At 69.6% G+C, this 57,209-nt stretch carries 55 protein-coding genes, 1 tRNA gene and 1 pseudogene (1 of these 57 running past the window's edge); 31 read left to right on the top strand and 26 right to left on the bottom strand.

The annotated features are described in order from the left end of the window. The 12 genes from AWX74_RS35570 to AWX74_RS35510 all read right to left on the bottom strand — a co-directional run. Positions 1–1,826: the 5' portion of a tyrosine-type recombinase/integrase gene (locus AWX74_RS35570; RefSeq protein WP_200931263.1), read on the bottom strand. It extends 685 nt beyond the left edge of the window; only the first 1,826 of its 2,511 coding nucleotides appear in the window; its start codon is at positions 1,824–1,826; the stop codon falls past the left edge of the window. Continuing rightward, positions 1,823–3,067, bottom strand: coding sequence for a tyrosine-type recombinase/integrase (locus AWX74_RS35565; protein WP_054571614.1), 1,245 nt, complete (start codon positions 3,065–3,067; stop codon positions 1,823–1,825). Before AWX74_RS35565 ends, AWX74_RS35570 begins: the two co-directional genes overlap by 4 nt. 158 nt (positions 3,068–3,225) lie before the next feature. Next, complete coding sequence (locus AWX74_RS35560; RefSeq protein ID WP_054571604.1) at positions 3,226–4,164, bottom strand: C40 family peptidase; 939 nt, start codon at positions 4,162–4,164, stop codon at positions 3,226–3,228. Further along, positions 4,165–5,136, bottom strand: a complete 972-nt coding sequence (locus AWX74_RS35555) for a replication-relaxation family protein (protein ID WP_091285818.1) — start codon at positions 5,134–5,136, stop codon at positions 4,165–4,167. Beyond that, positions 5,133–5,531 (bottom strand): type IV secretory system conjugative DNA transfer family protein, encoded by a 399-nt coding sequence (locus AWX74_RS35550; protein WP_242666575.1) that lies wholly within the window; start codon positions 5,529–5,531, stop codon positions 5,133–5,135. The genes AWX74_RS35555 and AWX74_RS35550 overlap by 4 nt, the downstream gene beginning before the upstream one ends. A 146-nt stretch (positions 5,532–5,677) precedes the next feature. Further along, positions 5,678–7,114 (bottom strand): group II intron reverse transcriptase/maturase, encoded by a 1,437-nt coding sequence (ltrA, locus tag AWX74_RS35545; protein WP_054571607.1) that lies wholly within the window; start codon positions 7,112–7,114, stop codon positions 5,678–5,680. Positions 7,115–7,729: 615 nt separating this feature from the next. Beyond that, positions 7,730–9,742, bottom strand: a complete 2,013-nt coding sequence (locus AWX74_RS35535; RefSeq protein WP_235498522.1) for a helicase HerA domain-containing protein — start codon at positions 9,740–9,742, stop codon at positions 7,730–7,732. Positions 9,743–9,952: 210 nt separating this feature from the next. Continuing rightward, on the bottom strand, positions 9,953–11,920 hold the full coding sequence (locus AWX74_RS35530) for a VirB4 family type IV secretion system protein (RefSeq protein ID WP_054571609.1): 1,968 nt from the start codon (positions 11,918–11,920) through the stop codon (positions 9,953–9,955). Continuing rightward, positions 11,917–12,879: a PrgI family protein gene (locus AWX74_RS35525; protein WP_054571610.1), complete on the bottom strand. Its 963-nt coding sequence runs from the start codon at positions 12,877–12,879 to the stop codon at positions 11,917–11,919. The genes AWX74_RS35530 and AWX74_RS35525 overlap by 4 nt, the downstream gene beginning before the upstream one ends. Before the next feature lie 70 nt (positions 12,880–12,949). Continuing rightward, positions 12,950–14,323 (bottom strand): TrbL/VirB6 family protein, encoded by a 1,374-nt coding sequence (locus AWX74_RS35520; protein ID WP_226931189.1) that lies wholly within the window; start codon positions 14,321–14,323, stop codon positions 12,950–12,952. After that, positions 14,323–14,970 (bottom strand): pilin, encoded by a 648-nt coding sequence (locus AWX74_RS35515; RefSeq protein ID WP_226931188.1) that lies wholly within the window; start codon positions 14,968–14,970, stop codon positions 14,323–14,325. The genes AWX74_RS35520 and AWX74_RS35515 overlap by 1 nt, the downstream gene beginning before the upstream one ends. Then, positions 14,967–15,704 (bottom strand): hypothetical protein, encoded by a 738-nt coding sequence (locus AWX74_RS35510; protein WP_054569116.1) that lies wholly within the window; start codon positions 15,702–15,704, stop codon positions 14,967–14,969. Before AWX74_RS35510 ends, AWX74_RS35515 begins: the two co-directional genes overlap by 4 nt. 338 nt (positions 15,705–16,042) lie before the next feature. On the opposite strand from AWX74_RS35510, the gene AWX74_RS35505 reads away from it, so the two are divergent. The 5 genes from AWX74_RS35505 to AWX74_RS35485 all read left to right on the top strand — a co-directional run bounded on the left by AWX74_RS35505 (position 16,043) and on the right by AWX74_RS35485 (position 21,355). Continuing rightward, on the top strand, positions 16,043–16,645 hold the full coding sequence (locus AWX74_RS35505; RefSeq protein WP_054569115.1) for a hypothetical protein: 603 nt from the start codon (positions 16,043–16,045) through the stop codon (positions 16,643–16,645). Next, on the top strand, positions 16,632–17,504 hold the full coding sequence (locus AWX74_RS35500) for a TRM11 family SAM-dependent methyltransferase (RefSeq protein ID WP_054569202.1): 873 nt from the start codon (positions 16,632–16,634) through the stop codon (positions 17,502–17,504). The genes AWX74_RS35505 and AWX74_RS35500 overlap by 14 nt, the downstream gene beginning before the upstream one ends. A 303-nt stretch (positions 17,505–17,807) precedes the next feature. Beyond that, positions 17,808–18,029, top strand: a complete 222-nt coding sequence (locus AWX74_RS35495; protein ID WP_083473598.1) for a DNA-binding protein — start codon at positions 17,808–17,810, stop codon at positions 18,027–18,029. Between the two features lie 117 nt (positions 18,030–18,146). Continuing rightward, positions 18,147–19,625 carry a site-specific integrase gene (locus AWX74_RS35490; RefSeq protein WP_054569114.1) on the top strand — a complete coding sequence of 493 codons (1,479 nt, stop codon included), beginning with the start codon at positions 18,147–18,149 and terminating at the stop codon, positions 19,623–19,625. A 434-nt stretch (positions 19,626–20,059) separates the two neighbouring features. After that, a complete protein-coding gene (locus AWX74_RS35485; protein ID WP_054569113.1) occupies positions 20,060–21,355 on the top strand; it encodes a helix-turn-helix domain-containing protein in 1,296 nt (431 codons plus the stop codon). Positions 21,356–21,372: 17 nt separating this feature from the next. On the opposite strand, the gene AWX74_RS35480 is transcribed toward AWX74_RS35485, so the two are convergent. Continuing rightward, positions 21,373–22,029, bottom strand: a complete 657-nt coding sequence (locus tag AWX74_RS35480; protein WP_054569112.1) for an HAD family hydrolase — start codon at positions 22,027–22,029, stop codon at positions 21,373–21,375. Between the two features lie 232 nt (positions 22,030–22,261). Between AWX74_RS35480 and AWX74_RS35475 the strand changes: the two genes are divergently transcribed. From AWX74_RS35475 to AWX74_RS35455, 5 genes are all read left to right on the top strand, one after another. Beyond that, complete coding sequence (locus AWX74_RS35475; protein ID WP_091285807.1) at positions 22,262–23,110, top strand: methyltransferase domain-containing protein; 849 nt, start codon at positions 22,262–22,264, stop codon at positions 23,108–23,110. 91 nt (positions 23,111–23,201) lie between these two features. After that, positions 23,202–23,432 (top strand): DUF397 domain-containing protein, encoded by a 231-nt coding sequence (locus tag AWX74_RS35470; protein WP_063793211.1) that lies wholly within the window; start codon positions 23,202–23,204, stop codon positions 23,430–23,432. Then, the gene (locus AWX74_RS35465) at positions 23,429–24,589 is read left to right on the top strand and encodes a class I SAM-dependent methyltransferase (protein WP_054569110.1); all 1,161 of its coding nucleotides are present in this window, start codon (positions 23,429–23,431) and stop codon (positions 24,587–24,589) included. The genes AWX74_RS35470 and AWX74_RS35465 overlap by 4 nt, the downstream gene beginning before the upstream one ends. A gap of 349 nt (positions 24,590–24,938) precedes the next feature. Next, the gene (locus AWX74_RS35460) at positions 24,939–25,448 is read left to right on the top strand and encodes an NUDIX hydrolase (protein WP_054569109.1); all 510 of its coding nucleotides are present in this window, start codon (positions 24,939–24,941) and stop codon (positions 25,446–25,448) included. A 47-nt stretch (positions 25,449–25,495) separates the two neighbouring features. Further along, the gene (locus AWX74_RS35455) at positions 25,496–26,335 is read left to right on the top strand and encodes a hypothetical protein (protein ID WP_054569108.1); all 840 of its coding nucleotides are present in this window, start codon (positions 25,496–25,498) and stop codon (positions 26,333–26,335) included. A 173-nt stretch (positions 26,336–26,508) separates the two neighbouring features. On the opposite strand, the gene AWX74_RS35450 is transcribed toward AWX74_RS35455, so the two are convergent. The 3 genes from AWX74_RS35450 to AWX74_RS35440 all read right to left on the bottom strand — a co-directional run bounded on the left by AWX74_RS35450 (position 26,509) and on the right by AWX74_RS35440 (position 28,791). Then, positions 26,509–26,919 (bottom strand): TSCPD domain-containing protein, encoded by a 411-nt coding sequence (locus tag AWX74_RS35450; RefSeq protein ID WP_193209794.1) that lies wholly within the window; start codon positions 26,917–26,919, stop codon positions 26,509–26,511. Positions 26,920–27,164: 245 nt separating this feature from the next. Further along, entirely contained in the window at positions 27,165–27,701 is a 537-nt protein-coding gene (locus tag AWX74_RS35445) for an ASCH domain-containing protein (RefSeq protein ID WP_200931383.1), read from the bottom strand. Positions 27,702–27,855: 154 nt separating this feature from the next. Then, positions 27,856–28,791 (bottom strand): hypothetical protein, encoded by a 936-nt coding sequence (locus AWX74_RS35440; RefSeq protein ID WP_131799621.1) that lies wholly within the window; start codon positions 28,789–28,791, stop codon positions 27,856–27,858. Positions 28,792–29,531: 740 nt separating this feature from the next. Here AWX74_RS35440 and AWX74_RS35435 point away from each other — a divergent pair. From AWX74_RS35435 to AWX74_RS35390, 11 genes are all read left to right on the top strand, one after another. Further along, positions 29,532–29,843 carry a hypothetical protein gene (locus AWX74_RS35435; protein WP_054569106.1) on the top strand — a complete coding sequence of 104 codons (312 nt, stop codon included), beginning with the start codon at positions 29,532–29,534 and terminating at the stop codon, positions 29,841–29,843. A 67-nt stretch (positions 29,844–29,910) separates the two neighbouring features. Beyond that, complete coding sequence (locus tag AWX74_RS35430; RefSeq protein ID WP_054569105.1) at positions 29,911–30,267, top strand: hypothetical protein; 357 nt, start codon at positions 29,911–29,913, stop codon at positions 30,265–30,267. Further along, entirely contained in the window at positions 30,264–30,857 is a 594-nt protein-coding gene (locus tag AWX74_RS35425) for an ATP-binding protein (RefSeq protein ID WP_054569104.1), read from the top strand. The genes AWX74_RS35430 and AWX74_RS35425 overlap by 4 nt, the downstream gene beginning before the upstream one ends. Positions 30,858–30,970: 113 nt before the next feature. Beyond that, entirely contained in the window at positions 30,971–31,819 is an 849-nt protein-coding gene (locus AWX74_RS39285) for a phosphoenolpyruvate carboxykinase (ATP) (RefSeq protein WP_054569103.1), read from the top strand. Further along, positions 31,812–32,525, top strand: a complete 714-nt coding sequence (locus AWX74_RS35420; protein WP_054569102.1) for an HAD family hydrolase — start codon at positions 31,812–31,814, stop codon at positions 32,523–32,525. The genes AWX74_RS39285 and AWX74_RS35420 overlap by 8 nt, the downstream gene beginning before the upstream one ends. After that, on the top strand, positions 32,522–33,412 hold the full coding sequence (locus tag AWX74_RS35415; RefSeq protein ID WP_054569101.1) for an MDR/zinc-dependent alcohol dehydrogenase-like family protein: 891 nt from the start codon (positions 32,522–32,524) through the stop codon (positions 33,410–33,412). The genes AWX74_RS35420 and AWX74_RS35415 overlap by 4 nt, the downstream gene beginning before the upstream one ends. Beyond that, entirely contained in the window at positions 33,409–34,215 is an 807-nt protein-coding gene (locus tag AWX74_RS35410; RefSeq protein ID WP_054569100.1) for an apurinic/apyrimidinic endonuclease family protein, read from the top strand. Before AWX74_RS35415 ends, AWX74_RS35410 begins: the two co-directional genes overlap by 4 nt. Further along, positions 34,212–35,348, top strand: a complete 1,137-nt coding sequence (locus AWX74_RS35405) for a glycosyltransferase (protein ID WP_054569099.1) — start codon at positions 34,212–34,214, stop codon at positions 35,346–35,348. The genes AWX74_RS35410 and AWX74_RS35405 overlap by 4 nt, the downstream gene beginning before the upstream one ends. Next, positions 35,345–36,397, top strand: a complete 1,053-nt coding sequence (locus tag AWX74_RS35400; protein WP_054569098.1) for a phosphotransferase enzyme family protein — start codon at positions 35,345–35,347, stop codon at positions 36,395–36,397. The genes AWX74_RS35405 and AWX74_RS35400 overlap by 4 nt, the downstream gene beginning before the upstream one ends. Positions 36,398–36,426: 29 nt before the next feature. Then, complete coding sequence (locus AWX74_RS35395; RefSeq protein ID WP_083473596.1) at positions 36,427–39,138, top strand: hypothetical protein; 2,712 nt, start codon at positions 36,427–36,429, stop codon at positions 39,136–39,138. A gap of 43 nt (positions 39,139–39,181) precedes the next feature. Further along, a complete protein-coding gene (locus AWX74_RS35390) occupies positions 39,182–40,021 on the top strand; it encodes a hypothetical protein (protein ID WP_054569096.1) in 840 nt (279 codons plus the stop codon). 20 nt (positions 40,022–40,041) lie between these two features. On the opposite strand, the gene AWX74_RS35385 is transcribed toward AWX74_RS35390, so the two are convergent. The 3 genes from AWX74_RS35385 to AWX74_RS35375 form a co-directional block, all read right to left on the bottom strand. Continuing rightward, entirely contained in the window at positions 40,042–40,578 is a 537-nt protein-coding gene (locus tag AWX74_RS35385) for an NUDIX domain-containing protein (RefSeq protein WP_200931382.1), read from the bottom strand. A 134-nt stretch (positions 40,579–40,712) separates the two neighbouring features. Next, the gene (locus AWX74_RS35380) at positions 40,713–41,252 is read right to left on the bottom strand and encodes a P-loop nucleotide/nucleoside kinase family protein (RefSeq protein WP_235498214.1); all 540 of its coding nucleotides are present in this window, start codon (positions 41,250–41,252) and stop codon (positions 40,713–40,715) included. Positions 41,253–41,260: 8 nt separating this feature from the next. Beyond that, entirely contained in the window at positions 41,261–41,617 is a 357-nt protein-coding gene (locus AWX74_RS35375; RefSeq protein WP_054569095.1) for a VOC family protein, read from the bottom strand. 71 nt (positions 41,618–41,688) lie between these two features. Between AWX74_RS35375 and AWX74_RS35370 the strand changes: the two genes are divergently transcribed. The 4 genes from AWX74_RS35370 to AWX74_RS35355 all read left to right on the top strand — a co-directional run bounded on the left by AWX74_RS35370 (position 41,689) and on the right by AWX74_RS35355 (position 45,006). Continuing rightward, entirely contained in the window at positions 41,689–42,276 is a 588-nt protein-coding gene (locus AWX74_RS35370) for an NUDIX hydrolase (RefSeq protein WP_200931381.1), read from the top strand. Between the two features lie 314 nt (positions 42,277–42,590). Next, positions 42,591–43,121, top strand: coding sequence for a P-loop nucleotide/nucleoside kinase family protein (locus AWX74_RS41000; RefSeq protein WP_054569094.1), 531 nt, complete (start codon positions 42,591–42,593; stop codon positions 43,119–43,121). 508 nt (positions 43,122–43,629) lie between these two features. Beyond that, on the top strand, positions 43,630–44,442 hold the full coding sequence (locus tag AWX74_RS35360; RefSeq protein WP_054569093.1) for a class I SAM-dependent methyltransferase: 813 nt from the start codon (positions 43,630–43,632) through the stop codon (positions 44,440–44,442). A gap of 3 nt (positions 44,443–44,445) precedes the next feature. Further along, on the top strand, positions 44,446–45,006 hold the full coding sequence (locus AWX74_RS35355; RefSeq protein ID WP_083473595.1) for a P-loop nucleotide/nucleoside kinase family protein: 561 nt from the start codon (positions 44,446–44,448) through the stop codon (positions 45,004–45,006). A gap of 22 nt (positions 45,007–45,028) precedes the next feature. Here the strand turns inward: AWX74_RS35355 and AWX74_RS41825 are convergent, their stop codons facing one another. From AWX74_RS41825 to AWX74_RS35345, 3 genes and pseudogenes are all read right to left on the bottom strand, one after another. Further along, entirely contained in the window at positions 45,029–45,217 is a 189-nt protein-coding gene (locus AWX74_RS41825) for an NUDIX hydrolase (RefSeq protein ID WP_054569092.1), read from the bottom strand. Positions 45,218–45,356: 139 nt separating this feature from the next. Beyond that, positions 45,357–45,710: pseudogene (locus AWX74_RS42735) on the bottom strand (hypothetical protein); the annotation flags it as partial. Between the two features lie 391 nt (positions 45,711–46,101). Next, positions 46,102–46,177, bottom strand: a tRNA-Thr gene (locus tag AWX74_RS35345). An 86-nt stretch (positions 46,178–46,263) separates the two neighbouring features. Between AWX74_RS35345 and AWX74_RS35340 the strand changes: the two genes are divergently transcribed. Further along, positions 46,264–46,620 carry a VOC family protein gene (locus tag AWX74_RS35340; RefSeq protein ID WP_091285803.1) on the top strand — a complete coding sequence of 119 codons (357 nt, stop codon included), beginning with the start codon at positions 46,264–46,266 and terminating at the stop codon, positions 46,618–46,620. 494 nt (positions 46,621–47,114) lie between these two features. On the opposite strand, the gene AWX74_RS35335 is transcribed toward AWX74_RS35340, so the two are convergent. The 4 genes from AWX74_RS35335 to AWX74_RS35320 all read right to left on the bottom strand — a co-directional run bounded on the left by AWX74_RS35335 (position 47,115) and on the right by AWX74_RS35320 (position 50,964). Next, positions 47,115–47,372 carry a hypothetical protein gene (locus AWX74_RS35335; RefSeq protein ID WP_091285799.1) on the bottom strand — a complete coding sequence of 86 codons (258 nt, stop codon included), beginning with the start codon at positions 47,370–47,372 and terminating at the stop codon, positions 47,115–47,117. 422 nt (positions 47,373–47,794) lie between these two features. Then, positions 47,795–48,571: an SDR family NAD(P)-dependent oxidoreductase gene (locus AWX74_RS35330; protein WP_091285797.1), complete on the bottom strand. Its 777-nt coding sequence runs from the start codon at positions 48,569–48,571 to the stop codon at positions 47,795–47,797. Continuing rightward, entirely contained in the window at positions 48,568–49,809 is a 1,242-nt protein-coding gene (locus AWX74_RS35325) for an LLM class flavin-dependent oxidoreductase (protein ID WP_091285795.1), read from the bottom strand. The genes AWX74_RS35330 and AWX74_RS35325 overlap by 4 nt, the downstream gene beginning before the upstream one ends. 510 nt (positions 49,810–50,319) lie before the next feature. After that, on the bottom strand, positions 50,320–50,964 hold the full coding sequence (locus AWX74_RS35320) for a TetR/AcrR family transcriptional regulator (protein WP_242666574.1): 645 nt from the start codon (positions 50,962–50,964) through the stop codon (positions 50,320–50,322). 497 nt (positions 50,965–51,461) lie between these two features. Here AWX74_RS35320 and AWX74_RS35315 point away from each other — a divergent pair, with 497 nt between their 5' ends. From AWX74_RS35315 to AWX74_RS35295, 5 genes are all read left to right on the top strand, one after another. Next, entirely contained in the window at positions 51,462–52,763 is a 1,302-nt protein-coding gene (locus AWX74_RS35315; protein WP_242666573.1) for a GDSL-type esterase/lipase family protein, read from the top strand. Between the two features lie 510 nt (positions 52,764–53,273). Beyond that, on the top strand, positions 53,274–54,491 hold the full coding sequence (locus AWX74_RS35310; RefSeq protein ID WP_091285786.1) for a CaiB/BaiF CoA transferase family protein: 1,218 nt from the start codon (positions 53,274–53,276) through the stop codon (positions 54,489–54,491). Positions 54,492–54,525: 34 nt separating this feature from the next. Then, positions 54,526–55,350, top strand: a complete 825-nt coding sequence (locus AWX74_RS35305; protein ID WP_091285783.1) for an SDR family oxidoreductase — start codon at positions 54,526–54,528, stop codon at positions 55,348–55,350. Positions 55,351–55,426: 76 nt separating this feature from the next. Continuing rightward, entirely contained in the window at positions 55,427–55,879 is a 453-nt protein-coding gene (locus AWX74_RS35300; RefSeq protein WP_091285780.1) for a pyridoxamine 5'-phosphate oxidase family protein, read from the top strand. A gap of 101 nt (positions 55,880–55,980) precedes the next feature. Beyond that, positions 55,981–57,209 (top strand): amidohydrolase family protein (locus AWX74_RS35295; protein WP_091285777.1); only part of this gene is annotated, 1,229 nt, incomplete at its 3' end.

Raw genomic sequence — 57,209 nt, 5'->3', positions numbered from 1 at the left:
CGGTTTTCGGCGCCCCAGCGTCGTTGGAACAGCAGAGGCATCGGCGGAAGCCAGACGCATTCGTGGATGTCGTAGGAGGGGACGAGAGGCACGGTTCCAGTGGCGTCGCGGACGCGGCAGACCACGGCGCTGAGGACGTCGGCGAGTTCCGGGCTGATCAGCAGAAGGCGTTCGGTGTCAGTTTTTGACGGCGCTATCTGTAGGAGGGGAACCAGCTCGCCGGTGGCGGGAAGCTGGTATTGGATGAAGCTGTGGTGGGTGAGTTCGAGGAGTTCCTCTGCCCGGATTCCGGTGTGTCGCAGGATTTCCACCGTTGCCCATGCCCAGAACGCTTCGTGTTCTTCAAAGGTCAGGTCGTGGCGAACGCCGCTGTTCTGGTCGTCGGCCCAGACCTTCGTGCCGCCAGCGGTCGGCATGAGTGGCCGTAGAAATGTGCGGTCCGCGATGGTGAAGGTCTCACCGGGGTCGGTGCGGCGAGCGACGGCGAGACGCTCCGCGGTGTCATGGCGACGCTTCTCGACAATGCGGACAAGGGCGGGCAGGTGCGGCAGGCGCTCGCGGGTGCGCTGGTCCATCCGCGCCTTGCGGCGCATCCGCTCTTTCCACCGATTGACGTCGGCAGGCGTGACGGGGCAGGGCGCGGCCCAAGGGCCCCAACGGGCTGGGTCTTCCAACGCCCACTGCGCAATGTCAAGATAGAAGGCACGGACTGCGAACATGCAGCTCTTGGCGTTCGCCCGCGGGGTCTCCACGTCGACGAAACCCCCGTCAGTGTCGGCCGCCTTCGTAGTTCTCACTTGGATGCGTTGCTTCCAAGCCGTGGCGACCTCGTCGGGAAGGTGGAGGGAGTAGATTCCGGGATGGTGGCGCTCCAGGTCTCCCCAGAACAGGCCCGCGAGCTTTTCCGCGAGTTCCTTCAAGCTGACGTAGTCCACTGCTGGCTGCCGGTAACGCAGATACTCGACGAGGAGATTCCGCACCGGCCGGCAGCGTAGAGCGAACCGATCCACGAGCGCCTCGACGGTGAGCTGTCCGGTTGCGCCGCGGAAGGCCCGTATCGTGGGTGGCGCATCGGGAGAGAAGATCCCGGCGTCGTGCAGGAGCTGGTAAAAATAGGTCTTGCAGGTTCCACCTTTGGCCTGCACCGAGCTTTGGACGTCCAGCAACTCCACGCAATCGCCGGGGACGATATCGGCGATGAGTCCGCCTTTGCAAGCCATGATCGTGGCGGTGCGGTAGAGAGCGAGACGGACCATCAGCGGCGCCGCGGCAGGGTTCTCCCGCGCGCAGGCCCGCAGCCGGGCGAAACCGTCGGGGTCACGGGAACGTTCCATGGCCGCTTGGAAACGCGGGGAATGACGGGTCATCATCCACCGCACCCCGGGCCGGATCACATCCCCGCAGATCAAGGCGAGCAGGCCAGTCGAGAGACAGGGCTCGTTGGTGTCGTCGCCGACTCCCCGCAGCCATTGCACGGCTATTTCCCGCCAGTGCTTCCCGTCGATCTCCTGCACTCCTGTGGCGAGCCATCGCTGCTGCCAGGTAGCGCCTGAATGGCCCTGCAGCCACCGCAGGACGCCGGTGATGCCGCTGCGTCGTTTCCATTGCACGGCCTGCTTGTCAGACCCGTAGGGCGGGGGAACAAGGAGCTCAACGATGTCACGACTGCCAAGGAAGGTTTCCGGCCACGACCCCGGAACTGCCCGCGGCGGGAACTGTATCCGCAGACGCGCGGCAGCGCCAGCGGTGCCGCGCATCGTCCCGGGTTTCCTGACAATGGAATGTGACCCGATGGATGGATCCGGCCGATCCAAGACCTCGGTCACGGCGTTCTCCCGGGGAAAAGGACCTGCAGGCTGTCAGGCCGGTATCCCACGGCCGGCGGAGGCGGTGGCGCGACAAGGCCCGCGGCCTGGCGGGCATGGTGAGCGCGCATTCCGGCGAGGACCTCGTCTTCGAACGGTGTCGTGTAGATCTGCGTCGTCGTCAGGCTGGCGTGCCCGAGGACCCATTGCACGTCGGTCAATGCCACCTGGGGATCCCGTGCCATACGGTAGGCGGCCGTATGACGAAAATCATGCAAGGTCCAGTTACTCCCCAACATGGCCTGCGCCCGGTTGAGGGCCGCCCTGGCGGCATGATAAGTCAAGGGGCGAGCCGGCCGCCGCAATGTCCACCAGAGGGGGCAGTCCGGTCCGGACGGCGCCAGATCATGAACCTCCTGCTGATACAGACGAAGCCATACGAAGGCATCCGGAGACGCCGGCAGCCGCTGGATTGTCCGGGAACCTTTCCTCACAACGCTGATCAATTGCTGGCCTGGGTCAGCATCAACCTGGGTAGCCCCCAACAGCTCGGACGCGCGAGCACCGGTTGACACGTAAAACGCAACCAGTGCACGGTCGCGGTGGCTCAGCAACGCCGCGAACAACTCGTTGAAGCGCTCGTCCGGGATCGCGCGAGGTACCCGCTTCGGGATGCCCGGACGATACAAGCCGACCCTCGTGTTGCGAAACGGCTCCAGCGGATTATGGTGTGCATGGGGCCGTCCCTGGTCCTCCCGCTGCCGGACCAGCGGAAACGGATTTATGACAGGCCCACTACCCCAGCGCCGGTGGCAATCATAGAAGGCGCGCAGGACGGTTTCGCTATGCGCGACTGTACGGGCCGCATACTTCACCCCCGGGGCCGGCCTTCCCGTGACTGGGTTCGGGCGCCCCGCCCCCGATACTTTCCTCGTTCGCTGGCTCCGCGCCGGCTTGTCGATAGTTCTCAGCCAGCTGGAGAAGTCACGCGCTTCGACTCTGCCCGCCGCATCCCAGGACACATCAACCGCCCACAGGAAACGGAACCAGCGAAGAAGGTCCAGCCCATAGGAGCGTTGCGTTGCCGCCGACCGGCCTGCTGCCTGCAGATCCTTCAAATAGACCGTGACCGGCTCCACAACACGCCCAGTTCCGTCCAGCAGACGGTACGGCTCGAACAGCTCGCCCGTGTCTCGCAGGCATCCGACACAAGGCACTACCAGCGCGGCCAAGTCTCGCGACTCATTCTCAGTATCGATCATCGCCCTACTCCAGCGGACAGACGCAGAGAACGGGCGCTCACCACGCCGGAACCTCCACGCGATCCAGTGGTCTGATTGTCGCCATGCCCTTCGGTTACGACGGTGGACGGACACACAGCGAAAATCACTATTCCTATCCAGCCACACCGTGGTCACCTTCATCCCCGATCCGCAGGCCGTGTTACCCCTACAAGATTGCGCCAGATCGAGTCGATGCGGACGACGGCACCCCGATGAGGAGCATTAATCATTTGAGTTGACGAGATTGCAATCCCGACGTGCGTGACATCACCAGGCCCGGTCCCGAAGAACAGCAGGTCCCCCGGCTGCAGGACCGAGCTTGCGGGAACCAGCGGTCCCGCTTCGTACTGTTGCTGGGCGGTTCGGGGCAAGTTGACCCCGGCTGCCGCATAGGCAGCACGAGTCAGACCCGAGCAGTCAAAACCGCCGGTGACCTTGACCCGGCCATCTGGTAGTTCAGTCAACTGGGGGCCATCCCCACCCCACAGATACGGCAGACCGAGCTGGGCGGTGGCGTAGTCCACCGCGGTCAGCGCCGCCTCCGACGGCCCGGTGGTGACGGAAATGTCAGCGCTGGTGTAGACGTCAGCCTGGGTGAGAACACGCGCGACATAGGAATTGTCCTTGTTATAGGTGTAGAGCGCGGCGGGAATGTTCGCGCCGTCACGTGCGCCGGAGGCGCAGAGATAGTGCGCGGCGGAGTAGATGGCGTCGGCGGGATTGTTGATGTCGGCGGTGCCGTCGGCGTCGCCGTCGACCCCGTAGGCGGCGAACGTGGCGGGCTCGAACTGCATCGGCCCGCCGGCGTCGGAGGTCCAGTCCGGGTTCTGGCCGTGGTCGGTCTCGACTTTCCCGACCGCGGCCAGCACGCTCCAGGACAGCCCGGGGCAGGTGGCCGCGGCAGCGGCATACAACCGCTGATAGTCGGCGGGGATCTGTTGCTCCGCCGCTGGGGAGGGCGGCGGCTGCGACGTTCCGCCGCCGCTGCCACCGCCGAGGATGCCCGCGGCGGCGGCACCGGCGAGCAGCGGCACCGCGAGGAGCAGGGCGCACAGTCCGGCGAACAGCCGGCCCACTCAGCGTCCCAGCGGTGGCGGGGGGCCGAAACTCAGCGGGGGTTGGCGTGGGCTGGGAGCCGGGTCGGTGTCGTCCTCCTGGCCGGGTTCGGGGGTGTCGAGCGGGGACCGGGTGGTGATCGGTGTGCCGTACCGGTGGGTGAGGCCGTCGAGGTCGGTGCGGGTGGAGGTGTTCAGGGGCAGCCAGACCGGCCCGGCGGGCGCGAGGTCGGCCGGAGCGCGGGGCGGGGCGGGAGCGGTCAGCGGCGCGGGCGCGGCGGTGACGATGACGACCCCGGCCGGTGTCGTCGCGAGCCGGGCGCGTAGTTCCCGTTCCCGGTTCACCGACGGCAGCCAGATCAGGACGGGGCTGGTCAGGCCGCTCGAGGCGGCGAGGCGGGTGTAGCCGGGGATCTTGCGGGCGACCTGGGACAGCGACTCACTGCCGGTGTCGAACTCGACGAAGAAGTCGAGCCGCCTGCGACCGGTCTGCCAGGTGCCGTAGCCGTCGGGGCGGATCCACTGGCCCCACAGGCCGGAGGCGCGTTGTTCGGACCACCAGACGGTCAGCCCCTCGTCGTCGGGGCGGGACCGGCTGGCGTGGGCGAAGGCGGTGAAGACGGTGTTGACACCGACGAGGTGGGCCAGCCGTGGGGAGTTCGCCCAGGCGTGCAGCTTGTCGCGGCGGTAACCGAGGTCGGCGACACTCAGGCCGCGTTCGGCGGCGAGGATCGCCGCACCGGCGGGGCCGAGGATGTAGTAGTACGGGCCGGTGCCGCGTCCCCACAGGTAGTAGGGGCGGAGCCGGTCGACGGTGTGGAGCTGGTGCAGGGTCGCCAGACGCAGCCGGGTCATCCGTTCACCGGTGAACGCCAGGCGGGTGAGCTGGTGGCGGGTCAGGACACGGTGTTCGCGCAGCATCGCGAAGATCCACCGGTCCCGGGAGGTGAGCCGGCCCGCCAACCCCAGCAGGGTCTGTTCCCGCTCGCTCACGGCCGGCCTCCTCGCGGGCCGCGCCCGGCATCAGGTACCACGGCGTGGCGCCGGGCGGCTTCCCGCAGCGCGTCCGCCCGGCCCGGCACCGGGGGCGTCAGGGGTCGGGTCCGCAGGGTGAACGCCGCGGTGTCCTCCTGGTTCACGACGAGGCGGGCCGCGGCCGTCCAGGCGGGTAGCCGGGCGAGGTCGTGCTGGGTGAGGACCGGGCTGACATGCCGGGCCAGGTCCGCGGCGTCTTTCGGGGATACGCCGAAGAACAGCTTGCTGCGTGCGTTCGTACTCAGCGCGTCCGCCAGGTCATCAGGCAACTGGCGCAGATGCTGGTGGGCGAGGGTCATGGACAGCCGGTAGCCTCGGGCCTCGGCGAGCATGTCCTCCACCGCCCCCGGCATCGTCAAGAAATTTTGGTGAAAGTCGACTCGCGGCGCCCTGCCGGTGTCTCCACCGGTGGGATTCCGCGAGCCGCTTCCCGAACCGGACATGCGCATCTCTACGCATCCGGCTCTCCGCAGGTCCCGCTCGGGCATGATGGCGCTCCTCACTGTTCGACCGGCCATGGCGTGGGGATGACCTTTCCTCGGTACCGGTAGGTGGTCGTGCGTACCTCGCCGGGGTTGAAGAGGGTTATCCCGTTGCTGCTGGGCCACCAGCCGCCGTCGCAGTAGCGGCGGCGGAGTTCCTTCCAATTGTTCTTGGGATGCTTCCTCCGGATCCATTCCCAGACGTGCTTCCAGACGAAAGCGCGCAGGTACTGGAACGTTCTGGAGGACACCCCTGGCTGGAAGTAGGTGCACCAGCCCCGCAGTGCCTGGTTGAGGCCAGGTAGCAGGTCGGCCAGGTCTTGGTTCGTGGTCTGCCCGCACAACGCCTTCACCTTCATGGTGATATTGGCGAGAGATTTCTTCGCCGGGTAGGTGTAGACGAAGCGCCGATCTGTCGTCCCCTTCTTCAGGTGGCGTTGGATGCGCCACCCCAGGAAGTCCAGACCCTCGTCGATATGGGTGATCAGGGTCTTGCCCTCGGACAGGCGTAGGCCCATCGTGGACAGAACCCCCGCGATCTCCTCACGCAGGGTTTCCGCATGGTCGCGGTCACCTGCCACCATCAGGCACCAGTCATCGGCGTAACGGACCAGCCGGAAATTCGGCAGGCCCTGCCGACGACGCTTGGCCCGAAAATGCGGACTGGTCGACGGGCCGCCCGGTGCGTGGGCGATGAAATCGTCCAGCACCGACAGGGCCACGTTACTCAGCAACGGTGAGAGGATCGCCCCTTGCGGGGCGCCGGCATCGGTCTTGCGGAGCTGGCGTTCCTGCGTGAGGATGCCAGCTTTCAAGAATGCCTTCACCAGGTTCAGGACACGCTTGTCTCCGACTCGTCGACGCACCCGGCCCATCAGGGCCGTGTGGTCGATCTCGTCGAAGCACGCCTTGATGTCTCCCTCGACGATCCAGTCGTACTGTGCTTTGTTGGTCGTGAGGAAGACGATCTCGGCGACGGCGTCCCTGGCCTGGCGGTTCGGACGGAACCCGTAGGAACACGGGCGGAAATCCGCCTCGAAGATCGGCTCCAACACCAGCTTCAGCGACGCCTGGACCACCCGGTCGGCGACGGTCGGGATCCCCAGCCGGCGTAGCTGCCCGCCGGCTTTCGGGATCATCCGTTCCGCCACCGGCAACGGGGTGAACGAGCGGTCCTTCAGCGAGCCGCGAAGCTCGTCGAGGAACTGCTCGACACCGTCCGTCACCTGGATCGACCGCGCGGTGCGGCCGTCCACGCCGGCGGTCCTGGCGCCTTTGTTGCCCCGCACCCGATCCCAGGCCACCAAAAGGAAAGCCGGGTCGGTGACGAGATTGAACAGATCATCGAACCTTTGGTGAGGATCGCTGGTCGCCCAGCGGTGCAGCTTGGTCTGGATCCCCAGTACCCGACGGCGCGCCCGCATGAGCGCTTCCGTCGATGCGTCGGTATTCACCGGCGTACCCTCCTGGCATTCCAGTTCTTCGGCTGCTTGACTTGCTGGACCCCTTCGCCATGTACGCGGCTTTCCCGCGCTCGGACTACTACGGGTCCTCCGTCCCATCGCGTGGCCGTCAGACGACAACGGTCCTGCCCTTCGCCGGGACGGTGTCCCGGCGGGTAGGGCGGCCACGGATGGTTCCCACGTTCACTGCACACCGGTTGACGGAGGAGGTGCCCGACTCTTCCCCGGCAGCATCGCCAGTGGTACGCCGCAGGCATTCCCACTGGCCTCCTTCCCGTCGAAGCAGACACGGTTACGGAGTTGACCATCAACAGTTGATCGCGACGGTCACGCGCTGCATCCCAGCCCATATCCACCAGGTTGGAGCTGGTTCCTCGCTTACGGGGCTTCACACGCCGGTTCCTCTCGTACACCTTTCCGTCTCGCTTGCCGGACCCGGCCTGTCTGGTAGTTCCAGGCCGTCCCGTCGTTGTCAGGACTGCTCCCGCCCTCACCGGCGTTTCCCGGATCGGACTGTCCTCAGCTTCACCAGCCAGCTGCGACTGGCTGGCGGTGGGTCCTTTCACCCCACCCGGTGTTACGGTCATCAGCGGCTACCTGCCGCTCTCAGACCTGCAGCGCTTCGTGGCGCACCGCCTCGTCAAGGAAACAGGTGGCGTCGGGACGCTGATCGGGGTCCAGGCGGGCCCGGTGCAACACGGTTTGCCAGATTTTCGCGAGCACGACGGAGCCGACGATGCGGGACGCGTCCTCGCCGATCACGCCTTTGGGGATGCGGACGAGGAGGATCCCGCCGTGGTCGAGGACCTCACGCAGGTCCACGGTCGACGGACCCGCGGCGAGGGCCTGGCGGGCGAACCCACGCAGCAGCAGTGCGCGGAGTTTGTTGAGGATCGGGCCGATCGCGGCGGCGCGGGCCCCGTCGGACAGCTGCTCGTACCAGGTCCAGAAACTGATCAGGATCGGATCGGTCACGCCCTCGGTGGCCTGGCGTCGCGTGTTCGTCGCGGTGAGGACGCCGACGATGTCCTTCAACGTCGGCGTGATCCCGGTCCGGGTGCGGCGTTCGAGCAGGGTCAGGCAGGTCGCGCGGAGCAGGTCGTCGGTCCTCGGCCCCCAGCTATCGGACCAGATCCGGCGGAAGATCCCGACGAGCTGGTCGGTGGCGAGGTCGGGGTCGCCGCCGTCGAGGATGTTCAGACACGGTGGGGCGGCGGGGTCTTCGGGGTCGAGGAGCACAACCCTGCTGGCGGCGTCCTCGGGCAGCCGGGCCAGGACGTCGTTGACGAGGTCGCCCTTGGGGTCGAAGACCGCGAGACCGCGGCGGGCTTCCGCGTCGGCGAGGATCATGTTCGCCAGCAGCGTCGATTTGCCGGAGCCGGTGGCACCGACGACGTGGACGTGGTGGCGGGCGTCGGCGACGTTCAGCCCCACCGGACGGCGCCGGCCGGCCTCGGACATGCCCAGCGGCTTGACGCGGGGTCCGGCTTCGGGGATCCCGGCGGGCGGTGCGACGGCCGCGGCGCCCGCGCGGGACAGTCCCGGGACGGCGGTGTCCAAGGGCAGGTGGGCGAGGGCGGCGAGTTCGGTGACGGCGAGCAGGTCCCCGCGGCGTAGCCGGCGGGCGGCGAGCAGCGGAACCGGGTGGGGCAGGCGAAGCCGGCGCAAATAGTTGTGGCCGGAGTACAAGGCGAACGCGGAGGCCAACGCGTGGGCCCGGCCGCGCAGCATCACCACGGCACGACGCTGCTCGTCGGTGTCGTCGGGTGGGGTCAGGTGAGCCGCCGCGTAGGTGACCGTCGCCTCCCACCGCGGCCCGACCGCCTTGATGCCCATGGCGCGCGACGCTGCGGAGTCCTCCGGCGGGGTCGGCCCGGTCTGGCCCACGACCTGCCCGGCCGCCGGGCGGGGCCCGGCGTGAGGGGTGATCAGGTCGAGGGCGCGACCCACCGGGCTGGGCGTGTACTGGCCCCGTTGGCGTGCCGCCGCACGCCGTGCCAGGGTCAGACGCCGTCCGGTGACCGGCCGGGCCAGCAGCTGGACGACGGCGGCTTCGTCGTCGTCGAGCTCGGACGCGGCACTGAGCAGGGAGCGGATCGGGTCGCCGGAGGTGTCGGCGCGTAGCGGGAGGACGTCGACCTGGGCGAGGCGGAGTTGCCCGCCGATCGCCAGCGCGTCCCCCGGCAGCGGCGCGTCCGCCGGGCGGGTCGTGGTCCGGGCGCCGGGCCACGCGGCCTGCACCGCCCGCTCCACCATGCCCGGTGGGACCGGGCCGGGGACCCACAGCCGGATCACGGTCCCGGCGCGGGTGGCGAGCAGTTCCCAGCCCAGATGGGGCTGGCCGTGGAACAGCCGTTCCCAGAAGGGGCGTTGCAGGCCACCCATCTGCCCCCAGAAGATCTCCGCGGCGTGGGCGGACACCTCGGGCGGGGTCAGGATCTCCACCGTCCGCGCCCCGTCGAGCAGTACCGCGTGCCGGTGGGCACGGACCCGGCCCCGGGCGTAACCCGCCGCCACCACCAGGGCAACGGTGAGGACGGCGAGCGGCCACCAGCCGGCATGGCCGGCCAGCCAGCTGCTTACACCGGTGAGGATCCGGCCGGGATCGGTGAGCCACACCGGCACCTCCGGAGCGGGCGGAGGGGGCGGAGGAGGAACGGGGGGGAGCCCCGCGGAGGGGGCCGAACTGGCGAGAATCACGAAGGTGCCTCCAGGCTTACGAGCAGGACACACAGGACATGGCCGGACGGGATCGCCGGGCCGGCGTCGTGCCGCCGCCGGGGGGTTTCGTCGGCGGCACGACCGGGCCGGGATGTGGTGCGGGGCGGGTTAGAACGGGTCGGTGTCGTCGTCCACCGGCCGGGCAGCCGGCCGGCGTGGACCACGACCCACACCGGTCTCCGCCTGGGCGGGGGTCTGCGGACGGGCCGCGTCGAGCAGGTCGCCGTCACCGGAATCGATGCCGGTGGTGGTGTCGACCGGGTCTGTGGTGATCAGGTCGTATTCGGCCGGTGAGGCGAGGACGTGCAGGGCGGTGCGCTGCCCGGTCCCGGTGAGCAGGAGGGCGTCGCCGGGGCCGGCGGTGAGCAACTGGGTGGCCTCGCCGTCGGTGAGCTTGTAGACGCGGCGCAGCTCGTCGATCACGCTGGGGTCCTGACGCAGCAGGATCTGCGTCGCACTGTTCGCGACGACCGCCCGCCCCAGCTCGGAGCCGAGCAGGTCGGCGGAGTCCTGGGTCGCGATGGCGAGCCCGGCCCAGTGCTTGCGGGCCGCCTTCGCCAGCCGGAACAGGAACCTCGCACCGGCGGGGTGCGACATGAGCAGCCAGCCCTCGTCCACCACGACCAGGCGTCGGCGTCGCTTCGCCGGGTCAGCGACGCCTCGCCAGATCGCGTCCAGCGTGAGCAGCGTCCCGACCGCTTTCAGCTCATCGGGCAGGGCACGCAGGGAGTAGACGACGAGATGCCCGGTGGGCTGGGTGCTGGTCGGATGCGCGAACAGACCGGCGTGCGACCCCGACACGAACGGGGCGAGACGGGCGGCGAGCGCGGGGCCCGCCGGGTCCTCGAGACCGGTGAGGGCGGCGGCGACGTCGGCGAGCAGGGGCGCGGGCCGGGTCCAGGTGCTCGGATCGTGGGTGATGCCCGCCTGCTGGTAGGCGGTGAGGATCGCCGCGTCCAACACCGCCCGGTCCCCCGCGCCCAGACCGCTGTCGGGGCCGGTGCGGTCACCGAGCAACGTGGAGATCAGGGTGTGGCAGAACAGAGCGCGCCGCGTCAGCAGGTCGGGGTCCTGGCGGGAGTGAGCCGGCAGGTCGAGCGGGTTGAGGTGGACTCCGGGGGCGCCGAGAGCGAGGCGGGTCCCACCGACGGCGTCGGCGAGCCGGGCGTACTCGTCCTCCGGATCAATGACCGTGACGTGGACGCCCTGGTAGAGGGAACGCAGAACGTCGATCTTCATTAGGAAGCTCTTCCCGGCACCGGAAGCGCCGGTGGTGACCGAGTTGTAGTTCGGCTGCGCCCACCGATCAGCGCTCACGATCCCGGCGGAGTACAGGTTCGTGCCGTAGACGACGGGCGCCGCACCGGGGCGGTCCACGTCGGGCAGTGGCAGGTCGGGGGTGGTGAACGGGATCCCCGCGGCCAGCGCTTCGGTGTCGAACGCGCGGCGGATGTGGAGGAGGTCCAGGCCGAGGGGCAGGGTCGAGACCCAGCCCTGCACCGTCCGGTACCGGGCCCGGCGGACCGTGAGCAGCAGGCTGTGCGCGAGCGCGGTGACCCGCGCGGCCTCCTCGGCGAGCTGGTCGCGGGTGTCGGCGTAGACGGTCAGATACAGGCCGACGCGGAACAGGCGTGCCTCGCCGCGGGCGACCTGGCGGGCCAGCTCGCCCGCGTCCGCGGCGGCGGCGTCGAGCTCGGGGTCGACGAGCCGCCCCGCGGCGGCGTCGGCACGGCGGTCGGACTCGAGGCGGCCCAGCTGGCGGCGCAGCCGCAGCGCCGCCACCGCGGGTGGGGTCGGGTCCACATGCAGGGCGACATCGACCCGGCCCGGGTAGGCGAGCAGCGGCTCCATCCACCCGGGGCCGACTTCCCGTGGGTAGCCGACCACGACGATGGTGGTCGCGCAGATCCCACTGACCTCGACCTGCCCCGACTCGACCAGCAGCGCCGGTGGGGTGAACAGTGCCGGGCCCTGTGCCGGGAGCCCCGTGCCTGCCCCCTGCCTGCGGCCGGGAAGCAGAGGCCGGCGGCCGGCTGAGGGCGGGGCGAGGTGCGGGCGGTGGCGGGTGCGGCTCATCGGCGGGCTCCGATCGGGGTGTGGCCGCGGACCGGGCCGGTCGCGGTGACGTGCTCGGGGGGCGGCGGGCCGGCAGGGTCGGCGGCGGCGGCGAGCAGGGCGGTCAGCTCCGGGCCGGTGAGGATCCGGCCGCGTAGCCCGGCGGCGGCGAGCAGGCCGAGGGCTTCCTCGATGCGGCGTGCCGCGGTGGCGGCGGCGGTGTCCCGCCCACCGCGGCCCGGCGGGATGGGTTCGTGGGCGGTGAGCAGGATCTGCCGGGTCCGCAGCTGCCGGGTCGCCGCGAGATCGCCGAGGAACACGGCGTGATCGCGGGCAGCGGCGGCCAGTGCCGGGTGGGGTGCCTGCTCCGCGAGGGCACGAAGCCGGTCCAGGTGCGGGTCGAGGCGGACCGGTACGCCGCGGAGGGTGATCTGGACCGGGCCGGACAGGGCGTTGAGCATCCGCCCGTAGCCGGTGACCTTCCGCGCGGTGTCGGCGTCACCGGCCAGGGCCAGGTTCACCCCGGCGATCTCGGCGACGACGGCGACCGCGCCGTGCAGGTCGACGACACCGGCCGCGTCGACTCCGGCGGCCAGCGGCCTGGCCGCCACGGGCTTGCGGCGGCGGGCGGCGGGGATGTCCGGGACCCAGCCGGGCTGCGCGGGCACCCCGTCGGGGGCGACGATCTGGACCTTGGGGGTGCGGTGGTGGGCCAGGGCCGCGGTGGCGTACCGGTCCGCGGTCAGCCCGCCGCGCTGCCCCAACGCGAGCGCCACACCGGCGCCGAGCAGCGGCACCACCAGCAGCGCCACCACCGGCAGCGGCAGATACGGCGACGCCGTCCAGTACACCGCGAGAGCGAGCAGCACCGGTGGCGCGAGCAACGTCAGCTGCCGGGCAGTCAGACCGGCCAGGATCCGGTCCGGCCGGTCGACATCGGAGGGAATACGAACCCTGTCAGATCCGGGTATTTCAGGCATGCGTGAGTACGACCTTTCAGGCGACAGAACGAGAAAGGGAGAGGAGAAAGGGGGATGGCGGTAAGGCCGGTCAGAGCGGGATACCGAGCCGGCGGGCGCCTTGGCGCAGCAGCCGGTACTTCACCAGCGACACGACGGTCGACCGGCCGCCGCCCATCAGGTGCTGGGTGGCATACGACTGGATCTTCACGGCGAGGTAGAACAAGGCGGCGGAGGTGAGCAGGTTCGCCAGGGTGTCCGACGTCGGGATCGGGTTGTAGGCGCCGTCATCGGTGGCGAGCAGGACCCGGATGCCCAGGGTGAGCAGGACCGACTGGCCGACCTGCACCGCCAGGCAGCTCCCGAGGGCCCGCCACCACAGGTTCGCCGCGCCCTCGGTCCAGGGCAGGCCATGGCAGATCAGCAGCAGCGGGCCGGCGACGGCCAGGGCCATCATCGCCGCCACCCGGATGATCCACCCGACGATCAGCATCACCATCAGCCCGACCACGCCGATCGCGAGCAGGACCAGGAAGATATCGGCCAGGGCGCCGGCGGCCAGCACGGTGAGTAGCGCACTGAACGCGCCGCTGCTGTCGAGGCCGCCCATGTCCGTGAAGGCCCGGGACAGGGCGTTCGCGGCGGTGATGGCCCAGCTCATCAGGGGCAGGGAGAGGTTCGCGGCGCCGAACCCGAGGATCATCCGCGGCAACATCTCTTTGGCGGTGGCGCGGGTCTGCACGCTGTCGTAGCCCATCGCGGCGACACCGCCGGCCATCAGGACCAGCAGCATCAGACTGTCCGCGATCAGCAGGGTGCCTTTCCACAGCTCCCGGACCCGTGGCTGCTGGGTCACGTCCGGGGTGGACAGCACCGTCTGACCGAGCAGGCGTACGACCGGCTCGACCGCCGCCTCGACGAGCCCGGCGAACCAACCGTTGATCGCCCTCAGGATCCGCCCCGGAATATCGAGCCAGCCGAACGAGAGCAGGCTGCTCACCCAGCCGCCGTCACCGCCCGCGTTCGGGTCCGGGGACGCCCCGGGCTGCGGGTTCGGGGTCGGGGTCGGCTGCCCCGCCGCCGGATCCTCACTCGGGTCCGCCGGGGCCGTCGGCGCGAGCTCCGCCGACGGTGGCGGCGGGACGTCGCCGGTACCGCTGTCCGCCGCCGGAGCCCCGGCGGAGGGACGGGGGGTGGCCCCGGCGGAAGGGTCGGGTGTCGCCCCGGCGGAGGGGGACGGCGCCGACGGGGATGCCCCCGCCTCCGGGGCGGAGGGGTCCACCTGCCGCGCCGGAGTCCCGGCCGGAGCGGGTGCGGGAGACGCCGCCGGAGGAGCCGGAACCGTGACCGCGTCGGCGACCCCGACCGACCCGGCCAGCACCCCCGCACCCACCACCAGCACACACACCGCCACCCCGGCCCGCCGTGCCCACGGCCGCCGTGGCCTGCGCGGTGGTCGGGGCATCAGGCACCGACCACGGACTGCAAGGCCTTCACCAGGAGCGGGGCGAGGACGGCCAACCCGTAGCCGAGCGCCGCGTTACGGAACGAGCCCTTCGCCCGCTCGACCTCGCCGGGATCCCCGTTCGCGCTCGCGTACCGCGCCGCCCCAAGCGTGAAGAAGAACGTCGCGACCGTCGCGAGGATCCCCATCATCCAGTTCCGCGCGTTGTCCAACACGGTCTTCAGATCCGGCGCGGTCGACACCCCGGCCGGCGGAGGCGGAGCCACCTGCGCCACCACCGCCGCATCGGACACCCCCGCCAGGACGATGACCCCGACGACGACCCCGGCCAGCAGCACCGCCAGCCGCAACAGCCGCCGCCGGTCCGCCTCACTCCCCGCGCCCCGGGCAAGCCACGGCTCGTCACACACCAGGAGAAGCAGCGCGAACACCGCGCACAGCACCGCCGCGGCGACCCGGGCCCACCCCGCCGGCGAGCCGATCAGTTCCCACCCGGGACCGGGAGCGGACCCGGCCGGGCTCAGGACCCACCCCAGCCCTCCGGCGAGCCCCGCGCACACCCCGAGCCACAGGTCCGCCGGCACCCGCCCCACCCGACGACGCACCGCACGCACCAGCCGGACCCACACCGCCGAGAACCGGGTCATCGGCCACCACCCGTGCCGGGGCCCAGCTCACCGGCCCCGACCGCGACGGCCAGCTCCAGCTCCGCGGCGTCGCGGCGGATCGCGAGCTCCTCACCCGGGACACCGCTGCGCTCGGACACCGCCGCCACCGTCACCCCCTGCAGCCGGGTCAGCGCCAGCAGCCGCGCGTCCGGCGGGCTGATCACCGCCCGTTCCACCGCCTGCGCGAGCAACCACCGAGGCTCGAGCCACGGCCGCGGCAAGGCGCCCAGGACCGGAAGGTCCATTCCGGGCTTGCGATAGCCGGCCACCTCGACCAGCCCCGCCTCGTAGGCACCGAACGCCAGACGGCCGGGGATTCCCCGCGTCCCGGCGGGCAGCCCGGCGTACACGTCGATAAAGCCGGTCAGCACCTCCGCGTCCAGATCGGCGGCCTCGCCGCGGTAGACCGGGGCCAGCGTGGCCGTGATATGCCGCAGCGCCGGCATCGCCATTCCCACGGCCGCGACCTTCCACGCGTCCACGTCCCGCGCCGCGAGAAGAAACGCCCACACCGCGTTCCGGGTCGCCCACGAGGCCTGCGGCCGAGTCATCTCCACCCGCAGGTCCCGCAGACCGAACCACCGGTCCGCCAAACCCGGGAAATCGGCGCCGTTCACCCCCAGCCCACCCGGGGATTCCGTCAGGGTCAGAAACGACGTCTCGACCAGATCCAACGCCGATCCCGTCGTGTCCTCAAAATCGTGCACCGCCATGGATGGACTCCCGTCCGTGAGGCCCTGTGTTTCGGTCGGCCCCAAGGACGCCACACCCCATCTGACGGTGATCTGACACTGATCTGACACTCGTCCACGCCCAGGCAGACAGGGCGAAAAGGCCTCCGGAAGCGATCTGACGGTGATCTGACACTGATCTGACGGTGATCTGACTCTGATCAACAACGCTGCCGTGAACCCCGCAGATGATCAGAGTCAGATCTGTGTCAGATCACCGTCAGACGGTCTGGAAAACACTCGGCCCCACACACCCCATCCCGCCGCCCGCCGCCCTTCCCAGGGTGGCGTGCGCCGGAATTCCCGTGCGGAGGAACCGAATGCCCCAGCCCCGTCCCAGCCGAACCACACAGCCGCGGATCATTCCGCTCACCGTCTGGCCCACCGCCACCCCGGAAATCTCCGGGGCTCTCCCCGCCGAGGCCGCCGCCCGCGCCCTCGCTACCTTCAGCAACACGCGCGACCTTGTCATCAGCCTCGACGACAGGGGAATCCTCACCGGGGCCGCTGACTATCTTCGGCGCCGCTACATCGCGCTCCGCCGCACACCGGAGGGCACCATTCCCGGCAGCACCAGAAACTGGGACGGCGACGCGGGACTCGTCATCGACCACCCGCCCGCCGCCAGCCCGGAAACACTTCTCGCCGACCTGAGCACCCTCGCCCGCATGCTCCGACCCGGGGGATATTGCCTCACCGTGCACACCCCTGCCGGCGGGTCCGCCGATCCGCTCGCGGACACCATCACCGCAGCCCGTGCAGCCGGGCTGCGCTACCTCCAGCACATCATCATCCTCACCAGTCCCATCCAGGACGACGGCCTTCACCCCCCGGCGGACATCCCGTCCGATCACGGGCCCCTGCATCCGGTCCACACCGATCTGGCCGTGTTCGCCAAGCCCGGTGGTGGTGCGCGTGGCTGACCGCCATATCCCCGTCCCGCTCACCGTCTGGGCGGTATCGCAGACCCATCCCCGTTTCCAGCGGCTGAACCGATACGTGCCCGAATCCCTGGCGCATCCCGCCCGGATGCTGCCCGCTCTCGCCCGGCACATCATCGACGCCTTCACCGAGCCCGGTGATCTTATCGTCGACCCCATGTGCGGTATCGGCACCACACTGGTGGAGGCCGCCCACCTCGGACGGAACGCCCTCGGGATCGAATACGAGTCCCGCTGGGCCGTCATCGGTCGCGCCAACGCCACCCTCGCGCTCACCCAGGGCGCCACCGGGACCATCCGGCTCCTCACCGGAGACTCCCGCCAGCTCCCCGACCTCGCCCCCGAGGCCGCGCGGGGAAAGGCCGCGCTGGTGCTCACCTCGCCGCCCTATGGGAAAGCGACCCACGGCACTGTCGAGGCGGACCGTGAGAACGGGGTCCGGAAACGGGACTACACCTACAGCACCGGCAGGGGAAACCTCGCCAACACCGACCTCACCGATCTCCTGGCCGGATTCACCGAGATTCTCACCGGCGCCGCGGCCCTTCTCCGCCCCGGTGGAATCGTCGCGGTCGCGGTGCGTCCGTACCGCCAGGACGGCGAGCTCGTCGACCTTCCCGGCGCGATCCTGCACAGCGCCCAGCAGGTCGGGCTCGTCCGCGTCGCCCGCGCCGCGGCGCTCCTCGCCGGTCTGCGCCAAGGCCGTCTGGTGTCCCGCACGACGTTCTTCGCCCTCCACAACGCCCGCACCGCCCACGCCGCCGGCACCCCCCTCCACGTCACCGCCCACGAGGACATCCTGCTTTTCACCACCCGGCCGATACCCGACCAGCAGACCTGACACCAGCTCTGACCTGCATAAACAGGACCTGACGGTGATCTGACAGTGATCTGACGGTGATCTGACACAAGTTGCACACGCAATAACAGTCAGATCACCGTCAGATCATCTTCGGACCCGGGGGCGCCCGCCCCGGCGCGCGACGGTCCGCGCCGGCACCGCCGCGCCGCCCGCCCGCCCGCCCGCCCGCCCGGCGGACGCCCCCGGCCCTTTCCCGTGCCTCTCGGGGAGCCCTTTCGGGAAGCAGCGCCGAGGCTCGCCCGCCCCCAGAGGAGAACCGCACCCGTCCTCGCGAGGAGTCGAGTGAAGACGTGGACTGAAAAAGAAATAGATCAGCTCGGGGCACGAGTCGGCATTGTCACCGCCGGTGAAATCCTCGGTATCGGCCGGACGAAGGCCTACGAACTCGCCGCCCGCGACGAGTTCCCCGTCCCCGTACTCCGCATCAAAGGCCGCTACCAGGTACCCACCGCACCCCTCAAACACCTTCTCGGGATTCACAAAGAAAATGGGGAATCCGCTTGACAGGAAACGAAACGACCGGGCTGAATCGAATGCGTTCCCGGGCGGCGTATTCGATTATCCGACCGGCCGGGCCCACCACATTCTTCGCCTGCTACTGGAGCGCCCGTGACGAGTCCCATGGCTAACCCGAACGGATCGATCTTCAAGCGGTGCGGATGCCGCGACCCGGAAACCCGCCGGCAGCTGGGAAACAGCTGCCCGAAGCTCCGCAGGAGGAACGGTATCTGGAGTTCCCATCACGGGACCTGGCACTACCGCGTGGACCTTCCTCCGAGCGCCGACGGCCGCCGGCAGGAAGCGCGCCGGTCTGGTCTTCCTTCGCACGACGCGGCCAGCGACGAGATCAGGAATATCCAGGATCTCGTGGCCATTCCCGGGAGCGACAGCCACGGCGTCGGCCAGATCCGGGACCTCATCCTCGACGCGATCAAAGCCGGGGATCCGCTGCCGGATCCCGCCGTGGTCAAGGAAAGGTACCGGCGCCGTGCCGACCTCAACCCGCAGATCACTGTCGGGGAATGGCTATACACCTGGCTGGCGGGACGTCGCACGATCCGACGGTCCACCCGCGAAGGGTACGAGGTATCGATCCGCATGCACCTGGTGCCGTTCATCGGGGACATCCGGCTCGATCAGCTCACGATCGGCCATCTCGATGACATGTTCGACCGGATCGACATCCGTAACGAGACGATCCGGCGGATCCGCGCCGGGAAGGACCCCGAGCGTCGGGAGATGTTCAAGGGGCAGAAAGTCACCAGCGACGCCTACAAACAGCGGATCCGGGCCACGCTGCGCGCGGCGCTCAACCACGGCATCCGCATCGGTCTGATCACGTTCAACCCGGCGGCGTGGGTCGAGCTCCCTTCCGGGAAGCGACCCAAGGCGTTGCTGTGGACGAAGGAACGTGTCGCCCGCTGGCGCGCCACCGGCGAGGTTCCCTCACCGGTGATGGTGTGGACCCCGGCCCAGACCGGTGCTTTCCTCGACCTCGCGGAAGCACGGAACGACCGGTACTACGAGCTGTATCACCTCATCGCCCACCGTGGTCTGCGCCGTGGAGAGGCCTGCGGTGTCCACTGGACCGATCTCGATCTCGACGAGGGCAGCCTCACCGTCCGCTGGCAGATCACCCAGTACGGGGCGGACACCGAGATGGGCGCCCCGAAATCCGATGCCGGAGACCGGCAGATCTCCCTCGACGCCGACACCGTCACGGTTCTCCGTCACCGCCGTGCCCGCCAGAACGCCCACCGTCTCTCCCACGGCGCGCACTGGGCCGACAACGGTCTCGTCTTCACCGAACCCAACGGCTCTCCGCTCATTCCCGATGAGGTCACCAAGCATTTCAAGGAGCTCGTCGCCGCCGCCGGCCTACCTCCGATCCGCCTGCACGATCTGCGGCACGGAGCGGCGACCCTCGCCCTCGCGGCCGGCGCCGATATCAAAGCCGTCCAGGAACTCCTCGGACACGCCAGCATCGCCATCACCGCGGACACCTACGCCCATATCCTCCCCGAACTCGCCCGCGAGATAGCCGAAGGCGTCGCCCGTCTCATCCCCCGCCAGAAAAGCGCCCGCACCATCAAGGAATAGCCAGGCAGAAGGGAGGGCCCGGACACCGTGACGGTGTCCGGGCCCTCCCTTCTGCCTGGCAGGACCGCGCACGACGCGAACGCGGGACCGGTTCCCCGGCGGCGGCTCCGCCGGACCCAGCACGGGCGTGATCGGCGCGCGGCAACCCGACCCGGCGTCCTGCGGCGCCACCGCGACCCCCGTTCGGCGGTGGCCACGACCCCGCCAGTACGTCGTCGCGGGTCGGCCTGATGGTCGGGGGTGCGGGTCAGGTTCCGGGTCCGTTCGTCCGGTTCCCGATCGTCCGGCCCCGCCGGCCAGCAGGCGCGGTCGCCGGCGTGGGCCGGTGCCGTCCACAGCCCGTCCACTGGCGACCGGATGATGACGGAAGGTAGCAGGTCGGCTAGCGTCGTGCCGTCGACGGCTCCTGCCGGACGATCTGTGGGAGGTGGGCAGTGGCAGGTCACCGTCATCCTCCGAACCGGAACCTGGCCTGGGAACGGCTCGAGCGTGGCTGGTCGCAGGACGAGGTCGCCCGCCGCGTCGGCGCGGAGATGGACCGGGCCGGTGAGACCTACACCGGTCTGTCGGCCAACACGGTCCGCCGCTGGGAGACCGGTGAGCGCCGTCCCGAACCTCGGTACCGCAAGCACCTGGTGACCCTGTTCGGGAAACCCGCGAGCGAGCTCGGCCTCCTGACAGAGGAGGAGCTCAGGATGCGCCCTGACACGTCGAGGAGACGGGAGGACGGCATGGCCAGCGAGTACTGGGACCGCGCCGCGGTCCTGCGCGCGATGCTGGGAGCGGGAACGCTGCCGCTGCTGAGCCCGCTTCTGTCCGCGACACCGGCCGACGGCGCTACGCCGGCCGGGTCGTCCGAGGTGGCACCCGGCGCCTACGCGAGGATCGCCCAGGGGCAGTGGGAGCTCTACTGGACCAGCCCCGCGGGTCCGTTGTTCGAGGCGTCCTACGCGCACACCCATCTGGGTGTCGCGCTCGTGCGCGGAGCCCGTGGCGCGGACCGCGTGGCGCTCGCCGCCGGGCTGGTCCAGTCGGCGTTGCTCACCGGCCGCCTCGCCTTCTTCGATCTCGGTCAGCCGGCCGTCGCCTCACGGTGCTACGAGGTCGCGCTCACCGCCAGCAGGGAGGCCGGGGACCACGCGTTCGCCGCCGCGGTCCTGGGCCATATGGCCTTCGTGCCCGGCTGGGGGCGGGATCCCGACGCTGCGCGGAACCTGATCACCGCCGCGTTGCAGCACTGCTGGCACGGCGTCGATCCCCTCGTCCGCTCATGGTTGCACGGTGTGTCCTCGGAGATCGAGGCCAGAAGCTGCGCCCCGGCGGCCAGCCGTCACCAGATCGACCTCGCCGAAGCGTCACTACCCGACGGGGGCAGCGGTCTGGCCTGGTTCGACTTCTACGACGCGGCCCGGCTGGACTCCTTCGCCGGCTACGCCGCCCTCACCACCGGCGATCACGCGGAGGCCGCCCGCCGGCTCACGGCGGCGGCCGGCGGGCTCGGGACGCGGGGAGGCAAGCAGCGGATCGTGGTGCTGGCCGATCTCGCGGGCGCCTGTGGCGGGGATGGTGACCGCGTCGCGGACTACCTCGGCCAGGCGATCGAGGCGCTCACCGTCGACTGGTACGCGACCGGCCTGGACCGTGTCCGCGCGCTGCGGCCCCTGCTGGGAGACAGCGCGCACGGCCGGCACCTCGACGGGCGGATCCGAGCGCTGTCACCGGCACCCTGACCTCACCCCGGGGGGTGTCAGCGCGCCGCGTTGTGGGCGCGCACCAGATCGGGGAGGTCGACCAGCGAGTCGAGGTGGAACAGGCAGCCGTCGGCAACGGCCGGCTCGGTGAGGATGTGGCCCCACGGGCCCCGGCGCACCAGCGCGGTCGCCAAACCGGCGGCCTGCGCGGGGCGGATGTCGTTGTCGAGCCGGTCCCCGACGTACAGGATCTCCCCGGCCGGGCAGCCCGCCTCGGCGATCAGGCGCTGGAAGAAGCCCGCCGCGGGTTTCTCCACACCCCAGCCGTCCGAGGTGCCGATCACGTCGACGGGCAGGTCCAACGCCCGCAGGAGGGTTTCGGCGCGGGCGGTCTGGTTACCCGCCAGCCCGACCCGCAGGCCGTCGGCGCGTAGCGCCGCCAGGCAGGGCCGGGCGTCGGCGTACAGGTCGTCCTCACCGAACGACTCCGGCCGCCCGGCCGCCGCGCGCCGTTCCCGTTCCACCTGGAGGTCGAACCCGGGCCGGAACACCTGGAACACCAGCCGGTAGTCCAACCCGCGGGCGATCACCGCGCCGAACACGGCGGAGAACGTGTGCCGCGGCACCCCCAGCCAGTCCGCCCACGTCCCGTACTCCCGGGACTCGTCCACGATCGTCTCCCCGACGTCGAAGAACACTGATCCGATCGGCACGCGGTGCCCTCCAGGCTGGTCGAACAGGGAATGGTCGCAACGTTTCGGGGGAAACTACCGAAGGCCGCCACCTTCCGTCGTCGACCGGTCGCGGTTGGACGGAGAGTGGACGGTACCGCCCGCACCGGGGGCCGGGTTTCCTGGACAGGCCGGAGAACGGGCGGGCCCGCAAGCCCGGATATCCCAGCCGCTCCGCCCGGCCAAGGCGATCACGTTCGGGAGGGCGGATGCGATGCGTATGACGGAGCCGGCGCAGGCGTGGCCCACGCCCGGCTGGGCCGCGGGAACGACGTCGGTCGACCAGCGCCGCGCGCAGGTCGAATGCGCCCAGATCCTCGACGACGCCGGCATCAGGCCCGGTGAGCATGTCGTCAACCTCGGCGACGAGACCGCGCTGCTCACCTTGGAGGCGCTGCGACGCGTCGGCCCCGAGGGCACCGTGTCGACCGTCACCCCGCGGGTGCCCGTGATCCGGCAGGCGAGGCCGATGCCCGGCGCAGGCACTGTCCGCTGGATCGGTACGGACCCGTTCACCCTGGACCTGCCATCCGCGTCGGCGCAGGTCGTCGTCGCCAACCGGGTGTTCGCCTACCGCGCGCCGCTGCGCGGCCTGATGGCCGAGGCCGCGCGGGTCCTCGAGGTGGGCGGGCGCCTGTCGATCCGCGAGCCGCTGCACGCCGAACAACGGGTGGAGCTCGACTGGCAGGGCATCGACCCGTCCGAGGTCGATCTCGTCCACACCGCCGTCGGGAACGCGACCCCCGCGCTACGCGCCGCGCGCCGCCTCAGCGAACGCGGACTCGTCCTCGCGGGCCAGCTGACAGGCCTGGACGCCGGGCTTCCCCGCTGCGACTGGGTCCATGTGGATCTCCGGGAAGTCGACGCGGTGAAGGCCTACCTCTCCCGCCCTGTCACACCCGGTGGCCCGTCCACGGCACAGCTGATGAGAAGCACGATCACAGACCAGCGGCTCGTCGGCAGGTACGAACAGGCCCTCGTCCGGGGCGCGGAGCACAGCGGTGTGCGCATCACCTTGCCGGTGATGCGCCTCACCGCCGTCCGTCGGGCCCTGCCCCGATAACACCCCTCACCTCCCACCATCCGGCCAGGCCCACGCTGTCCCGCGCGGCGCGAGGCCGGCCGTCCCCTCACCCGCCTGAGCGAAGGAAACCGTGTCCCGATCCCTCACCAACACCCCGGTTCTCTCCACGCTGGAGTGGCGGCGGCCCTCCCACCCCGCGCACCCGGCCTCCGACGTCCTCGAGGTGGCAGTCGACGGCACCCGCGTCCTGATCCGCTCTGGTCTCGGCCCGGCGCTGCGCAGCTCACCGGCCGCGCTCGCCAACTTCGTGCAGGCGGCGAAAGACGGCGACTTCGACGACCTGCTGCCCACGGCGCCATGACCGCCGGCGGCACGGCGAACACGTCGACCCGGGCGCCGCGCGCGGCGATGGTCGAGCGGATCCTCGCCACGACACCGCTGTCCGCGCCGGTGCAGGCGGCGCTGCGGACCGTGCCACGCGAGCGCTTCCTGCCCGGCCTCCCCGCCGAGGAGACGCACCGCGCCGCCGCCCGGCGCGGGTACGAGGCGTGGGCGTCGACGCCCGCCACGGTCACGGTGATGCTCGACCAGCTCGACGTCCAGCCCGGCGACCGGATCCTGGAGATCGGAGCCCCGGACGGCTACAGCACGGCGCTGTTGTCCGTGCTGACGGGCCGCTGCGGCACCGTCCTGACCACCGACTTCGACCCCGCCGCGATCCGCGGCAACACCACCGGCCTGCACACTCTGTGCCACAGCAACATCACGGTGGTCGGTGGGGACCTCACAGCCCGACCGCACCTGCCCTACGACCGTGTCCTGCTGCACGACCCGACCGGCATCCACCCGGCGCTGGCCCGGGAGGTTGCCGACGGCGGACGGCTCGTCCTCCCGCTGCGCCTACGCGGCCTCGAACGCACGGTGGCGTTCACCCGGGACCGCGACCTGCTCGTCTCCGACTCGATCCGGCCCGTCCCCGGACACACCCCACGCCCCCGGCGCACCGCGGTGTTCCTCACCGCCAGGGCACGCCTCGACGCCGCCGGCCACGACGTGGACCCCGCCGCGCTCCGGGACGCCGTCCGCGGACCCCAGCACCTCGTCCGGACCGGTGTGACCCTGCCCGCCCTCCTGATCCCGCGCCTGGACCTGGCGCTCGCCACCACCCAGCCGGTCTACGGCCGGCTGTACCTCGAGACCGTCAGCGACCAACGGGCACCGCTCGGCTCCCCGTACCCCGGCGGCGTGTCGGCGGTGTGGACCCGAGACACCCTCACCTTCCTCGACCTCGAACCCCACCCCGACAACACCGTGGAGATTCGGGCCGCCGCCTACGGCCCCGACCGACACCGGACCGCCGACCTGCTCGCCTACGACGTCCAGATCTGGGACAGCCAGCGCCGTGAAGGCCCCGATCCCCGCATCCGGATCCACCCACCCTCCAGCGCCGGGGACACCCCACGACCCGGCCAGATGGTCACGGCGGCGCGTGCCCAGGTCGTCCTCGGCTGGGAGTGACCGTCCTTCTCTGGAACAAGACGGGAGTGGCAGGCCGTCCGCATGTGATCGCCCGAGGTGCGCGATGCCACACCATCGATAGTGATCTTGTCCCCCAACGGGGGACAAGATCACCAGCGCGAGGGTCGTCGCAGATCCCGAGCAGCGCGGATGAACGGACGGATCCCCGAGGCTTGGAGAAGGCCAGCGGACGCGAGGACCTCGGCCGCGAACCGACCCACACCGATCGCACCAGGCCACAACCGTCACCCGAAAGCCCGCGCGACGGCCGGCCGACATTCCCACCGAGACCGGCTTCTTTCCGGCGCCTACTCGGCCGGCCGGCGCAGGATCCGTCTACGGTCACCAGATGGGTGACGACGGTGCGGCGTTTCGGTGGTGGCCACGGGCGATAGTCCCGCCGCACCTCCCCGTGACACAGGTCTACGGATGGCTCCTCGACACCACCGGCCGCGTGCTGCTCCAGGACATCGACGGCTGGCACAACCTGCCCGGAGGAACCCCCGAGGACCGTGACCGCGGGCTGGTCGACACCCTCGTGCGCGAAGCACGGGAGGAGAGCCAGGTCGAGATCCTCCAGCCCGTCTACCTCGGCTTCCAGGAGGTACACCGGCCCGGCCGGGCCCCGTACGCGCAGGTCCGGATGACGGCGAGGATCAGCCGGTTCGACACCCGGCGTCCGGACCCGGACGGAGGGCGGACCTACCGGCGATTGATGACCTCGCTGGCCTGCGCGCCCGGCCTGCTCGGCTGGGGCCAGCCCGCCCTCGAACAGGCGGCACAGGTACGGCGCGTGGCCGCCGTCCGGTGGGGGCTGCCCGTCACGGCCCCGACCGCGCCAGCCGGCTACATGCCCTGACCGAACCCACTGGAGATCGCGCGCCGGTCCCAGGTGAGCATCGAGGGATGACGGTGCTCGATCTGCGGGAAACCCCCGTCCCGGACGTACTCGACCACTGCACGGCAGCGCTCCGCGTGGATCTGGACCGTGCGCATCCGGCCTTCGGATGGGGCGGTAAATCGGTCGGATTCGGCACCGACCGGGGAACCTGGGTCAAGATCCAATTCCGTCCCGTGTCACGGATCAACGAACGGATCTGGGCCGGGGAGGAATGCGCCTCCGTCCTCACCGGCGTGTCGAAACCCCAACTATTGGGGTCCGTGCGGTGGGCCGACTCCTCACGGGACCTGGTGTGGCGGGCCGACGAGACGACCCGCGTCAAAGCACCCACGGTCAGCTCCACACCGGAACTGCGGACAGAACCGCAGGGCCTGTCCGACGGATGGTGGGAGACCCTGCGCGGATCACTCACCGCACTCGCCGGGGCGACCACGACCCGCGTCGCGGTCCGGCAGGACCTGATCGACAGGAGGATCTCCGAGTACGCCGGCCCGGCCGTGGACCCGAGGGTGGACGAGTGGGTGCCGGCGCACGCCGATGTGCACTGGGCGAACCTGACCGCCCCGCGCATGGTCCTGTTGGACTGGGAGGGCTGGGGCCTGGGACCGCGCGGGCTCGACGCCGCGACCCTGTTGGCGTTCTCGCTCCTCGTCCCCACGGTCGCCACCCGGGTGTCGGACCTGTTCACCGAGGACCTGTCGTGCCGATCCGGCGCCCTGGCCCGGCTGTTCATGTGCGCCGAACTCCTGAGAATGACCAGCCACCACGGCGACCACCCGGACCTGGCCGGCCCGCTGACCCGCGAAGCAGACCGCCTCGTGATCACACTGTCTGCGCCGACGTAAAGCCATCCGGCGCCGCTGCCGATCCCGCGGACGGACCCGCTCGACCGCCACCCGCCACACACGACTCGTCCGAGCTGGCCGGGGTCCGCGACGAGCTCCGCGCAGACCCCGGCCAGGCAGAAACAGGTGGCTCCCCAAGCGGACCGCGGGGAAGCCTGACGAGCCGACGCCGGCTAGAACTTTCCCCGGGCAGAGCCGCCCGCCGGTGGGAAATCCAGCGCCAGACGCCGCACCACATAGTCGATGATCGACATCGCCTGCGGGATCTCAGGATCGTCGGTCACGCCCGACGGCTCGAACCGCAGGCCGGTGAACTGCGCGACGAACGTCGCCAGCGGCACACCATGCGCCAGACCCGTCGAGATCGCCGACGAGATGGTCTCCGCCATCCCCCTCAGCGTGGACCCCTGCTTCGCCATGATCAGATGAATGTCCGCCAGCGACCCATCGGCATGCACCGAGGTGATGAGGAAACCGTAGGCACCGCCGACGGTGAAGGCCCTCGTCACGGACCGCCGATGGCGCGGCGCCCGCCGTACCATCCCTCCGGACGTGTGGGTTTCCCTCGTCAGCGTCGCGTCCACCAGGCAATTCCTCTCGATTGACACGTTCATCCTGCACAGCCACATCCAACGGCAACCACAACCAGTAGCGGCATCGCATAACGAGAAGTGCGAGATGTTGTGGTCGGACCGCGATGCCAGCATAAGGCAGCGGAGAATCCCGCTTCGTAGCGCAGGCATCGGCCCGTACACTCTCGTCCGGCCGTGCATCGCAGTCATAGCCGGATATCCCTCCAGGGGGATCCGGCGCCGCCACCGCGGCGGCATCAGTGATGATGCACGGACATCTCGCGCAGCGGGCTGTCCGCCGCGATCTTCTCGCACACCGCCAACAGCCGCGGATGCCCCCTCAACCGGACATAACCCTGCGGCGGATGGAACCCACCCGGCTCGGTCCGCAGCTCCTCGACGGACCGGCCCGAGTACTCGGTGACACCCAGGATCGGAATCGCGAAGGCCCGCTCCAGGTCCCGCACGTACTCCAACACGCTCGCGCCGTTACCCACCCGGGCCCGCTCCGCGATCGCCGCGACCCGCTCCGGCGCATCCACCACCGCCGGCCCCAGATCGATGACCGCCGCCAGCCGCGACACCGGCGCGTTCAGGTAGACAAACCAGCGAACCGGGCGGCCCTCCAGGAACCGGCGCCGGAACTCGTGCGTCTTCAGCCCCTGCCAGATCAGCTCGTAGTACTCGGCGTGCAACGCCATCAGCACCGGCTCGGCAGCCATCACCTCACCGGTCGACGCCGAACAGACCCGGCTGCTGCATGCCGTCCCGCCCATGCCCTCCAGGCCCGTCACAAGAACTCATCGTGCCCGCCCCACCGTTTTCCCGTCCTACCGAGGGCAACCCAGACCACAGGTGTCCGCGCCGCAAGGACACGCCCACGGCGAAGATCAGGTAACCGACCGTTCTCCCCGGAAGATCGTCAAACCCTGAGCCTGGGGGTATCTATCAGACGATTGTGGCGGGAATGTCGAGCTTCTTGCCGAGCGCGATGACTTCCGGGGCATGCCGGTGGTCGACGGTGAGCTGGGCGTGGACACGGCGGGCTCGCTGGACGACGGTGGCCGCGGGCCAGGTGTTGGACAGGGTCAGGGCGTGGACTGCGGCGTTAGCGGCTTGTCCGGGGTCGTCCTGGCTGAGACCGCGGGCCAGGGCGCACCAAGCGAGCGCGGATCCTTCCACGTGCTCGGACGGGTAGATTTCGATCGCGTTCTGCGCGTGATGGGGGGCTACGGGGTCGTCGAGCTCGGCGAGGGTGAGTGCGTGGTAGAGCGTGCGTTCGGCGGGGTCGAAGTGGCCGGGTCCGGGGAGCCGGGTTGCCGGGAGTGGGAGTTCGTTCATCCGCTCGAGCGCGGCACGTGCGCGCGGTGGTCGGCCGGCTGCCGCCTCCGCGGACGCGAGGTAGGCGGCGAGGCGGGGCGCGGTGTACTCGTGAACATCGGGAGCGCGTAGGGCGGCTTCTGCGACCCGCGCCGCTTCGGCGTAGCGGCTGGCGTTGAACGCGCTGCACGAGCGAAGACCAGCGACGGCGCCGGACAGCAACGGGTCCTCGGCGGCGGCGGCGTACTGCTCGGCGACGACTCCGAAGGCTGTCGCGAGCCTGCGGTCACCGGAGTGGTAGCCGAGGCGGGCGAGGTAGTAGGCGTATTGGCCGGCGATCCCGGAGATCCGTGCCTGGGCTGCGGGCAGGCGGGTGGCGCGGCCGATCGACTCGGCCTGCTGGTAGCAGTCGAGGAGAGTCGCGAGGAGCTGGTCGTGGGGCGTGGACCAGTAGGACTCGGCGATGGCGGTGGTGCCTTCGTCGAGCTGGGCGACCGTCCATTCTGACGGTTGGGCCGAAAGCGCATGGGACGCATTTTCGGCGAGGGCGAGAGCAGCGGCCATGGTGGGAGCTGCTACGCCCAAACGGAGCACGTCGCGTCTGTCCGTCGCTCTCACCTCCTCGGGTCGGTGTGGTTCCACTGTGATCCCCGCGGTGGGGGGAAGTCCATCCGCGGGGATGGGAAGGCGGATGCGGATGGCGGTGTCCTCCATCACCGCTGACTGCCAGAGCGCCAGCAGCTCACCGTCCGCTTCCAACGCGCGGTCGAGGCCTTCGGATATTTCCAACGTGGGCAGAGGGACTGGTTTCCCGCCCCGGTGACCCTGGATAGCGTCTCGAACTGTGGCCCGGTCGACGGTGCGCCACGCGGTGCTCATCGCGCGTGCCAATCCGGAGATCTCCGCCTGGCGTGCCTCCCTCAGCGCCTGGGCCTGGGCGTGGTACCGGGCACGAGCTGGCCGGCCTTTCGCGTTGTCAGTCTGCACGGTGGCTCCCCTCATGCCGGCCGTGTCGGGTGAGTGGGAACTGTTCCCACCCAGGGTGGGAACAGTTCTCGATCTGTCACAGGTCTGGCGCGGAGTGTGTCATATCCCTAGCGCGGCGAGAACACTCCGGATTCCCGGTCCAGCAGAGGAGCGCATCGTGCACGTTCCCACGGAAGCGCCAGGCAGAGCGGTCGCGGGCCACCGGACCGGCAGCCCCGGCCCTGCGAAGGACACGGACCGATGCATGACGAAGGCATCACCTGCGCAGGTAGCGGCGCCGAGGCCCGCGGCTGGGCCGCCGGAACGTCCGCGGTCGAATGGTCATCCTCGAAGCCGACCCCGGCATCATCGCCCGCCGCTTCAGCGACCGCGGTGCCCACAACCGCTTCCAGCGCACTCCGGGATCCAGCCACGCCGAGGCCCACGTCTACCGCCAGGCCACCGACCGCCTGATCCAGGCCGGGTTCGACGTCCTGCGCGTCGAGTGCGGCCAGCGCCCGCCGGAGGCAGCCGCCGTCATCACGACCACCTCCCGACCTTCTGCGCACCAGCAAAGGAAATTGCGGGCTAACCGCAGGGAGCAGCAAGAACCTGGCCCCATGGCCGGGTGTGCTGGATGGCGCCTGTGATCAGTCCGGGAGTCGGCACACCCACTGTCGCTCTACCGCCTCGACCGGCCCCAATGGAAGGAGTTCCGTGCCGCAAACCTTCTACGGCTACATCTCGCTGGAAAGCGACGACGAAACCGAGATAGAACGCCTCCACGATCTTCTCACCGCCCACGCCCAGGCAGAAGGCCTGACGCTGAGCGAGATCCTCGTCGACCGCAACACGCCGCCAGGCCGGATCATCCGCGCTGGCCTCACCGTCATCCTCGACGCCCTTCTACGCACCGAAGGCTGCGGGGTCCTGATCGCAGGCCCCCACCAGTTCTCGTCGATCCCGGCGGTACGCCGAACGATCCAGAGGGAGATCGAGAGCCTCGGGGCGACGGTGCTCGTCATCCCCGGCACGCAGACCACGCAGCGGTTTCCCCTGCCCAATCCAGCGTGAACCTCCCGTCCGCCGCTTGCCCGCAGCCGACCGCCCACCTGCGGGCAAGCGTCCACCAGTTCACCGCCATCACGACCGCCCCGGCCCTGGCACGGGGCACGACAGCCCACCTGTTGGACAGCTGGGGACTTCCAGACCTCATCGAAACCAGCACACTCCTGGTGTCAGAAATCGTCACCAACGCCGTCCGCGCCACCGAAACGCCGACATACCCCGGCCCCGCCGTCATCGCCATGCGTATCAGTTGGACCGCCTCGAGCCTCATCATCGAAGTCTGGGACCGCAATCCAGCGCCACCCGTTCTTCAGACACAGTACGTCCATGACGAAAACGGCCGAGGCCTCCACGTCGTGGAAGCGTTGAGCATTGCCGCGGCCTACTATCCGGCACCCACCGGACAAGGAAAAGTCACCTGGTGCCAGATCGAGGCGCCGATACTCGCTCAAGTAGAGGAACCGAGACCGCTTCTGCCCCGCCGATGCCCCAGTGTCGCCCGAGCCGATCCCGGCATGGTTTTCGATGACCTCGCAGTGCTCGCACGCGTTCGCGACAGCCTGCGAGCACTCGATGTTCATCTGCCCCGGATGTGACCACGGCGGCAGGATCGCTGACAGATCCAGGCCACAGCCGGGTCGACGCCAAGCCGGACGACGCGACCCAGGTCGTCCGGCGAACCTCACATATGGATCAAGGAGGGTGCGCCGTGACCAGGGGCTGGTTGATCCGCAGCGCTGGCACGCGTCTGGAAGTCAAGGGCGCGCCGCACCTGGGCAGGTGGTGGCCCATACTCTCGGCACAGATCCCCGGTGTCTGCGGCCCGCCCGCCGACGGGCACGGCGGACCTGATGCGCTCAGGATCAACGACTCGGCAGGGCCGGCCGACACCCGTCGAATCATCAACGCTGGGCTCCACGTCGGGCATCTCGGTACCGAAACACTGAGCGTGCATGGGGTCGCGGTGGCAAAGGCGGGCCAGGCGATGCTGTTGATCGGCGACCACGGCGCCGGAAAGAGCCTCACCGCCCTGGGCATGATCCAATCAATGGGGTGGTCCCCGGTCGCGGGAGACACCTGCCTCGTACGACTCGACGCCCGGGGCGTCGCCGTTGTGGTGGGAGGCACCCGCGCCTTCGTCGTACGGCGCGCTGACGTGACGCGCTGGTTTCCTGCTCTCGCTTTCGCCGAACAGGACGGCGAGCTCGTGGATCTCGCCGTGAGCCTGCCCGGGTTCAGCGGTGGGGCACCCAGGCTCGCGGGCATTGTGATGGTGGCTGTCGATGGCGGAGCATTCGGGTCACCGCCGGTGGCGTGCGACGAGCGCGTGGCAATGAACGCGTTGTGTCGTGCGAGCGGCCATCTGCTGGCCAAGGTCCTCGACGATGCGGCTGCGGACCCGCTGTCGCTCCTGGAAAGCCCGGATCTGGTCCGCCGCAGGATGCAGCTGGTGCGCCTGCTCGCGTCCACCGTGCGCTGCTGGTGGGCCCGCGGCACCCCAGACGTGCTGGCGGCGGCGGTCGAGTCCCTGGCACGCGAGGGGGCCAGCCGTGGGTGAGCGAGCGGTGGCCGCGGTGGCGCTGGACTTCGGCGGCACGCTGGCCGAGCCTGGGCCGTCGCCATCCGGGCGCGATGTCGTGGCCGTGCTGGAGCATCGTCTGGGTCGTCCGAGCCCCGCGGGGCTCGAGGAGGCGGTCGAGGAGGCTCGGGCCGAGGCCAAGGCCGCGTATCGGAGAGGTGTCCAGACGCCGTGGGAGGTGATCCTCACCGCTGCGTGGCGCCGTCTGGGCCTCGAGACACCGGACCTGGCAGCGGTGGTTGCCGCCCTGTGGAGGGCCGTGCCTGATGGTGCCGTAGATCCGCGCGCCGCGCGGGCGGTCCAGGCGCTTCGCGGTACGGGACGGACGCTCGTCCTGGCGTGCAACACCCAGCGGCCGGTCGCCCACCGGCAACGCACCCTCGCCGCCGCCGGGCTGGCGGGGTGTTTCGACTCCCTCGTGCTGTCGAGCGACTTCGCGGTCGCTAAACCCGACCCCCGGTTCTATGCCGCCGTCGCCGACGCTGCCCGGGGCGAAGCCGAATGCCCGCCGGAGATGATCCTGTTCGTCGGCGACACCGTCGGCCTGGACGTCCTCGGCCCACGCGCCTTCGGGATGCGGGCCGCGTTGGTGTGCTCCGGGCCTCGGCCGCATGGCCTGCCAGGCGACACCCCAGTGATCACTCACGTGGGGGAACTCCCCGACCTCCTGGAACGGTGGCCATGACCAGGTCCACGCATGCGGGGGCCCGGATCCTCTTCCGGCGCGGTGCCGCCGTCGTCGTGCCACCCGTGTCGGTGCCACCAGGTTGGTCGACCGCGTGCTACAGCGTGGTCAGCCCCGGGACCGAACTGCGACGCCTGGCCGCCACGGTGAACGGCGCCGATCACGAGGCCGGGTACATGACGATCGTCGGTCGGCCAAGCGGTGACCAGCTGCTGATCCCCGTGCCCCACGGCGCCGCCGCCGCACCCCGTGACCCCCGTGGGCTGCCCGTGCCGCAGGGCGCCCGAGCCGAGCATGTCGCGGCTGCCCGCTTCCAGGTGATGGCCGCTCTGGGCCTGGACAGTTGGGTGGCACACTGCCGTACCCACCGCACGGTCCTGGTCCTCGGCGGTGGCCCGGTCGCGGTGGGCTGCGCTCTGGAGCTCGCCCGGCTCGGCGTGGCCCAGGTCGAGGTCGTGACCCAGCACCCGCGGCCCGCTCTGGCGACCTTGCCGGGCGTCACCGTGCTGGCCGAACCGCCGCGTGCGGCGTCGCAACCGATCGTCATCGACTGCACCGGACGAGCAGCGCAGGCTCTGACACTGACAGCGCCGGGCGGGCTTCTCGGGCTGCTGGGAACGCCGGCAACGGAGGCGGACCTGTCCGCTGCGGCCGTGCACCGACACGGCGCTGTCGTAGCAGGGATGCACGAACTCGCCGGCCACGATGGCGAGATGCGGCGGGCGATGTTCCAGACAGCGCTGCGCTGGGTCACCGCCACCGTCGACCCCGACGGTGCGCCGGGCTGGTTCGCCCGGATCCCGGGCGAGCAGGCCGGGCCGTTCTACGCCGCGCTGGCCGGGTCGCGGCGGCCCGCCGCCCCGTTCGTGATCCTGGAATGGTCATGACCGGCACACCACCGACGGCCATCGGGCTCTACAGCATCGGCATCCGCCACATCGAGCTGGAGGACCTGCTCGCACTCGCGACAGCTCACCAGCTTCCCTTTCTGCATCTGCGGGGCGGCCCGCGCGGGTTCGACGTCGCCAGACGCGACATCGCCACCCTTAGCCGTTGGGCTCGCCGATGCCGGATGGGTGTGCCGATCACCATGGTCACCGCGGACCTCGACCTGGCCGACTTCGTCCGGCCGGGCACGGAGACGTACCAGCAGGCGAGCGCCGAGCTTGACCGGCTGGGGCGCGCCGCCGCCGTGCTGGGAGCCCGCGCGGTCCGTCTGCTGGCCCGGCGCGTCCTCGACGAATGGCAGTGGTCCGACCTGGCGGTGCCGGATCTCGCTGCCCCGTACGGGCTGACCACGCTGGTCGAGTTGCATGATCCGGCGTGGTTCACGGCGGACGCGCTCACCTCAGCCGCCGCGCACCTCAAACGCACTTCGGGGCTCGAAGTCCTCATGGACACTGACCAGGTCCACCGCGCCTGGTTGTGCTCCGCCATCCCCGACGCTCTTGCCGGAAACCTGTCACAGCTCGTCCCACATACCGGGGCCGTGCACGTCAGCGACAACGGCGACGGCCTGACCGGCGCCGGCCACCGGATCGTGGCACGGACGTTCGGGGCCCTGAGTCACGACAGGTCTGTCGAGATCGCGTTCGAGTGGACGGGTGCCGACCGCGACCAGCAGAGCTGTCTGGTGCGGTACCGCCGCGCCGCCGCCTGGTGGCGCTCCGGTCTGGAGGACCGCCCATGACGACGCCGACCCGCCGATGGGTGATGATTACGGACTATCCGCGCTGGCCGAGTCCGTACTTCGCGCACCTGCACCGGCACGCCCCGCCGGCACTCCCCTTGGATTTCAGCCCGGGCCTCGCGAGCCTGAAGGCGACACATCCGCCCGGGGTGGTGAACCTTCACCGGCTCAAGCGGCTTTACCACGATCCCGCCGAGGGGGTCCGCACACCACGGGCCGCCGCCGAACTGCTGGCGGCCCTGGCCCGGCTGCGACGCGCCGGATGGCGCATCGTGTGGACGGTCCATAATCTCCACCCGATCGACGGCGGCGCGGTGACGGACACCGACGACGCCGTGGCCCAGGAGGTTCTCGGCCTCGCGGACCTCGTCCTGTGCCACACGCACGCCGACGGGGTGTCACTGCGCGCGCGAACGGGCGCGGACGTGCGGGTGGTCGGCTGGGCCGGGCTGGACGACCCCGGGCAGCCGCCGACTGGAGCCATCGCCGCGATGGTGGAGCAGGTAGGCGGCGACGAGCCGCTATTCCTGCTGATGGGCCACATCACCCGGTACAAGGACGTGCCCGCCACGGCCGCGGCCTTCCTCGCCCACACCCACCGTGCACGGCTGCTCATCGCCGGCGCCAGCCGTGATCCCGCGATATCGGCTGATCTTGGGCGCGTCGTCGCGGGTTCCGGCGGCCGGCTGATCTGGTATCCGCATCGGGTGCCCCCGGAGCAGGCCGGCCACCTCTACGCCTCCGCGCACGCCGCTGTCTGCCCCTACCGGACCGACGCAGGTTACGGCTTCTTCGCCGACGTGCTGCACCCCAGTTCGGTGACCACGGCCACCTGCTATCGGGTACCGGTGATCGCCCCCGACCTGCCCGCAGTAAGAGAAATCACCCAAGGTCACTCTCGGTGGCTGGCACCCGCCGAGGACGGCCTCGGCGGAGCGCTGGCCTCCGCCGAGGCGATGCTGACATCACCGGGACACGCCGCCGGCCCGCCGGCCCGCCGGCCGCCGGGCGAGTCGGCCAGCCGGTGGAGACGCATCGGCCAGATCTACCAGGCACTCGCCGCGGAACTGCTCCCGGGTGAGCCGCCCCCACACCGACCACGCCCACACCTGACCGGAGACCACCGTCGATGACTGATCTCACCACCGACCCGACAACCTTGATCGCTGACGTTCTCACACGCAGCTACGGGCTCACCCCTCAGCGCCTGGACCAGCTCCCCATCGGGCAGGGCACGATCAACTACCGGGCGACGTGCGCGGACGGCGACGTCTTCGTTAAGAACTACCTTCCAGGCACCGACCTGACCGGCGAGGCCGACGCGATCGAGCTGTCGGCGCTCGGCGGACAGCACGGTGTGCCGGTCGCCGAGCTGCTCCGTAACAATGCCGGCCACCTGATCGACGCCAGCACCCCCTACCCGATATCCGTGTGGGAATGGATGCCCGGGAAGGTCGTCACCACCGCGCTCACCGCGGGCCAGGCACGTGGCGCCGGCAACGCCCTCGGCCTCATCCACACCACCTTCGCGGCCCTGCCCGCGAGCGCCGCACCCTCCACGCAGGCACGCAGCTGGCTCGCCGTCGACGTCGCCGAGCTTGCCGCGACCATCGACCGCCTCACGGACATCGCCGAGGCCCGCCTCGCGACAGGCCCGGTGGACTCGTTCGACGCCGTCGCCGTCCGCACCCTCGCCGAGCGGCGACAGGTTCTCGATGAGATCCCCCGCCTCCTGGCTGACCTGCCCACGCTCACCACACAGGTCCTGCACGGCGACTACAGCCCGGTCAACCTGCTCTTCGACGACGACCGCCTCCGCGCGGTCATCGACTTCCGGCCGCCGGACCCGTTCTTCCTGGCATACGAGCTGGGCCGGGTCGCCTTCTACCCCAACACCGTCGCCACGACGACGGACTGGCTCGCCACGGCCCGCACACTGATCGAAAGCTACCTGGAGGCCAACCCCCGAGCTGCGGCCGACGACATCCGCGCCTGCGCCCGGGTCGCGCTACTGCAGCTGCTCACCAGCCTGTACGGCGTCAAGCAGCACTACCTCAAGCCGGGCCTGTTCCAGGACGCCCTCGACGAGTTCTGGCTCCATCGCCACCGGGCCGCGCGCATCCTGCTTGACCACCAAGCCGCCACCGACGCCCTTCTCCACGAGCTGACCGCACGCCGCTGACACCGCCGCCGCCCCCAGCGAGGGACATCATGACCACTCCAGCCCTGACAGCCGCACCGCGCGACCAGGAATGGCGCGTCGTGCACGGCCCGCTGAGCCCAGACGAACTACGCGCGGCGCTCGTGCAGATCACCGCCGCGCACGGACTGCCGGTCGAGTTTCCGCACCCCGACACAGCGGTCGTGCCGTTGAGCGGTGGCGCGCCAGCGGACCTCACAGTCCGCTGGCGCGCCACCTACCCGCCCGTTCCGGACGCCCAAGCCCACCCGCTGGAGTCCGAACCGCACCTTGAGATCCTGCTCGACTCCCACCCCGCTGGCGCACGGGAAGCGGCCCGGCTCATCGACGAGCTGGTGATGCGGCTACGCCGCCACAGCAGCGGCGAACTGGACCGCATCCGCGCCCATCTCCCGCTCATCGACCGGTACGCCACCACAGATCTCGGCCTCGAATGCTGGGCTCTGATCTTTCGCGATCACTACGTCGAGAACACCCTCGGCTTCCTGCTGGCCATCCACCGCGCAGGAATCCCCGCATCGAGGATCTACGCCCTCGCCAAGGGTGACCGCACCCAGCGGCGCGACCGGGTCCACGCCACCCTGCTCGCCCACGGCATCGCCAGCGCCGTCCTGGACAACACGGCCATCAACGCGCCCGAAAGCCACCACAGCGAACTGGCGGCAGCGCGGGCAGGCGTCGATGCCTTCATCGATGGCGCCCACGCCGCCGGATGCCGGGTGCTCGTCATCGACGACGGCGGGTTCATCGCGCAGGGCTATGGCAGCAAGGACGCCTCCCGGCGTGTCGACGCCGCCGTCGAGCTGACCGTCTCCGGGCTCAAGCGCATCGCCGCCGCCGGGCCATTGGCGATCCCAGTGCTCAATCTCGCCCGCTCCGAGCTCAAGACCCGGCTCGGCTACCCGGAGATCGCGGACTCCTGCGCCCGCCGCCTACGCAGCCTGCTGGCCGCCCACAAGATCATCGGACGCCAGGTGCTCGTGATCGGTTTCGGCGAGCTCGGCTCCCGGCTCGCCGGGAACCTGCGCGCCCAAGGCGCCCAGGTCCACATCGTCGACACTGACCCGCTCGCTCTCATCCTCGCCGCCGAGTCGGGCTACCCCACCCACCGCCGTGTCGCCGATGCACTACGCGCGACAGCCCCGTTCCTCATCGTTGGCACCACGGGGGATGACGCCCTGACCACCGCGGACCTGGCGCTCCTGCGCGACGACGTGTTCCTCGCGCCCTTCGCCACCCAGGACTTCAGCCTGCTGGCCACCACCCGCTACGCAGAACAGGCCACGCCCATCCCCGGCATCGGGCGCAGGTACCGTCTCGCCGGCGGGCACCACGCCACCGTCCTCGGCGACGGCCGGTCACTCAACCTGTACGAAGCCGACGCGATACCCAACCAGGGTTACGACGCCTACCGAGCCGGCACGCTGATCGCCACCGGTTGGCTCTGCCGCACCGCTGACCAGCTCACACCTGGAGTGCACACCGAGGCCGTCGACGACCTCCTCCGATCGGCCGGGCTCTACGAGGCGTACTACGACACCTACCTCGCGGGACCGCCAGCCCGCGATCCGGCCCCGACCGGTGATGCCCGCACCACCCCGTCCGATGTCAGCGGGCTGCACGCCTGTGTCGTCGGCTACGGCGTCGCCGGACGCCTGCACTCTGAGATCCTCGCCAAAGCAGGCGCCTCGCTGACCATCCTCGATCCCAAGCACCAGGACCTTCCCCGGGGATTCCGTAGTTTCACCTCCGGCATCGACGGGCTGCCCGACGCCGTCGCGTCGGCCGTGGCGCTGTGGTCGATCTGCTGCCCCACCGCCGATCATCTGCCGGTCCTCCGCGCCATCCTGGGCCGAGACCCGGCGGCACGGATACTGCTGGAAAAGCCTGCCTGTCAGGGACACGAGATCGCGGAGCTGACCGCGTTGCTGGCAGCCCACCGTGGCGCCCGGCTGGCCCTCGTCGATCAGTACCGACACAGCCGCGCACTCGACACACTGCGTCGACTCATCGCCGAGCTGGAGCCCGACGCGCCGCTCGACCACATCGGCATCACGTTCAGCAAGGACCGCACCGCCGACATCGCCCGCGGTCGCTTCGTCGATCGCTCCTACGGCGTGCTCGGCTACGAATGGCTGCACATGCTCACCGCGCTGCGCCAGTTTCTGCCCGCCGACGCCTGGGCCACCTACCTCGGCGACGACCCGCGGCGCTGCGAGCTGACCGCCACCTACGACCCGCGCATGTTCGTCTCCGCGCTGACCGAAAGATCGACCCTCGCCGTCGACGGCCATGCCACAAGCCTCGAACTCGCCTCGACGATCACCGGGTCTACCATCGTCCTCGGCGGCGCGCCCAGGACCGGACAGGTCAGCGACCGCCACTGGAGCCGAGGCCGGCGGCCCTCCGACGACAGGCACCGCCACATCACCGTGCACGCCGGGCGAACCAGATTCACCGCACACCTCGACCCCGTCACTGCCCCGGACGGCTGGCAGCTCGACCGCAACCAGCACCGGATCACCGCCCACCAGGACGGCCGTCTCCTGCACGACACGGTCATCGACGACTCGCCACTGCACACCGCCGTCGGTGAAGCGGTATCCCGCCTTCTCAGCGAGGATCCCCTGCCACGGCCGGACCTGGCCCCACTGACGCGCATCGCCTCCCTCGCCCAGTTCCTCCGCGCCCAGCAACCCACCATCGCGCTCACGGCGAACTGAGCGGCCACCACAGCCCGATATCCCCAGATCCTCGGAGACGCTCATGGTGACCCTCTGCATACGGCTCGACGACATTCACAGCGGCACCCCGCCGCACCTGCTCACACTGCTCGACCGGGACGTCTGGCGCGGCCGGCCCATCGTGCTGGGCGTCGTTCCTTTCCCCGCCTCAGGATGTCTCGGCGAGGCAGCGACTCGCCGCGAAGCCTGCGGACACCCACGCCGCTCCCTCGCGGACCGCGGCCTGCGTACCTATTTCGACCAGCAACTCAGCCTCGGGAAGGCGGACATCGCGGTCCATGGACTCACCCATGCCGACCACCCAACCGCTCACGGCCCCGGCACACCCGAACTCGTCGCCCCCAGCCGTAGACGGGTGGATCTACTCCTGCAGGTGTTGCGCGCTTTCCGCGACGATCTCGGCACGTCGACGCTCATACCACCGCACAACTTCATCGACGAGACAGTGGCCGCTCGCTGCACGACCGCGGGGTTCCACCTCAGCCGTGCCCTTATGAACCACGAAGTCCAGGCCCTCGGCCTTGATCCCGACCAGCCGGAAGACCGCGCAGAGGCAAAACGGCGACGCCCCTGCTACACAGCAGGCTCGGCAACGGTGATCTACCAGACCACGTCGGTATCACCCAGAAACATGCGCCAGAACACTCCACGTGAAATCGCGGCATTCGTGATGAACATCGCCAAGCCAGCCGGGATGGGAGTAATCACCTTCCACTGGTGGGACTTTCTCCACGACAACGGCACGATCAACGAAGCCTTCGCCACGTTTGCATCCCATTTCCTGGATGCCTGCCAGCATCTCGGCGCAGACAGCTTTACCAGCATCGCCGACCTCGCGCGCACAGCCTGCGGATCTCGGTGAGTGTCGCGTTCAGGCTGGCGTCACCCGGCACCGAATTGATCATCACAGCGCCGGCTCCCGGCCGCAGCGAGGAGCGCCGCGCGGTTCTCGCTGATGAAATCCTTGATCTTCGCGGGCCTGAGGTCGTACTCGGCGAGCTGATCAAGCGGTATCCGCTCCACCTCATAGCCGCCCCGGCCGGCGTCGGCGTACTCATCACCGGATCGCAACGACGCATCGAGCCTGATCAAACGAGCCGCGAAGAAGTACTGCACGGACTGGCCGCCATCAGCTGGTGTCGTTACCAGCGTCACCTCCTGACCCACGACAGCCGTCGCGCCCAGTTCCTCCAGCAGCTCACGCTCCAGCGCCGCCTGCCTGCTCGGATCGTCCGACTCGATCCCTCCGCCCGGCGTCGTCCAGTACGGCGCCGCCCCGGGCTTGGTCCGTTTGATCGTCACCAGCCGGGCCTCGTCATCGATCAACACCGCACGAGCCGACCTGCGCACAATCGGCACCACCGGCCTCGATGCCATCGTGACCTCCTGCTCTAATGCCACCTGGCCTATTTTGATCATGCTGCTGTCTGGGGTTCTCACGGGGTTGGCGGGCTCTGATGTCCGCTGGTCTTCGAAGCGGGGGCAAAGGCACTGGCCTAGCCAGTGGGCTTCCGCTCAACCAGGTTGGCAGTCACCGTGCCCAAGGTGGCTGATCAGAACGATCCGGGTTCGATGATCTCCTCGCCCTCGCGGTGAGGGGCCTCAAAGCGGGCGTAGAAGTCGTCGAGCGCGGACTCCGTCACCGTCAGCGCGTTCGCATCGTCCCGCAGGTTCCGCGCCGCCAGGCGCCGCAGTAGTTCCGGATGGGGGACGGGAAAGTACAGCAGCCGCCACTGCCCGCCGGCGTCCTCGACGACCTGTTTCCACTCCCGACGGGTGGAACGCAGCCATAGGCCGTGGTCCAGCACGACGTCCCGCCCCGCTACGACCAGTTCGACGAGGCGGGCACGCACCTCGGTGATGACCGGGGCCTCCAGAGCGAAGTAGTCCCGCTCCAGGTAGTCCACGCCGTATCGGCCGTGCCGGGCATGGACGAGCTCGTCCACGGACAGTCGGACCGCGCCGGCGGGCTCCAGTCGCCAGGTCGCGTAGGTGGTTTTACCCGACCCGGTCAGACCAACTAGCAGGTAGACCACCGGTTCGGCTTTCCCCTCGGAGCCGTTCCCTCGGGCCGGTACCGATGTCTCCACCACGTCGCCGATCATGGTCCTTCGAGGCCGATGACGGTCCCGAACGGGTCGATGATCTGGCAGATCCTTCGTCCTGCCGACACGGTGAGCGGGCCGCGATGGTGAACGCAGCCCGCGGTGAGGAGGCGCCCGCGGGTGGCGTCGAGGTCGGTGACGGCCCAGTAGACGACGGGTGACCCGCCGCGGGGGTTGCGGTCGTCGTCGGCCTGGTGGAAACCGATCTCCACGCCGGCGACGGTGAGCCAGGCGTAGACCGACTCCCCGTCGACGTCGAGATGAACCTCGGCGCCAAGCAGGCCTGCCCACCAGCGTGCGGATCTCTCGGGGTCCACGGCGAAGGTCATGACGGTGGTGACGGGACCGAACATCGGTGGCTCTCCGCAGGCAGGCGATGCTCTGGAGAGGCTACCCAGTCGTGTCCGTTGGCGAGGTCGGTCCGGTGGCACCGGAACCCATCGGGGAAACCACGACGTACACCCTGGCGATCGTCCAGGCATCGCGGCCTCGGCGCCGTGGGCACCGGTACCTCGTCGGGCGGGACGAAGCCGGCTGCCAGACTGGCGCCATGCGCACCCCGCCGCTGCGGAAGGCGGCCCGAGCCGTCGTTCTTGACCCCGACCAGCGTGTCCTGCTGCTCCACTACGACGAGAACGACGGCTTCTGGGCCAGCCCGGGCGGGGGCCTGGAACCGGGCGAGGACTACCCCACCGCCGTGCTCCGGGAACTACGCGAGGAACTCGGCGCCGAGAAGGTCGACCTCAGCGCCCAGATCGCCGAACGCAGCACGCATCACCCGGTCGGCGGCCTCACGGTCCGCCAGGTCGAGAAGTACTTCCTCTCGCGTATCGCACCCGGCGACATCGACCCGGACCGAGCCACCCAGACAGACAACATCCGATCCCACCGCTGGTGGACGCTGGAGAACCTGCGGACCACCCGCGAGACGGTCTACCCTCACGGCCTCAGCGAACTCGTCACCTGGGTACTCGCCGAAGGCCCACCCGAGAAGCCGATGATCCTGCGTTGACCCGTGCCCTGGAGGACTCCGCAGTGTGCCCCGTCTCCAGCTCAGGCCTCGTCAGCGGACCTCGCGCGAGGAGCTGGTCATCCTTCCAGGCGCGTAGACGCATCAGCCGGCGTCGTAGCCGCGGATCACCTGCTCGGTCATGACCGGCGGAGGCGCGCAGGGCAGCCGTCGCCGCGTACCCGGCCCGCTCCCCGGGCGAGGGCACCGTCGGCGGCTGTCTCCTCCGGACCGCCGTCGCTGTTCAACTCGCCGGAGCGCATCCACCGCATCAGACGGGCATCGACCAGCCGATAAAGTACGATCAAGGAATCCTTGTGATCATTTGGATTAACGGTCCGTTCGGAGTCGGGAAAACCACCACGGCGGATGCGCTGAAGGCCCTCATCCCACACGCGATCGTCTTCGACCCCGAAGAGATAGGTTTCCTGCTCCGCGACCTCATCCCTGTCCCGACCGGCGACTTCCAGGACCTTCCTGCGTGGCGGCGCCTCACGATCGCTACCATCGCAGAAGTCGTCGAGTCCACCAGCAGAACCGTCATCGCTCCCATGACCCTCCTGGAAGAGGCATACGCGGAGGAAATCTTCGCCGGACTCGCGAAAAGGAGCCTGGACACCCTTCACGTCGCTCTCCACGCGGACCAACACGCCCTCCGGGAAAGAATCGTCATGCACGATCTGTTCCCCGGCGACCCGGAACGAAGCAGCGCCGCCCGCGACTGGCGCCTGAGCCACCTCGCCACCTACAGCGAGGCACTGCCATGGATCACATCCCGCGCCCACCTCATCGATACCACCGATCTCGCACCGGCGGAGACCGCCCAGGCCATTCTGGCAGTCCCCTAGAACTATCGGCGCCTGCACCGCCTCGAAAGCCGCCCTCGAAGGACTCATCCGCGCCCTCGCCATCGAAATCGCCCCACACACCCACCGCAACACCATCGTGCCCGGCATCATCCCCCTCGATCAGGCATCACGCGATCCACGGATCTCGCCCCTATCGTCACCCTGTCGCATGTCAGTGCCACAGAGTTCGACGAGGGGGCCATGCCGGATCACCGCGCCGTACGCCAGCATGGTCGTACCGGCTTCGCTGCGCCTGATCCCCACGCCTTCCCTGATGGTGCTCCAGGCCCTCGGCGCTCCTGTCTCCGACCTGGCACACCTCGGAGACAGCGGGGAGCCGACGTACCCGGAGCCATGCGGGCGGGCACGCGCCGGCCCGAGTCCACCCGGGAGATCGTCCTGATCGGAGACGCACGACACCGCTTGCGGCCGACAACCCACCGGCCACGGTTCACCTTCTCCGCCCACATGTTCGCTGCTAGTCTCGCCGAGATCGCGAAGGATGGGTATGAGCAATTTTGCAGGCGCGGCCGGCTACTACAGCAAACTCCGGCCTGGAATCCCACCCGAGGTTGCCCATGTCCTGACAGACGCCGTGGCTGGTGAGCCTCACCGGGCACTGCTGGATCTCGGGACTGGCACCGGTCAAGTGATTCAGGCCCTCCACGAATCGTTCATCGACATTATCGGCGTCGATCCCGATCCCGAGATGCTGGAGCTGGCAGAGAACAACTGCCAGCCATTTGCCTCCCCAGACAGAATGATCAGATTCTTTAGCGTCTCCGCCGAGAGTTTCACTGCTCCCGCCGGCTGGCAGGCCTCTCTCGTGACCATCTGTCGCGCCTTCCACTGGATGGACCAGCCGCGAGTGCTGGCGTCATTGGAGCACATCATCCACGATGGCGGTGCCGTCGCTATCTTCGGCGACAGCGGCTTCTGGGAGGCCAGCAACGAGTGGAAGAAGGCCGTGCGGGCGGTCATCCAGGAGTTCCTGGGCGAGCAGCGGCGAGCCGGCAGCGGAGTGTTTTCGCACCATGATCTCTCCTACAGTGAGATTCTGTCCGAGTCCCCGTTCCACAAGGTCGAAGAGGTGAGGGTTCCCGTCAGAAGGATCTGGACCGCCGATAGCATCCTGGGCTACCTGTACTCCACCTCTTTTGCGGCACCCCCACTCTTCGGGGCGAGGATCGACTCCTTCGAGGCGCGCATTCGTGAGGTACTCGCCCAGCACTCCAGTTCCGACACCTACGAGGAAGACAACGAGTTCCTCATCCGCCTCGGACGCCCAGGCGCGGACGAGTCTCCGTGCTTGGGAGGATGACGGATGGCCATGGGGAGGCCGGTGCTGGCCGTCGTCAGCGGCCCGCCAGGAACCGGCAAGACCACCCTCGCCCGCGCGATCGCCGCGATGGTCGGCTGCCCGGCGGTGATCCGCGACGAGATCAAGCAGGGGATGGTCCTGGCCAGCCCCGGCTACCAGGCCGGCGGAAACGACCCCCTCAACATCCCCACCCTCCACGCCTTCTTCGGCGTGCTGGAAACCCTCACGAAGGCCGGTGTCACCCTCGTGGCCGAGGCCGCGTTCCAGGACCGGCTCTGGACACCTCACCTGGAACCACTCACCGCCCACGCCGACGTGCGGATCATCCGCGCCACCGTCGACCCGGCCGTGGCGCACCAGCGGATCGCCACCCGCGCCGGGCTCGACCCCCACCGCGCCGCCCACGGCGACCAGAACCTCCTCGACGACATCGCCGCGGGCCGCCACGCCCTGGACGCCTTCGCCGACATCCGCCTGGACCTCCCGCGGCTCACCGTCGACACCAGCGACGGCTACCACCCCGGCCCGGAGGCGATCACCGCTTTCCTCACCAAAACGGCCTGACGCGGGCTATCGGGGTGGCCTCTCAGGCGACGCGGCAACCGATGCCGTGGCGTAGCCGATGATCCAGCTCCCACAGGGCGGTGCGGTTCGAATCCCACCGCACGGCCCTCGCCGCGCCGTCGAGACCGAACCAGCCGTACTCGGTGTGCTCGTCCGACAACGTCACCTCGGCGTCCTCCGCTCGGACACCGAACGCGTACTCCGGGATCACCAGCACCTCGGCCCCCAGGTGAACTCCCCGTGACGTGGACGACGGGGATCGTGGCCCGCGCGTCCAGCGGGACGAACTCGCGTTCACCAACCAGGCCGGCTTCCTCGGCGGCTTCCCGCCGGGCGGCCCGCAGCGGGGACTCACCCGCCTCGCCACCACCGGCGACACCCTGCCAGCAGGCCGCGTCAGCACGCCGGAACAGGGCGTACTGCGTACCGTGCCCGGTCGGCCGGTAGGGCAGGACCAGGACCTGAAACGCTGCACGGCCACCCACCGCGTCGGTCACCCCACCACCGTAGGACCCAGCCGCCGGCCAGTGCCTGGCGGAAACCGAACGAGGTCGGGCTGGTAACCCGAAACGCGGAAGGCCGCCTCCTCGATCCCGATGCACAGGTAGCCACGCCGGGATGACGTCACCGTAGCGGTCCACCCGCCTTGGCGTCCTTCGCGAGCACCATGAGCGCCACACACTTGCGGAGGCCGGGACGACCATGCCGGGGCGGATGGTGGGGGCATCCGTTCCGCGGGATGGCGATCGTCCGCGCCCGCAGCGCCGCCACCGGCCCCGACTGCGCCGTGGACGCCCAATCCCCGTGCCGGGGTGACACGGGGTGAGGCGGTGCGTCGATAGCCGTCAGCCGACGCGCGTCGTTCTCGACGATCCCACCCACATCCCAGTACGACCGAAACTAACGGAATGTAACCGTCATCGGGGTGGTGTCGCGACCGCAGGCCCCGGCCTCGGCCGACCAAAGATGGCACCCGAACCAAGATCGCCCCAGCGCGCCAACGCGAAATGCGCACACCATGCGCACACCAACCCGGTTTGATCTTGAATAGATGATCTTCAACTTTGCAAAACCGCAGGTCAGGGGCCATCTATCTGGAGCCGGCGAGGGGACTCGAACCCCTAACCGCTCGATTACAAGTCGAGTGCGCTACCAATTGCGCCACGCCGGCCGGCCGCTCCACGATACCGGACCGAGGTCGCCGCGTTGCCAACACTGCGCCGACCCTGCCACCCGTCCGCGGAGAGGTGCCACCTGATGTTCGGCCCCGTCACCACCGTCATGACGTTCGCCGACGACCCCGAGACATCCGCACGCTGGTGGGCAGACCAGCTCGGCGCCGACGTCCGACTCGACATCGACGGCGAAACGGTCTACGCCTGGCTCACCGTCGCCGGCGTCGAGATCGGCTTCCACCAGGCCGACGACGACCGCAACCCCCGCGGCGGATCACCCGTCGTCTACTGGGCCGTCACCGACCGCGACGCCACCCGCCGACGCCTGCTCACCGCGGGCTGCGTCCACCACCGCGGCCCGCTCACCGTGTCGGAAGGACGAAGGATCTGCCAGATCATCGACCCGTTCGGCACCGTCATCGGCCTCGAAGGACCCTGACCGGCGGTGAGGTGGAGGCGTCTGCACCGGGCGGAAGAAACCGGCACCGCTGGGAAGGCGGCACCCGTGGTCTACCTGCTGGTGGGGCTGACCGGCGAACTCCGGCGCCGGAACCGCGGACGGACACGGCGTCTACGCATCTCTGATCATGACTGATCGGCGGCTAGGCACAGGTGGACATCGCCGATGCAACAGCGCGACTCGATCTGCACAGCACGCGGGCCGGGCACCGTACCAAGTCCACGAATCAGCGAACTCAGAACACCAGGGGACACTTCCCTGGCGTCAAGTTTGTGTGATGCACCACCGGATCCGGATTTTCCCCTGCCAAATCGAGCTCGGTAAGCGGAAGCGGGCCCGACGGACGTGGCCACCAACCCAAATTCTTCCGGGATACGGGGAATCCCACGACGACGCCGAGGGCAGCGAGCTGCATACCCAGGTCGTCGCCGTGGAATTCTTCTCGTGTTACCGAGGGTTCACCGAAAGGGTTCCTACGCCGCCGACCCGCGGTAGGCGACCGGACCCTCGCCGGGGAACTGCGCCGCGCCCTGGAACGACGCGCCGTTGTCGAAGAACGTGATGCTGCCGTTGCCCTGGGGGCCCGACCAGGTCACCTGTGTCCCGGTCTCCGGCCGGCCCGACGAGGGCACGACCTGGTGCCGGTTGCCGATGACGATCTGCAGGTCGGCGTCCTTGTGCCATTCCGCCCCCGGGCCGCCCCACTGGATCTCAGTGTGATAAAGAGACATACGCCTACCCCTTCTGCCGGCGCGACCCGTCAGGTCACGCTTTAACTGGAACAGCGGGTACTGCGAATTCTGTTCGCCCGACCGACCCAGACTGGTCGGCCCACTCGTGTCAAGACACGGATCCCCCGAACGGGAAGTCGGCCGCTAACAAGTCGAGCGAACCTCCGCGGATTCAGCGTAACAACTCCGATACCCGGCGACAACGAAGTTTGCAGAACAACTGCGGCGTCACCTGTTTACCCGAGCTATGCCTGGAAATGCGGCTTTAGTTCCTTTTGATATACGGTGTGATTGTCAGGGATCAATGAATGTGACCTGCCGGGCCGACGAAACATCTTTTCTGGTCAGGAACAGGCCGGTGAGGACGTGCTCGCCTGTTCCCCGCCGTGCCACGGCCGCCGACACCTGGTCCGGAGCCATGGTCAGGGTCCGGTGGTGGAGCCGCCGTCGATGACAAGATCCGTGCCGGTGGTGTAGGACGACGCGGCGGACGCCAGGTAGAGGGCTCCTTCGGCGATCTCGTCGGACCGGCCGAGCCGACCCATCGGGGTGCCCGCGGAGACTCGTTCGGCGGCTCCGGGCGGCAGCATCGGTGAGTCGATCGCGCCGGGCAGGATGCAGTTCACCCGGATCCGCGGGGCCAGTTCCAGGGCCGCGACCTTGGACATGCCCCGCAGCGCCCATTTCGCGGCTCCATAGACGCCGTGCCCCCGGAACGCCTTCACGCCCGCGATGGAGGAGATGTTGATGATGGAGCCGCCGTCGCCCTCGAGCATCAGCGGCACGCAGGCCTGGATCCCGAGGAAGGGGCCGCGCAGGTTGACCGCGAGCAGCCGATCGAGGTCGGCCGCGTTGTCCTCGAGCAGCGGGCGGATCCAGTGGATGGCCGCGTTGTTGACGAGCACGTCGAGGCGGCCGAACGAGGCGCGCAGCGCCGCCACCGCCGCGGCCCAGGCCGTCTCGTCACGGACGTCCAGTTCCTGGAAGACGGCGGCGTCGCCGAGCGAGGCCGCGACCTTCGCGCCCTCGCCGGCCAGAATGTCAGTGATCATCACCTGGGCGCCGGCCGCCACGAACCGACGCGCGGTCACCTCGCCCTGCCCGCGGGCCGAGCCGGTGATCAGGGCGACCTTTCCGGCGAGCGGAGCGAGCGGGCCGGGCGCACCAGCCGCGCGGGTGGCTTCGGTGCCGCCGGTCATGCCGACACCACCGGAGCCGCGGCGGATGCTGTGGCGGCCAGCGCCTCCTGCGCGGCGCGGATCCCGGGCCGTGAGGAGGGATCGCCGGTGCCGGGGGCTCGGAACCGCGGAATCACGTTCTCCCCCCACTGCCGAATGGTCTCCAGACAGATCTCCTGCTCGACGGTTCCCATCTGGCTCAGGCACATGACCTCGTCCACACCGGCCGCCTCGAGCTCGCGGACGTAGTCGACGGCCGTCTCCGCGTCGCCGTAGGCGTGGTCGATGTTGAAACTGGCTGCCGCGAGGGAGCGGTCCTTCACCATCGGCAGCTCGCCTCGGTCGTAGCGGGCGGTCATCTCGGCCGCGAGACGCCGCATGTAGGCGATGTTGTCGTCGTCGTGGGTGTGGTCGCCGGCCGGGGTGGGCCGCCGGCCGCCCCAGTAACCGATCGACTCGCCGAAGAACCGCTGGCCGCGGGCCCCGACGCGGCGCGCCTCGGCGGCGTCGTCGAGCACGATGGTCGGTGCCAGGGCGATGAAGCTGTCGTTCACGACCGACGAGACGAACTCCTCGCCGGTGCGGGTCGCGACGGTCTCGGCGTGCATCCGCTTCTGCAGCCGGACGCTGTCGAGTCCGGCGAAGCCGAAGATCAGAGCCCCGACACCGTAGGTGGCCGCGCGGCGGACCGTGTCGGGTTTGGTGCAGGCCAGGAACAACGGCGGATGTGGACGTTGGACCGGGCGGGGCAGGATCGTGTGCCGTTCGTTGCCCTCCGGGGCGGCGATGTCGAGCAGCGCGCCGTGCCACTCGAACGTCTCCTCCTGCCAGGCCCGGCCGATGATGCGCAGCGCCTCCTCGATCTCGGCGTAGGTTCGCTCGGGGTCGACGTTGGCGAGCGCCGCCTCCTGCGCGGTCGCCCCGCGCGCGGCGCCGACGTCGAGCCGGCCGCCCGAGAGCACGTCGAGCATGGCGATCCGTTCGGCGACCCGGGTCGGGTAGTTGAAGTTGAACGGCATGCAGACGGCGCCGTGCCCGATCCGGATGCGGGAGGTACGGGCCGCCACCGCGGCCAGGAAGATCTCCGGGGCGCTCATGTGCGAGTAACGGGTCAACGAATGGTGCTCCACAGCCCACACACCGTCGAAGCCGGCGGCCTCGGCGGCCACCGCCTGCTCGACGCAGTCCCGCAGCAGTTGTCGCTCGCGGTCGGGCGTCGGCGAGGCGAGCTGGGCCTCGAAGATCATCGAGAATCGCATCGATCTGCTCCCTGCGTTCCGGGTCACGGTCTTCCTGGCCCGGCCGCTTCCTGCGGTCGGATCGCCCCTTCGCCCCACTGGGGGCTGGGGTGAGCCGACGAGATCCACACGTCCGCCCGGGCTCTGTCTGCCTCGACCGATAGCTAAGACCTATCGACCATAAAATGGACTATGAGTCCAGTCAATGGCATACGAGTCTTCCGGAACGAGAGAGGACACCTGGACACGGGGCACCTGGGCGCCTGGGCACTCCGTCGGATGCGCCCAGCGGGCAGAGATCACCCGGCCGCCGCGTGCGACTCGGCGGCGGCGCGCACGAACGGCCTGCTCGCCATCGGGGCAGTGCGGAGATCTCGCCGGGTGGCCGGCCGGATCAGGCTCGACAGCCAGCCGGATCAGGAGGGGCAGGGGCCAGGGGGCCCGGCGGCGCACCACCGGGTCGAGAGCCCGACTGGACCGCAGGCCAGCCGCTGTGCGTCGTGGCGCAACAGCAGCGCCACCTCGGGCTGATCAGCCTCGGGATCGCGGCGGGGCGCCGTGGAGGATGATCGCGAGCCAGGCTGAGGCGAGCGCGTCGAGCACGCGGTCGATGTCGACCTGCTGGCCGTGGATGAACTTGCTGAAGAAGTGCTGCAGCGGCATCAGCAGGATGGCCGCGGTGATCTCGGCGTCGGCCTGGGTCAGATCGTCACGCGCGGCGGCGAGCGCCGCGGCGAGGTACTCGACCTGCCTGTCATAGTCGCCTTCGGTGAGCGCCCGGATCTCCGGCTCGACGACCGCTCCCTCCCAGAGGGGGGCCACATAGTCGCGCACCCGCTCCCAGCGTTCGACGGCGCGCGCCAGCCAGGCCCTGATCCCCTCCCAGGTAGGAGCCCGGGTGAGGTCGCCGAGATCGACATAGATGCCGTCGAAGGCCTCCAGCACACGCCCGTTCAGCTCGACCAGGATGTCGGCCTTGCCACGGAAGTGCAGGTAGAAGGTCGCCTTGGTGGCCCCGGCGCGTTGGACGATCTCATCGATGGTGGTGCGGACGTAGCCGTGCTCGGCGAACGCCTCCACCGCCGCGTCGATGAACCGGGCACGGGTGAACGCCCGCTGCGCGACCCGCAGTTCGCTACGCCGGCCCCGGCTCCCGACCCCGGAGGTCTCGGCCACGCCCGGCACCTCCCACCACACCGCTCCGATCCCGCCGTCTACTCGACGGACACGATAGCCACTGACGGGACGTCCGAGCGGCGGCGCAGGCCGCACCGAGTCGGTGGGGCACCGGCGGAGAACAACGGGCACCGCCCGAAGGCCGAGACCGCCGCGGATCGCGACCAGTCACCCGGGCTCCCGGGCAACCGGGCAACCGAGCAACCGAGCCGACCAGCGGACCCGCACGAGCAGACCTCAGCGGTGCGTCACCCCGGCAAACGTATTCGGCTGTCGCCATTCCGATGAACCACAGCGCCCGGCCGGCGCGGCTTCAACGGAGTATCCGCAAGCGAGACCTCGACCCCCTTTCGAGTCTCACATTCCCTCCCTATGATCCCTGAACTGCCCGGCGACATACGCAGGAGAAAGACTGCGGAAAGTGCCGCGCATTCAATTGCCCTGAGGCGAAGGAGTTGATAGTTGCCGTGTTCACAGGCAGACGAAAGAGAACAGGCGTGCTCGGAGCGGCCGCGGCGCTCCTGGCGGCCGGAGTCGGGCTCGGCTTAGGTCCGGCACCTACACCGGCGGCCGCGACGACCCCGGCGAGCTGCACCGGGACTCACTGGGTCGCGAGCTGGGCCGCGAGCCCCACGGACTCGATCGTGCCCACGGACGCCACCGGCGCCCTGACTCCGCAGACCCTGACCCGCCAGACACTCCGGATGATCGTGACTCCGCACCTGGGCGGATCGAGCCTCCGAATCCACCTGTCGAACCGCTTCGGCACGACTCCGGTAACTTTCGGCCGGGTCACGGTTGGTGTGCAGACGAACGGCGCCGCGGCGAGGGACATCGTGCCCCTGACCTTCCAGAACTCCGCTTCGGTGACGATTCCCGCCGGCCAGGATGTGGTGAGCGATCCAGCTTCACTGACGTTCACAGCCTTTGAGCCGCTGGCGGTCAGTCTCTATGTTCCCGGAATCTACATCGCGCCGACCAAGCACTGGAACGCCAACGCGACGTCCTACTACTCGCTTTCCCTGAGCGGCGACCTCAGCCAGCGCGAGTCCGGTGGGAGCTATCTCGGACGGACCGGCGCCTGGTTGTTCGTCAACGGAGTCGACGTGGTCGCTCCCGCCCAGACCAGCGCGGTCGTCGCGTTCGGTGACTCCATCACCGACGGCTTCGTCGGAGCCACCGCTCTCAGCATCCCCGCCGACGCCTCGGTGGCGGACAAGAACGGACGGTATCCCGACAGGCTTCAGCGCCGCCTGGACGCCGGCGGCATTCCGATCTCCGTCGTCAACGCGGGAATCGGCGGCAACCAGCTCCTCACCGACGGCCAGCCGCTGCAGACCGGTCCAAGCGGCCTCTCACGTTTCGACGTCGACGCCCAGGCCTTGGCCGGCGCCGCGGGTGTGCTGGCGCTCGAAGGCATCAACGACCTGGGCCTGGGCGGCGCGACCGCCGACGAGCTCATCACCGGATACACCCAGCTGATCGACCGTGCGCACGCCGCCGGCCTCAAGATCTGGCTGGGAACCATCACACCGGCGTCCAACGCTCTGGTCGACGGCACTCTCCTCGCACCCGACAGCGAACAGCACCGTCAGACGATCAACACCTGGATCCGCACGCAGACGCTCGCTGACGGTTTCGTCGACTTCGACGCCGCGCTGCGCGACCCGGCCAACCCGTCCATTCTTCGGTCGGCCTACGCCTCAGTGGACAACCTCCACCCCAACCTCGCCGGCTACCAGGCGATGGCTGATGCCGTGAACCTGGAGCTGCTCCGCTCCGTCACCTGCCACGGCTGAACCGACCCATCCAGCTCGTCGAGGACCCACTGCCGAAGCCGCATTGGCCGCCGGACCCGCGTACAGCACGGGTCCGGCGGCCAATGTCACGTCTCTTCCCATCACGGTGGATGTCGTGACGGAGTTCGATGATGTCGCGATCCAGGCGGGCAGCCACCGCGTCCAGTGCGGATTGGCTGATGGGCCCCGAAGCCAGTTCGTTGACGCCCGGACCGGGGTCAGGCTCGCCCAGGCCACGCCCGCGGCAACGCCGCCGATGACGGTGCGCCGGTCTGGGCTGGCCCTGCCCCACCGATACGCCGGCGCTCGCCGATCCAACGTGGTGCGCCGCCGAGGCCGCCGGGCCCATCTTGACACTGTGCGAGCGCCGCTCGCATACTCACCAACGGATAAGCGACCGCTAGTCGCATAAGGGGTGGGTGTGCAGCCACGGTTACCACGTCGACTGTCTCGTGCCCGTGCCGTGACGAGCCCCGCGGCCGCCACCGGAGATGAGACAGGAGCGTGCACATGACCGCGGTGATGCAGGGGGTGCGGATCCTCGAGGTCGCCGAGCACACGTTCGTACCCGCGGCGTCCGCGCTGCTCGCCGACTGGGGCGCCGACGTGATCAAGATCGAGCACGTCGAGCGCGGTGACGCGATGCGCGCGCTGGCCTCGTCCGGCGTGGCGGTTGTTCCCAAGGACGTCCACGTGCTGATGGAGCACTCCAACCGCGGCAAGCGCAGCCTGGGCCTCGACCTCACCTCCGAGGCCGGCCGCGAGATCCTCTACCGGCTCGCGGGCACCTGCGACGTCTTCCTCACCAACAAGCTGCCCAGCGTGCGGGCCAAGCTGCGCGTCGACGTCGACGACATCCGCGCCCACAACCCGAAAATCATCTACGTCCGGGGCACCGGCCAGGGCGAACGCGGCCCCGAAGCCGACCGTGGTGCCTACGACTCGCTGGCCTTCTGGTCCCGGGCCGGCGCCGCCGTCGGCGTCATGCGGCCCGAGTACGGCCACGTACCGGTTCCGCCCGCGCCCGGCTTCGGGGACTCCATCGGCGCCATGACCATCGCCGGCGGCATCATGGGCGCGCTGTTCCATCGCGAGCGCACCGGCGAGGCCACCGAGGTCGACGTCTCTCTCATGTCGACCGGCATGTGGGCGATGGGCCAGGCCCTCGCCCTCTCCCTGCTGCTCGACATTCCATGGACCCCGCCACCCGCCGGCGCGCCGCGGTCCAACCCGCTCACCGGCAACTACCAGACCAAGGACGGCCGCTGGCTTTCCTTCACCTGTCTGCAGGCCGGCCGATACTGGCCACCGATGTGCGAGGTCATCCGCCGTCCCGATCTCGCGACCGACCCCCGGTTCGCCGACCACGCCGCCCTGATGGCGAACAGCAGGGAGGCCATCGCGATCCTCGAGAGCACCTTCGCGGCGCACCCGCTGGCCGAGTGGCGCGAGCGGCTGGCGGGCTTCGTCGGCCAGTGGACCGTCGTCCAGGACACCCTGGAAGCCGCCGCGGACCCGCAGTCCGTCGCCAACGGTTACGTCCAGGAGTGCACCACCGCGACCGGCATCCCGTTCCGCCTCGCTGCCGCCCCTGTCCAGTACGGCAGCCAGCCCGCGCCGACGGGACGCGCGCCGCTGTTCAACGAGCACGGCGACGAGATCCTCGCCGAGCTCGGTCTCGATCAGGATGCCGTCCTCGACCTGAAGATCCGCGGCGTGGTCGCGTGACACGCACCCCGACGAAGAACCTGGAGACACTGACATGACGCTGTTCGACGCCTTCCGCTTCGACGGGAAGCGGGTCCTGGTGGTCGGCGGTGCCACCGGCATGGGCGCCGCCGCCGCGGAGCTCGCGCTGAGCGCCGGCGCCGAGGTGCTCGTCGCCGACTACGCCGAGGTCACGCTCCCGGGTGCCAAGGCCATCCACGTCGATCTCGCCGACGCCGCCTCCATCGACACCGCCGTCGACGAGCTCGGCGGCCCCGTCCACGCCCTGCTGCTCGCCGCCGGCGTCGCCGACGGAACCCCCGGCATCGAACGCATCAACTTCATCGGCCACCGCTACCTCATCGACCGCCTTCTCGCCGGCGGGCTGCTGCCCCGCGGCTCCGCCATCGGCTTCATCTCCTCCGCCGCCGGCCTGGGCTGGGAGTCGGACCTGCCGCTGCTGCGGGAGTACCTCGCCATCACCGACTTCGACGAGGCCACGAAGTGGGCGGTGGACCACGGCAAGGCCGACTACATGTGGAGCAAGCGGGCCGTCTGCGCCTACGTCGCGTCCCAGGCGATGCCCCTGCTGAAGCAGGGCGTGCGGATCAACGCGATCTGCCCCGGACCCACCGACACCCCCCTCGCCCGGGCGAACGAGGAGCGGTGGCTCGGCTTCGGCACCGACTACCGCGCCGAGGTGGGCTCCCTGCCCGCGACCCCGCTGGAGCAGGCCTACCCGCTGCTGTTCCTCTGCAGTGACGCCGCCTCGGCCGTCAACGGCATCACCCTCACCGCCGACTCGGGCTACTTCAGCGCCGGTATCGCCGAGTCCTTCCCCCCGGCCACGCCCGTCGTGAAATTCCTTCTCGGCCGATGAGCTGGCCGAAGCCCCGGGCCGGCTGCGCAGACCCACCGCCCAGCAGATCTTCGACATTCACGAGGGACAGAAGACGATGAAAGAGCAGCGTCGGGGCCGCCGGATCGCCATGAGCCCGGCTGAGATCGATGCCTTCCTCGCCGAGGAGCGGACCTGCCGGGTGGCGACGTCCGGCCCGAGCGGACCGCATCTGACTCCGCTGTGGTTCGTCTGGGACGGCGCCGCGCTCTGGCTCAACTCGGTCGTGAAGAGCCAGCGCTGGACGGACATCGCCCGTGATCCGCGGGTGGCCGTCCTCGTGGACGGCGGGCATGCCTTCAACGAGCTGCACGGAGTCGAACTCCGCGGAAAGCTCGAAAGCGTCGGAGAGGCTCCCCGGAGCAGCACGCCGGATGCCGAGCTCGAAAAGCCCGAGCTGCTCTTCGCCCGTAAGTACACCGGCCGCGACGAGATGCACTACGACGGGCGGCACGCCTGGCTGCGGCTGACCCCGGAGAAAGTCACCAGCTGGGATTTCCGAAAGATGTGAGAACCGCCGGAGCACACGACGGCGGACCGCAGCAGGCCTGCGCCCCCAAAAAAGCCTGGCCGGACACGACCGCCGGGCCATCTCACTCGTCGAGGAGGGTCATGAACGTCGACGACATGGTGCTGGTGAGCATCGACGACCACGTGGTCGAGCCGCCCGACATGTTCACCAACCACGTCCCGGCCGGGCTGGCCGACCAGGCCCCGCACGTCGAGACCGACGAGTCCGGTGTGGACAGGTGGATCTACCAGGGTCGGGTCACCGGTGTCAGCGGCCTGAACGCCGTCGTCTCCTGGCCACCGGAGGAATGGGCCAAGGATCCCGCAGGCTTCGCCGAGATGCGCCCCGCCGTCTACGACATCCATGACCGGGTGCGGGACATGGACCGCAACGGCATTCTGGCCTCGATGTGCTTCCCGACCTTCGCGGGGTTCTCGGCCGGGCACCTGAACCACTTCAAGGACCCCCTGACGGTCGTCATGATCCAGGCGTACAACGACTGGCACATCGACGACTGGTGCGGCACGTACCCGGGCCGGTTCATCCCGCTCGCGCTGCTGCCCACCTGGGACCCGCAGCTGATGGTCGACGAGATCCGCCGCGTCGCCGCCAAGGGCGCCCGGGCCGTCACCATGCCCGAACTGCCACATCTGGAAGGGCTCCCCAGCTACCACGACCTGACCTACTGGGGCCCGGTGTTCGAGGCCCTTTCCGACACCGGCACCGTGATGTGCCTGCACATCGGCACCGGGTTCGGTGCGCTGAAGCTGGCACCCGACGGCCCGATCGACAACCTGATCATCCTGGCCTGCCAGATCTCGTCGCTGGCCGTGCAGGACCTGCTGTGGGGCCCGGCGATGCGGAACTACCCGGGGCTGAAGTTCGCCTTCTCCGAGGGCGGTATCGGCTGGATCCCGTTCTACCTCGACCGCTGCGACCGGCACTACACCAACCAGAAGTGGCTACGCCGCGACTTCGGTGGCCGGCTGCCCAGCGAGGTGTTCCGCGAGCACTCCCTGGCCTGCTACGTCACCGACCCGACCTCGCTGAAGCTGCGCCGCGAGATCGGCATCGACAACATCGCCTGGGAATGCGACTACCCGCACTCCGACTCGATCTGGCCGGACGCGCCCGAGTTCGTCCTCAACGAGCTGAACGGCGCCGGAGCGACCGACGAGGAGATCAACAAGATCACCTGGGAGAACGCCTGCCGGTTCTTCAACTGGGACCCGTTCGCCGAGATCCCCCGCGAGCGGGCCACCGTCGGCGCCCGGCGCGCCATCGCGACGGATGTCGACACCGCCATCCGCTCCCGCAAGGAATGGGCACG

It is taken from the genome of Parafrankia irregularis, from assembly GCF_001536285.1.
In the GTDB taxonomy this organism is placed as follows: domain Bacteria; phylum Actinomycetota; class Actinomycetes; order Frankiales; family Frankiaceae; genus Parafrankia; species Parafrankia irregularis.
The sequence above is the reverse complement of the archived record's forward strand: the minus strand, read 5'-3'. Positions and strand labels throughout refer to the sequence as shown.

Excerpts from the sequence above, each read along its gene's own strand:
- AWX74_RS35360 (WP_054569093.1), top strand. The coding sequence starts at position 43,630 with ATGAGCAATTTTGCAGGCGCGGCCGGCTACTACAGCAAACTCCGGCCT.
- AWX74_RS35335 (WP_091285799.1), bottom strand. The coding sequence starts at position 47,372 with ATGTCTCTTTATCACACTGAGATCCAGTGGGGCGGCCCGGGGGCGGAA.
- AWX74_RS35310 (WP_091285786.1), top strand. The coding sequence starts at position 53,274 with ATGACCGCGGTGATGCAGGGGGTGCGGATCCTCGAGGTCGCCGAGCAC.
- AWX74_RS35525 (WP_054571610.1), bottom strand. The coding sequence starts at position 12,879 with ATGCCTGAAATACCCGGATCTGACAGGGTTCGTATTCCCTCCGATGTC.
- AWX74_RS35550 (WP_242666575.1), bottom strand. The coding sequence starts at position 5,531 with ATGCCGGGGGCGGTGGAGGACATGCTCGCCGAGGCCCGAGGCTACCGG.
- AWX74_RS35475 (WP_091285807.1), top strand. The coding sequence starts at position 22,262 with ATGCGTATGACGGAGCCGGCGCAGGCGTGGCCCACGCCCGGCTGGGCC.
- AWX74_RS35405 (WP_054569099.1), top strand. The coding sequence starts at position 34,212 with ATGACGACGCCGACCCGCCGATGGGTGATGATTACGGACTATCCGCGC.
- AWX74_RS35390 (WP_054569096.1), top strand. The coding sequence starts at position 39,182 with ATGGTGACCCTCTGCATACGGCTCGACGACATTCACAGCGGCACCCCG.
- AWX74_RS35505 (WP_054569115.1), top strand. The coding sequence starts at position 16,043 with ATGCCCCAGCCCCGTCCCAGCCGAACCACACAGCCGCGGATCATTCCG.
- AWX74_RS35565 (WP_054571614.1), bottom strand. The coding sequence starts at position 3,067 with ATGATCGATACTGAGAATGAGTCGCGAGACTTGGCCGCGCTGGTAGTG.
- AWX74_RS35355 (WP_083473595.1), top strand. The coding sequence starts at position 44,446 with ATGGCCATGGGGAGGCCGGTGCTGGCCGTCGTCAGCGGCCCGCCAGGA.
- AWX74_RS35410 (WP_054569100.1), top strand. The coding sequence starts at position 33,409 with ATGACCGGCACACCACCGACGGCCATCGGGCTCTACAGCATCGGCATC.
- AWX74_RS35300 (WP_091285780.1), top strand. The coding sequence starts at position 55,427 with ATGAAAGAGCAGCGTCGGGGCCGCCGGATCGCCATGAGCCCGGCTGAG.
- AWX74_RS35490 (WP_054569114.1), top strand. The coding sequence starts at position 18,147 with ATGGCTAACCCGAACGGATCGATCTTCAAGCGGTGCGGATGCCGCGAC.
- AWX74_RS35415 (WP_054569101.1), top strand. The coding sequence starts at position 32,522 with ATGACCAGGTCCACGCATGCGGGGGCCCGGATCCTCTTCCGGCGCGGT.
- AWX74_RS35305 (WP_091285783.1), top strand. The coding sequence starts at position 54,526 with ATGACGCTGTTCGACGCCTTCCGCTTCGACGGGAAGCGGGTCCTGGTG.
- AWX74_RS35330 (WP_091285797.1), bottom strand. The coding sequence starts at position 48,571 with ATGACCGGCGGCACCGAAGCCACCCGCGCGGCTGGTGCGCCCGGCCCG.
- AWX74_RS35400 (WP_054569098.1), top strand. The coding sequence starts at position 35,345 with ATGACTGATCTCACCACCGACCCGACAACCTTGATCGCTGACGTTCTC.
- AWX74_RS35395 (WP_083473596.1), top strand. The coding sequence starts at position 36,427 with ATGACCACTCCAGCCCTGACAGCCGCACCGCGCGACCAGGAATGGCGC.
- AWX74_RS35375 (WP_054569095.1), bottom strand. The coding sequence starts at position 41,617 with ATGTTCGGTCCCGTCACCACCGTCATGACCTTCGCCGTGGACCCCGAG.
- AWX74_RS35385 (WP_200931382.1), bottom strand. The coding sequence starts at position 40,578 with ATGATCAAAATAGGCCAGGTGGCATTAGAGCAGGAGGTCACGATGGCA.
- AWX74_RS35460 (WP_054569109.1), top strand. The coding sequence starts at position 24,939 with ATGGGTGACGACGGTGCGGCGTTTCGGTGGTGGCCACGGGCGATAGTC.
- AWX74_RS35440 (WP_131799621.1), bottom strand. The coding sequence starts at position 28,791 with ATGGCCGCTGCTCTCGCCCTCGCCGAAAATGCGTCCCATGCGCTTTCG.
- AWX74_RS35530 (WP_054571609.1), bottom strand. The coding sequence starts at position 11,920 with ATGAGCCGCACCCGCCACCGCCCGCACCTCGCCCCGCCCTCAGCCGGC.
- AWX74_RS35515 (WP_226931188.1), bottom strand. The coding sequence starts at position 14,970 with ATGACCCGGTTCTCGGCGGTGTGGGTCCGGCTGGTGCGTGCGGTGCGT.
- AWX74_RS35325 (WP_091285795.1), bottom strand. The coding sequence starts at position 49,809 with ATGCGATTCTCGATGATCTTCGAGGCCCAGCTCGCCTCGCCGACGCCC.
- AWX74_RS35435 (WP_054569106.1), top strand. The coding sequence starts at position 29,532 with ATGGTCATCCTCGAAGCCGACCCCGGCATCATCGCCCGCCGCTTCAGC.
- AWX74_RS35520 (WP_226931189.1), bottom strand. The coding sequence starts at position 14,323 with ATGCCCCGACCACCGCGCAGGCCACGGCGGCCGTGGGCACGGCGGGCC.
- AWX74_RS35455 (WP_054569108.1), top strand. The coding sequence starts at position 25,496 with ATGACGGTGCTCGATCTGCGGGAAACCCCCGTCCCGGACGTACTCGAC.
- AWX74_RS35510 (WP_054569116.1), bottom strand. The coding sequence starts at position 15,704 with ATGGCGGTGCACGATTTTGAGGACACGACGGGATCGGCGTTGGATCTG.
- AWX74_RS35340 (WP_091285803.1), top strand. The coding sequence starts at position 46,264 with ATGTTCGGCCCCGTCACCACCGTCATGACGTTCGCCGACGACCCCGAG.
- AWX74_RS35465 (WP_054569110.1), top strand. The coding sequence starts at position 23,429 with ATGACCGCCGGCGGCACGGCGAACACGTCGACCCGGGCGCCGCGCGCG.